Origin of the sequence: Desulfococcus sp. (assembly GCF_041737845.1) — a bacterium.
Taxonomy (GTDB): domain Bacteria; phylum Desulfobacterota; class Desulfobacteria; order Desulfobacterales; family Desulfococcaceae; genus Desulfococcus.
Genome location: NZ_JBGSQX010000116.1, coordinates 57,672 through 102,175 on the forward strand (window position 1 = coordinate 57,672; position 44,504 = coordinate 102,175).

Below are 44,504 nucleotides of genomic sequence, written 5' to 3' on the forward strand. Positions count from 1 at the left end.
CACCTACATGTACCACAGCGGCACCCGGCCCGAGCTCCAGGTGGAGATGGGGCTGCTGGGCGCGCTGATCGTAAGGCCGAGCGGCTTTCCCGGCAACTACGCCTACAATCACCCGGACAGCCGGTTCGACCACGAGTATCTCTTCCTCCTGAGCGAGATGGATCCCCGAATCCATGACACCGTGCAGTTTTTCGGACCCGATGCCGCACAGTTGAGGCAGTCCGACTATCTCTCGGACTACTTTTCCAACTACTGGTTCATCAACGGGCGCACGGCGCCGGACGACATGTCAGAGTCCAATGTCTTCTGGCTGCCGACCCAGCCCTACAACACCGTTCCGAGGATGCATCCCGGTGAGCGCATGCTGATGCGGGTCATCGGAGGGAACCGCGACATGCACCCGTTCCATCACCACGGCAACCACGCCCGGGTCATCGCCCGTGACGGACGAATGCTGGAGAGCGCCCCCGGCCGCGGAGCCGACCTGAGCTACGAAGGCTTCACCATCAACGCGATTCCGGGGGAGACCGTCGACGCCATCTTCCAGTGGACCGGAAAGGGGCTCAACTGGGACATCTACGGCAGCACGCTCGATGATCCAATGTATGCCCACAACTGCATCGACATCGTCAACAACGAAACAGGTCTGGCGCCGCCGGATGGTTTTGCAGACGCCAACTCGGATTTCCCCTACGAGTACTGCGCCGACCACAACAAACGGTTTCCGGTGACCCTGCCCGAGAAGCAGGACCTGGCCTTCGGCGGCTGGTACAGCGGCAGTCCGTTCCTGGGCACGGCGGGGGCGTTGCCTCCGGGGGAGGGCGGGCTCAATCCCAACGGCGGTTTCAGCTACATGTGGCACTCCCACACGGAGAAGGAGCTGACCAACTACGACATCTTCCCCGGCGGCATGCTGACCATGCTGATCATCGAAGCCCCGGGCGTGACGATACCTTAAGAGAGGAGGGATGAGGATATGAATGACACTATTTTCAAGATATATTTCAGGCTGCTGGCCCTTGCGCTGGCTGCCGTCGCCCTGGCGGCGGGTCCCTCCCTTGCGGCAAGCGTTACGCTGAACCTCAAGGCCGAGGCCCGGCCGGTGACCATGCCCGACCCGGATGGCGCAGGACCCCTCACGGGTCAAGTCATCACCATGTGGGGGTTCTTCGACAGCGCGGATGCCGGAACGCAGTGGAAACCGTTTGATATGCCCGTAAAACCTGTTGAGGGGGACGACCTCACCATCAACCTGACCAACAACCTCCCGGTCCCGGTTTCCATCGTCATTCCGGGCCAATCAAAACAATTGACGCCTGTCCCGTTGCCGTCGGACCCCCTAAGGGTTCGCTCCTTCGACGTGGAAACCGGGCCGGGTGAAGGACCGGTCGCTTACACCTGGACCAATCTCAAACCCGGCTCCTTCCTGATCCAGAGCGGCACCCATCCGGCCCTGCAGGTGCCCATGGGGCTTTACTTCGCCCTGGCGGTGGATGTCGCACAGGGCGAGGCCTATCCGGGCCTTTTCTACGACAGCGAGGTTGTCCTGCTCTACAGCGAGATCGACCCCGCCCAGCACGCAACGGCGGTCGGCGCAACCCCGCTGACCTACAAACCCAAGTACTTTCTCATCAATGGGAAGCCCTTTGATCCGTTGGCTCCGACGCCTCCTCTCGACGCCGGCGGGGTTGGAGAAACCTTGCTGATCCGGATGCTGAACGCCGGGCTCAAGTCGCACTCGCCCATGCTTTATAACGGCGGGTACATGGACCTGGTCGCCGAGGACGGCAACCCCTATCCCTACGCCAGGGAGCAGTACTCCGCCCATCTTGCCCCCGGCAAGACTATCGATGCCCTATGGGTGCCCGGTGCGGAAGCGGTCTACCCGCTATTTGATCGCATGCACCACCTGACCTCGGGCGGCTTCGGAAAAGGCGGGATGCTGGCCCGGCTCCAGGTGGGCGCGGGAACCGCGAGCGACACGGTGGCTATTTTACGGACGCGCTACCTTACGGCTGGCGAACTGCGGGTCTGGGCCGACTCCAGCGCAGCTCCCGGTGCGGTGCTGACACTGACCGGCTATGGCCTCATGCCGTATATCGGAAACGTCGATTTCGACTACCGACTCTTTGCCCGGGGTGTTGCGGCAAACCCGGGGACGGCCGGAGTGACGAGTGACCAGGGCGGATCGGATTCCAAGCCGGTGCCGTACACGGCGCCTCCCGTGGCCTTCGCAGACGCCTACAGCGTCAATGAAGGCGGAACCCTCATCCAACCGGCAGCCGGCGTGCTTGCCAACGACACTCGCGGCGGCTACTTCTTAGCCGCCGACAGCCTCAGGGCCTCCCTGGTGACGGCGCCAGGCAACGGTGCGCTGACCTTGAACGCCGACGGCGGATTTACTTACATCCACAACGGCAGCGAGACCCTGTTTGACACCTTCACTTACGTGGCCAGAGCGGTCAACACCACCAATAACACGGTGCAGGCCACCAGCAACGAGGTGGTCGCGACCATCACCATCACCCCCCAGAACGACCCGCCGACGTCCGTTAACGATTCGGCGAGCACCGACGACAACACGCCGGCGGTGATCAACGTGCTGGCCAACGACACGGATGCGGACGGGGATGCGCTGAGGGTTAACACCTTCAGCCAGGGAACCAGCGGAACGGTGACCTGCGATACGGCCGCCCCGGGCGGCACCTGCACCTACACCCCGACCGTAACGGGCGAGTACGTGGACACCTTCACCTATAGCGCAACGGACGGCACGGGGGTCGGCAATACGGCCACCGTGACGGTCACGGTGACGGCCGGCGCCAACCAGTCGCCGGTGGCGGTGGACGATTTCGCCACCACCAGGGCCTGTAACAACACCACGGTGCCGTGCGTCACTAGAGCCATCACCATCAACGTGGTCGGCAACGACTCAGACCCGGACGGTGCTATCGCTCCGGCCACGGTCTGCGTGCGATTCAATGACTGCCTCAACCCTGCCCCGAGACTGTCCAAGAACGGCGGTCTGGTGACCAACAACTACAACGGCACCATCACCTACCAGCCGCCCCCGGGTTATTTAGGGACGGACCTGTTCAAGTACAGCGTCGAAGACGATGACGGGGCTGTTTCCAACAGGGCCAACGTACGGGTGAATGTGCGGCAGTAATCGGCAATGAAAAGCCTTCTCCCCCCTTCGGCGGAGAAGGCTGCCATTGCGTGTATTTCTCTTGAATTCAATGCGATATCGGGCGGGGGGGCAACCCCCGTCCCGGCCGCAGCCAATCAAGCATTCAGGCATCGGCTGGGCCGTGCCGGAAGACGTTTTTACGGACGACGCATGGGATGACGATCAATTCAATAACCTTTTCAAAGAGGATACGGCCATGATGGAAGATATGAAAATTATAAGAAAATTCATAAAAAAGGGGTGTCTGAAATTTATGATGTTCACCTTTGTCCTGCTGCTCGTCGCCGCTTTCCAGGCCACGGGCGATGCCACGACCCCGCCGTCCAAGGAGGTTGCGCCGGCCGCAATGGCGGAAAAATGGGGCGTGGAAGTGGTGGCCATGCGAACGGCCATGGCCGGCAATATGATCGATTTTCGCTACAAGGTGCTGGATTCCCAAAGGGCCGCCTCGCTGTTCAAGCGGGAGACCAAACCCTACCTGATCCATCAGGATTCCGGCAAGGTGCTCTCCGTCCCCGTGACCGCCAAGGTCGGGCCCCTGCGCAGCTCCAACAACCCTCAGGAAGGCCGTACCTACTGGATGTTCTTCGGAAACCAGACGAAGCTGGTGCAAAAGGGGGACAAGGTCACGGTCGTGATCGGGGAGTTCAAGGCGGAAAACCTGACGGTGCAGTAAGAAGCCGGTGACAGCCGGATCGGGGAGCGGAACGCCCCGGCAAGTTCGATGCGCCGGTATTGATCCTTCGGCGCAACCCCCGATCTCCTGTTGCGGCCATTTTTTCATCGCGGGAGGCGCTTTACAATCGCAACGTTGCCTGGTTACGGCACAACGACTGCGGCGGCAAAGCCTCTCCCACAGTGAAAAACCAGCGGCGGCCGGAGGAAAATGCCTGAGTTGAACGATAATTCGGAGGTGAACCCATGAAAAGACAACTATTTGCTGTTATGCTCTTTCTGATTCTCTGTGCAGCGGCGGGGCCGGCGACGCACGCCGGCGAGATCGATCCGCTCCTGATCTCGAAACTCAATGCCCTGGGGCCCGACGAGGAGGTTCCGGTCATCATATACCTTTACGGCACGGTAGACTTGACGGCCTTCACAGACAAGGACAAGGCCGTCAGAAGTTCCAAGATCATCAAATCGCTGATTGATAAAAAAGACGCAACGCAGAAGGAGCTGCTCCAGATCCTCAAAAAAAACAAGATCAAGAACCCGGTATCTCTTTGGATTGTTAACGGCATTGCCGCAAGGGTCCCGGCGTCCCTCGTCGATGATCTTGCCGGCCTCCAAAGCGTGGAGAAGGTAGTATTCGACGCGACCATCACCCTGCCGCCGGAACCCGCGCCGGCAGGCGAGACAGGAGGGTCCGCCACTCCCCAGTGGAACATCGATGCCGTCCGTGCGCCGGACCTCTGGGCCCAGGGTTTTGACGGGACCGGCGTCGTGGTCGCCGTCATGGATTCGGGCGCGGACCTGAACCATCCCGACATCGGCCCCCGGTACCGGGGCGGCACCAACAGTTGGTACGACCCCAACGGCCAGCATGCTGCGCCATATGATGCCAGCGGGCACGGCACCCAGGCCCTGGGGCTGATCGTCGGCGGCGATGCCGGGGGCAGCGCCATTGGGATGGCGCCCGGCGCCCGGTGGATCGCCGTGAAGATCTTTGATGATTCGGGCCAGGCCTCCCTGAGCGACATCCACCTGGGGTTCCAGTGGGTGCTCGATCCCGACGGCAACCCGAACACGGGTGACGGCCCCGATATCGTCAACAATTCGTGGTACCTTGACGGCACCTACAACCAGTGCAACGCTGAATTCGCCGATGATATCGCCGTTCTTAAGGCCGCGGAGATCGCGGTGACCTTTGCCGCCGGAAACTCCGGCCCCTCGGCTCCGTCGAGCGTGAGCCCCGCCAACAACCCCGGGAGCTTTGCCGTGGGCGCCGTCGACGGCAACGGCAATATCGCCTATTTCAGCAGCCGGGGGCCTTCCGCCTGCGCCGGCGATGTTTTTCCGGAAATTACGGCGCCCGGGCAGCTCGTTCGAGCATCGGATCTCACCTTCGGGGGGATTTTCCCCAACTCCTATGTGAGTGTGACCGGAACCTCCTTCTCCACGCCCCATGTGTCCGGCGCCATGGCCCTGCTCCTGAACGCGATGGCCGGCCAGGGGATTACCCCGACGGTATCCCAGATGGAATCCGCCATCGGCGAGAGTGCGGCCGACCTTGGGGCGGCCGGACCGGATAACCTTTACGGCGCAGGCCTGCTGGATGCCGCCGCCGCCTATGACTGGCTCCTCGCCAACAGCGGCTCGCCGCAGCCCGGTCAGTTGCAGTTCAGCACGAGCGATTACAGTGTAGATGAAGCCGGCGGCAGCGTCACCGTGACGGTGACCCGGACAAGCGGCAGCGCCGGGGCGGTCGCGGTCGATTACGCGACCTCAAACGGCACGGCCGCTCCGGGGGCCGACTATGTCGCCGCCTCCGGCACGCTCTCTTTTGCCGACGGGCAGACCAGTCGGATGTTTACCATCACGATTCTGAACGATACGGTCCACGAGGGCGATGAAGACCTCACGGTGACCCTTTCCAACGCGACCGGGGGCGCCGTGCCGGGATATCCGGACAGTGCGCTGGTGACGATCATCGACGACGACCCGCCGCTAAATCCGGACAGCGACGGCGACGGATACGCCGCCGATGTCGACTGCAACGACAATGATGCCGCGGCTTACCCCGGGGCGCCGGAGGTCAAGCACGACGGCATCGATCAGGACTGCAACGGCTATGACCTGACCATCGATATCACCCATGCCGTCTACCAGGTTTCCACCGACAAGCTCACCGTCTACGCCGAAAGCGGACTGGGCGCCCAGGCCGGTCTGAAGGTCACCATGTACCTTGCGAACGGCGGGAGCATCACCCGCAACATGACCTGGAATGCCACGAAAAGCCGCTGGCAGCGGGCTATCAACAGCTTCGCAGGCAGCTTCGGATCGCGGCCCGTCTCGGTGACGGTGTTCGGCCCCGAGGGATCGGAATCCGCATCCATCGTTTTGAAGTAGCACATCACGGAACTGGCGCGAATGGGGCAGAAGCGGCAAATCGGCCCCCTGCCCCTGGCATAGGCCGGGTTCCGATGGGATTGTAAAGCATCCCGACATCTTTTTTGAGACAGATCAAATGACTTTAATGCTTTCCGGTAAGTCTATATTAATATATAAAATTAGAATGTTATGTTTTTATGCGATAGATCCGGTGGTTTTCAATTGGCTATGCTTGTCGGAATTTCTTACATTTTTCGGTAAGTGGGACAGGCCCATGAATGAAAAGTGTTTAAATACAAATTGTTAGCTTTAAGGCATGTTTATTGCTTTCATTTACAGCAGCCAGTTCAACGCAGCGGGAAAGCCGGCCTCCTCAGGGATATACCCCCGGGGATTCCGGATTCAATAATATGCCGGTCATTGCATCCGGTGTTTTCGTTAGGAGCAGTAAATACTTTTGCCAAGGAAAGGAGAACGGGTAAATGAAAAGAATGCTATCCTCTTTGTTTGTGGCGTGTTTGTGTCTTGCAATGTCAAGCACCGTTTGGGCTTTGCCGTTTACGGAGACATTTCTTGGTTCGAAAACGGACAATAATTTTTTTGCCATGGCTGAAAAGGGGTTGCTAACTCCCGGTGCGGATATGGGATACAGGGCGACATTTGATTTCTTTCTTGACGCCAACAACGACCAGACAGAGCCCCCGGACGGAAGAGCGAGATTGTTTAACTGGAATGCCACAACAGAGGCGGATGTTCGGGTAAGAAATGACCTGCCAACCGCGGATTTTGTCCTGCCGGATATCCTATCAATGTCGATCAGCTCGGCGTTTATGTATTTCAATTTTACATCCCAAGATACCGATCTTGAGAGCATCCGAATAAGCATCCAGATTCCCGACCCCTTGCTTCCCAATGTGATTGTGTTTAACGATGTCTTCGATGTCGGTAGAATCGCCGACGGTGGTTTCAATTTCGAATTGAACCTGGCGTCAGCAGGACTGTTGGACGAACTGAATGATGGTAGGATCAGATCCATCGTCTTGGCACCTGCGGCAGGCGCCATCAACAATAGCTTCCTGCTTCATCAGGTGAGTCTTACCGGGGTCGCCGATTCCGTGCCGGTTCCCGAACCCGCAACCATGGTCGTCCTCGGGATCGGCCTGGCCGGGATTGCCGGATTCAGGCGAAAATTCCATTCATAGCCCAATCGCATCAATCCCGATGCGACCCGGCTTCCCTCCCCTGCCGCAGATCGGCGGCCGGGGAAGGAAGCCGGCGCCTCAAGTCCTCCCCTCCGAACCCAGGGCGCTCATCCACCGTTCACCTTACGCAGCGCTTTTGCAAACGCAAAGGATGTGGTATTCTCGATTCCACCCAAGAAAAATCACCGCGCCAGATCTCCTCTGCTGACGGCTGACCGTGCAACATGCGCTACGGTCGCCCTTGGGGATGGCGCGGCGGCCTCCCGCGGAGCGTATTCGGAACCTGGCCGGGAGGCATTCCAATCGGCCACTACCATTGAGGACCGGTGACATCCATGAAAATCCCCATCGACAAGTTCATCTTCCCCAGGCAGCTCGTCGTTATTGTGGCCGCCGTCATGCTGGGTTTCGGCGTGGGCTACGGCCTGAAAGGCAGCGGGCCCGGCGCCGCCAACCCCCCGGCCCATGACCACGCCCCGGCGGGAACAATCGATAACGCCGGCCATGAGCACGCCGGGATGTCGCCGGTCGATGCCGCCGAGGAACTGCTCTACATCTGCCCGATGAACTGTGTTCCACCCATGGAAAAGCCCGGTCAATGCCCGGTATGCGGGATGGAGCTGGCGGCGGTTCCCGCCCAGGAACAGCGGCGCGAGGAAGGCCCGCCCCGGGTGTCGTTTTCGGAGGAGGCGGTCCAGGCCGCCGGGATTCAGGTGGCGGCGGTGGAGCGAAAATTCGTCTCCGCCGAGGTCCGGCTGTTCGGCAAAATTGAATACGATCCCGTCGAGCAGTACCAGGTCACGGCGTTTGCGCCGGGCGTCATCGACCGCATTTATGTCAAGCGCGCCGGGCAGACCGTTAGACGCGGTGATCCGCTCTTTGATATGCATTCCTCCGAGCTCTATTTCCTGGAGCAGGATCTGTTCGAGATACTCAAAAAGTATCCCGACCCTCTCGACTACCGGCCGGCCAGGGGCCAGCGCTACAAACGGCTGATGCGGCCGGCGAGAAGATCCCTGATCCCTTCACAGGAGGACGATCTCTCCGAAGCGGAACAGACGGCCCTTGCGGCCGACCAGGACAAGCTGGATCAGATCCAGCGCAAAATGCTTCTGTTGGGATTGTCCCAGACCGACATCGATAATGTCATGGCGCGGGGCCAGCCCTCCGGTATCTCCACAGTGACCACCCCGACCACGGGCGTTGTTCTGGAGCAATACGCCTATAAAGGCACCTACGTCAACACCGGGGAGACCATCTTCACCATCGCCAACCCCAAAAATATATGGGCGAAATTCGACGCCTACGAGTCCGACGTCCCCTGGATCCGGATCGGCCAGGAGGCTGAGTTTGAAACGGATTCTTTTCCGGGAGAAACCTATACCGGAAAAGTGCAATATATGGACCCCTATTTTGACCGGAAGACCCGGACCTTCCAGGTCGGCGTGCTCTACACGGACCCCAAAACAAAGCTGAAACCCAACATGCTCGTCCGCTCGGTCATCCATGCGAGAATGTCGGCCGATGGCATCAGCGTTCCCGGCAAGGCCGCCGACGAGAAGCCACCGCTGGCGATCCCGGAATCAGCGCCGCTGATTACCGGAAGGCGGGCCATCGTCTACGTAGAAATCCCATCGAATCCGGGAACCTATGAAGCGCGCGAGGTGGTTTTGGGCCCCCGTGCCAAAGGGTACTATGTCGTCAGGGACGGGCTGAAAAAAGGGGAGAAGGTTGTAATCAACGGCAATTTCAAGATTGACAGCGCCGTGCAGATTTTGGCCAAGCCCAGCATGATGGAGCAGGCCGGCGGCAGGATGACCGGAGAGCACGGCCTGAATTCGGGGACACCGGTCATGGAAATGGAGATGGAAAGGGAGTCTGGGCACAATCTGCCGGAAAGAGGCCCTCAGCATCGGTTGTACGGCGGGGATCCCCCGGCGGAAAATTGAGCGCGGATCAGGCACGAATTCGGAAAATATCCCGGCTCAGGTATGCCCTCCCGGTCATGACATGATGGATGGCGGGAATCAATTCCTCATAAGCGCATTCCTTCAGGAGGTAGCCGGAGACTCCGGATAGAAAGCTCTTCTCGGCGTATAGCCGGTCGGACTGCATGGATATGGTGATCACCTTGACGGCAGGGGCATGGCGAATCATGTTTTGTACGGTCCGGATAATTTCCGGCAGCGGGATATTGATATCCAGGATCACGATGTCGGGCTGAAGCCTTCGGGTCAGTTCCAGGGCTGAACGGATGTCCGAGGCTTCCGCCGCAAGCCGCAGGCAGGGATGCTGTTGAATGAGCCGGCGCAGGCCTTCCCACCCGATGCCCGGGTCAATCACCAGAAGAACCCTGATCGCCATGGTCACCCCCTAACCGGTTGCCGCCGTCCCCTCTCTCCTGCCCCGACCCGTTCCGCAGCGACTCGATCCCGGGGCGTTACCCGGCCTCGGGGACGAACAGATCGAATCATCTCAAAAAGGTATTCTTTTAGGAATAATATAGGCGGGCTCCAGGAGAATTACAATCAGGCAATCCCTGATTTTGGCTTTGAAAAACCCTGTTTCTCCCGGAATTTTCGTTGGCCCGGGGGCGAGGGAGGCAAATCCGGCCTGGGAAGACTGGCTGAAAGGGGGTGCCGGGGACGGCCGCCCCCTGGATCTACAGAGTGGTCAACCCCTCGCGGAGGGCGATCTTGGTGAGTTCCGCAATGCTCTTGACATCCAGCTTTTCCAAAAGTTTTTTACGGTGGGTTTCAACGGTCTTGACGCTGATGTTGAGGATTTCGGCGATGGCTTTGGTGGAACGGCCTTCGGCAATCAGTTGCAGCACTTCCCTTTCCCGAGAGGTGAGTTCGACCGAGGGGTCCGGCGCCCTCTCCCGGAGGTGCCCCACATAGTCCTGCACCACCAGCCCGGCCACATCAGCGCTGAGGTATACGCCGCCCCGGATGATCGTTTTCAAGGCCCGGTTGAGTTCCTCAAAGGCGCAGTCCTTGAGCAGATAGCCGCTGACCCCCGCCTTCAGCATCTGGTCCACATACTGCTTGTCGGAATGCATGGAAAGCACAATGATTCGGATGCCGCTGATCTCGGCGATCATCTGGCGGGCGGCGTCGATGCCGTTCAGGTCGGGCATGCTGATGTCCATGATGGCGATATCCGGATGATGCTTTCGGGCCAGTTGAAGGGCCTTGCGCCCGTTTTCGGCTTCGCCGACAACCTCGTAGCCCCCCTGATGTTCGAGCATCTGCCTCAGGCCGTCACGGACGATCTTGTGATCATCGGCGATCAGAATCTTAATGGTCATGAGCGTTTCCTTTGTTTTCAGGATAGTTCGCCTGATGTCAACGGCAGATCGATGGTCATCCGGGCCCCTTTTCCCGGGGAGGAATCAATGGTTAAGCGGCCGCCGTGGTGGTTCAATTGCTCCTGGATGCTGAAAAGTCCGAATCCAAGGGAACTGTTGTCTTCGGCTTGGATATTTTCGGGCGAGAACCCGACGCCGTCGTCACTGACGGTCGCCTGGACATGATCCGGCCGGATGCGGATGGAAATGATCGCCTGGCTGGCCCGGGCGTGCTTGACCGCGTTGAGAAGAAGCTCCCGGACGGTGCGGAACAGCAACTCCCGGGCATTGCCGTCCAGCAGGGTTTCATCGCTGTGGTTCTGCTTGACATGAATGATGAGATGGCTCTGATTGCCGAGGTTTTCCGCCAGCCACTGCAGCGCGGAGATCAGCCCCAGTTCGTAGAGCACCGGCGGACTCAATTCAAAGGTCAGCGAACGGGTGTCTTTGATGGTCTGGGCGACCAGGTCTCGAATGTCGTCAATCGCTTTCAGCGTTGTATCGTCGGAGGCCGCAGCCCGGAGCGCGCCCAGTTGGATTTTGGCGATGGCAAGCGTCTGGCCGATGCGGTCGTGGATTTCCGTGGCAATCCTGCGGCGTTCAAGCTCTCCGGTTTTGAGAAGCACGGCGGAGAGTTTTCGAAGCTGAACCTGGTAGTGGAGAAGGGACTGCTCGGTTTTGAGGTGCTCCGCTATTTCCTGTTTCAGCTTTGCATTGGTCTGCAGGAGCGCTTCGGTTCGTTCCTGGACTTTTTTTTCCAGCATGCCATAGGAGGCCTTCAGCGCATTTTCAGCGCGGATGCGCTGGATGGCGGAACCCAGTTGCATGGCCCCACCTTCGAGAATATCCACAATATCGAAAGGAATCTGGTTTTCCCGCCTGTCCGCCACGTGGATCAGGCCGATGCTTTCGTTGCCGGATCGAATCGGGATCAGGGCCAGCGATTCAAAGCCGAACTGGCAGCAGGGATTGTGCAATGGATCTTTTTCGTATCCGGGGGCCGTTCCCCAGAACCGGGTGCACTGATTGTGGTGAAAAGAACCGTATGGGGTAAAGCAATTCAGGTTCTGGGGAGCGGTGTGATCGAGAATATGTTTGCAAATGCCGGTGTTGTTCTCGCCCCCTGCTTTTTTCAGCGGGCAGAATTCCGGGTCAAAGCCATGGGTGGCGGCATAGGGCAGGCTTCCAGTTTCATTCAGGATACGAACGGCGACTGCCTGGCAGTCGGTGATTTCACGGATTTCTTTGATGAAGTCTTCCAGAACGGGGGTCATCTCTGTGTGGCGATTGGCGATGGCCAGAAATGTATAGGAGGCGTTGAGTTTCCATTCCGCCAGTTTGCGTTCGGTGATGTCTTTTTGAAAGCTGATGATATAGGCGGGAGTGTCGGTTTCATCACGAATGCACGAGTCCGAAGCATCAACGCTGATCGTGCTTCCGTCTTTGGCGATGAATTCGTATTCCCCCCGGTGAAATCCATTGGAGAGGAGCGGCTGTAAATTTCCCCGGAAGGCCTGACCGGAAAGGATCGACATGAATTCCGCCAGTTTTCTGCCGAACATCTCCCTTGCGCTGTACTGCAGCCGGTCGAGGGCCGCCGGATTGGTCATGAGAATACGGCCTTCGGGATCGAGCATATGAATCATGTCGGCGGCGGACTCGAAAAAAGACCTGAAGGTTTCCTCGCTTTGCTTCAGCCGGGCTTCAGCCGCCTTGATTTCCGTGATGTCCCGGGTGACCGTCAAAATATGGGGTTCGTTTTTAAGGTCGAAGATTTTCGAAGAGAGCAGAACGGATCTGACGCTCCCGCTTCGGGTAATGAAGTGGGTCGCCAGATTGCGGACAAACCCGTTTTTTCTCAGATCATCGATGAATTCTTTTCGATCCCCGGGGTTCTTCCATAATTTGAGATCTTCGACGGTCTTCCTGACGGCATCCGCCTGGCTCCAGCCGGTGAGCGTCGTAAAGCCCTCGTTGATATCCAGAATCATGCCGTCCTTCAGCCGGCTGATGTTAATCGCCTCGGGGCTGGTGCGGAAGATGTCGCGGAACAGGGTTTCACTCGCCTTCAGGGCTTCCTGCGCTTTTTGGCGCTCCTCAATTTCGGCGGAGAGGCGCTCGTTTATATGCGCCAGGGTCTGGAGGTTTCTGGTCCGCTGGCGCTCTGACTTTTTGATACCGACCGCCAGGATGATCATCAATACAACAAAGATCCCCACGACGCCGGAATAGGCGATGAAATAATGGCGCTGGTTTTTACCGGCGACGGCCTTGAGCGATCGTTCCATTTCATTCAGATAGGCCATCAGGGCGTTGAAATCCTCACGGTTTTTCATTTCCAGGCCGGCGGTGTCCTTGCCGTTTCGTTTGGCTGAAATCACGTGGCGCGTCGAAGACTTGAACTGGGTTATCTTGTCGCTTAGCGTCTCAAGCTGTTTATCCAGCTCTGACGGCAGGTGGGTGAGGATCGGATGGCCGATCTTTTCACGGGTGGCACACAGGCGTTGAAAATACCAAAGCGCCTGGTCCATATACCTCCAGGCGTTTTCCACCTTGCCTTCCATTTGGCTGTTCAGGGCATTGTCAATCAACAGCCTCGCGCTGCCGGCCTCCAGTTGGAGTTCATGAACGGCGATGATGAGGGGGGAGTCGATCCGCTCCAGCCGAACCCCCATATAAAACCCGTAAACCACCAGTCCGGACAGGATGATGATGATGCCCCCGGCCAGCAGATAAATCTGCCGGATGGAAGCCGAGGCGGCGTCTTTGGGGGGGATGGCTTGATGTTCAGAAAATCTCATCTGTTGCATCGGCTTCTGCGCTTTTTGTCGGCGTAGTTGTGCGTTGCCCGGGGATGTCAATATGTTTACCAAATATTTGCCAAAAGTTGTAAAAGAATTCTGCAAAAATTATGCAACCGTCCCAAAAAGCGTATGTCAGGAGATGCATCAGGATGCGATATTGGTTTGAATACGGGAGGATATATGGTTGGTTTGGCCAATGAGAGCAGCGGTTGAACACGATGTTGGTCGATGGCTGTTTCATCATGGTGCATGGTTTCAACGAAAAATTGATATTCATGGCAATTTTTGCCAGCCAATGCCTGCTGCCGATTGAGAAGCCTTTGCGCTTTTATTGGAGGGGTGGTGTTTGGTCAGGAGGGCGGCTTTGTATTCATTCATCGATCCTGGTGACAATACTGAATGAGGTGCACCCGGATGCCCTGACGGCATCGACCACTTTCATCAATCGAAGGACTTCCAGTCGCTGGTCGGCATGGATGCATACGGTCTGCCCGCCGTCGGCCTCTCTCAGGCTGCGCAACAGGGCGGCCAGCTCTTGAAGCGGATAGGAAACATCGTTGAGAAAGACATCGCCATCGGCCAGAATCGCAATGATGAGTCCATCCGGAACGGGCTGATCGGCTTCGGACGAAGGCGGCAGAAGCACGTCGATGGCAGACTCGTCAGCCATGTTGTAGCTGAGCACAAAAAAGAGCAGCAACAGGAAAACCACGTCCACCAGCGGTGCGACCTCAATATAAACGTGCTTTCGGGGCGGGCGTTCAAAATTCATGCTTTTCCTTTTTTTTCTTTAAAACTATCGCCACCTCTTTCATTGATGCGGCGATGTCGTCCATCTGCCCATCCAGGACGTGAAAGGCGACATGGCTTGGAATGGCAACGAGCAGCCCGGCGGCGGTGGTCAGCAGCGCCTGCCAGATGCCCCCGGCCAGCATGGACACTTCGACCCGACCCTGTTGGAGAGCGATGGTTTGAAAGGCCTCTATCATTCCGGTTACGGTGCCGGTAAGCCCCAATAGCGGGCTTATCAACGAGATCAGTGAGAGCATGCCAAGGCCACGCTGCAAACTGCGAAGCTGCCCGGAGCCAATAAGCGTGATTTCCTCGTCGCTGCACCCGGTATCTATGGCATACATTATCGGGGATAGGAGGGGCGGGCGCTGTTCCACCACGTCATCAATCCGGACCGAGAGCTGTTGCAAGGCCCGCCGCAGCATCAGCCATTTTTGCAGCGCCACGCCGAGGGCCACCACTGAACAGATCAAGATAGGCCACATGAGGGGGCCGCCTTTTAGAAAGAGATCCAACATACCTCACTCCTTGAGTTTGAATCGGATCGGCAGGATGGCGCGGCTGGCGACCGGCAACCCGTCTCGCAGGGCTGGATGGAACGTTGACGCACGAACTGCGCGAATCGCCGCCTCGTCAAGATCCTGTCCGGCGGACGTGACCACCTCAATCTCGTTCAGGCGTCCCCGGGAGTCGATGGTCAGTCGCAGAACGACGGTACCCGCTATCCGCGCGCGAATGGCTGCGCGCGGATAGCGGGTTCTGACGCGGCGGTTGAACTTTGGCCCATCGTCCGAACCGAAGATCGCCTCCGCCGGGGGTGCGGCAACCGTTGCCTGATCGCGGCGTGTCGATGCCTTCGGAGCAACCGATGACCCGATCGGGGGGACCTTCGGGGCCGTGGAAGCCGACACCGGAGGTGTTGATTCGGGCCTGGGAATGGGTTTCGGTGGATGAACAGCCTTGGGCTTTGTTGGTCTTGTTCTGGCAACGGATTTGGGTTTCTTCGGCGGCTGGGGGACGGCCTTTGACCGGGGAACAGGAATTGGAGCGAGCCTGGGCTCCGGCGGTTCAGGTTCGGAAATTGCGGTCGTCACCGGTTCAGGCTCCGGAGGTTCAGGCAGAGTCGCCGGCTCGGGATCAGGCCGAGTGGGAACCGGAGGGGGTGGCGTTTCAGGTCGCTCCTGCGGCGCAGGAGGCTGTTGAGGATCCGGTGGCGTGACCTCGACCATCATTCGTATCTCCGTGATGGGGCTCTCTTGGGGGGGCGGAATGAAAATATGTTCAGGCAACAAGAACAGTGCGCCATGCAAGGCCATGGACGCCATCAGTTCCCAGCGCAATATAGCGGCATCAAAAACCGTGCGCAGAAAACCCATTCAACCCCCGGCACGCTGATTTAGGATCGAACTGCCTGATTTCATGACGATGTATGCAGGCGCTGGAAAATCCAATGACGCCGGGGCGCGGAGATCTGCCGCAGTTTCCGATATACATCAGAAATCGTAGCGCAGGGTGATGTAGAAGCTGCGTTCAGGTTCCGGGATTTCGTCGTTGAACCCCAATCCGTTTCCGTAATTGAAGGCGGACTCCCGGGTCAGGTGTTCATTGTAATCCTCATCGAACAGGTTCTCGACGCCTGCCTCCAGTTTTATGGCCGATGCGATGCTCAGACCGCCGCGAAGGTGAAAGACCTGAAATGATGCCGTCTCGTTTTCAGGGAAGGTTTCGTCAATGTTGCTCTGGCGGGCGACAAAACGGCCGCCGAACTCGCCCCACCATGCCATGTCTTTTCCGCCGTGCACGATCACCGAGGCCCGAACCTCCAGCGGCGGAATTTCGGGCAGGTCACGGTCGTCGCTTCGATTTCTGCCCGCGACATACGTGGCACTCACGGGAAACCGCAGGTAATTCAGGGGATCGTAAACGACGCCGACCTCTGCGCCATACAGCAGGGCGTTGATGTTCTCGTAGCCGCGGATGATGTCCGACATGCCGTCGCCGTCGATATCCTGGTAGGCGATCTGGGTGCTGTAAATGTAGTCGTCGACATAGGCTGCGAAGCCCGATACCTCAGCTTGCACCTGTTTGCTTTTCCACGCCGTGCCGGCATCGATTTCATACTTGACCTCGGGATCCAGCGTCGGGTTTCCCACGAGGAACCCGCCGGAAGCCGGGGCAAAGGCGAAATATCGCTCGGTAACGCCCGCCGAGCGGGAACTCACGGCAGCGCCGGTAAATACCTCGAGGTGATTCGTGGCCTGCCATTCCAGCACCGCGTTGCCCGACCCGGTCACATCCGTAGCGTCGACGTCGGCGGCGTCCGGGCCATAAAATCGCACATAATTCTGGCGTACGGTTTTACCGCCAAGGCTGGGGGCATCCGCCGCCCCGGCTTCGTTATCAACGACATCCCCGCGGAGTCCCGTCCGCAGGTCCAGGGTCGGGGAGAGCCGGGTGTTGGCCTCGAAAAACAGGCCGAAATCCGTCTGGCTGGCGTCCGGCCAGATCCGGTCGAAGAAAACCTTTCCCGCATTGGGGCCGACAACGAATTGACGGCGCCGGGTGGCATCCCGGTTGAGGGTATAGAAATCGATGCCGGGGGTCAGGGATAGGGCGTCGCCTATCTGAATGTCGCCTGACAGTTTGCCCGCGTAGGTATCCGACTCGGTGGGTGTTTCGGCGATCATCATGTTTCGGTTGGGCTTGAAGCGGTTATCCATGAGATGGTCGACATTGGTTAAGCCGGCTTCGAAGTTGAGCGCCCTCAATTTGCTCTGGTCGAAGTTGACGCGGTAGCCGGTGCTGAAGAAATCGAAATTCGAATCGATACTGTCCATGGGCAGGGACGGGAAATCGATGTCGCTCGTGTCCACATGGATGTAGCTGTTGGACCAGCGGTGATTTTCAAAAGGCCGGAAGCCGGCCGAGGCCGCTACGCTCAAATCCTGATATTCGGCGGGCACTTTCACGCCGGAAGGACTCTCGTAATCGTCGAGTTTCGTGAACCCGGCCGAAAGGCTTCCGTCGAACCAGTCGTTTCCGCCCCGGATGCCCGCCTCGCCGCCGCCGCCTTTCCTGGCGGTTTCACCGAAGCCTTTGGCGAAGCCGTGTACCTCCGGCGAGCTGCCGGGTTCTCGTTCATATTCGGTATCCGCCAGTATGCGTCCGGCGGTGCCGGCGGGACCTTCGGTCACCGACGGCATTCCCTTGAGAATCCTGACCGACTGTATGGCGTGGGTGGGGATATAGGTAGACGCCGGGTCCATGCGCGACGGGCAGCCGCCATAGATGGGGATGGCGCCGATCTGGGTCTGAACGCGCTCGAACCCGAGACCGCGGATGACCGGTTCGGGCGCGCTTCCGCCGCGTCGCACGCCGGCCACGCCAAGCTCCTTGACCACCAGGTCGCTGACGGTTGACTCGCGCTTCATCTCGAGGATGTCGGTGGTGATGACCTCCGCGCTCGGCTCCTGCGGCGCCTCGACGATTTCTTCCTCGAACACGGTATCCTCTTCCGGCGGCGCAGGTTCGGTGGAGCGGACCAGGGTAGGGCTCGTGAGCAGCCAGGCCGAAATTCCGACCAGCATGACAATTCGAAGCATACACACCTCCTATGACCATGGGGTTAGGTTTATTACGCATTCCGTATCGGGTGCTTCCGCTTTAAGAAGAACCTGTCAGGCAAACCAGAAAAAGCCAATAACTTTAAGAAAAATGTTGCTGCCGGCGCTTTTTCGGATTGTACAAAAAAGATAGCTTATCGCATTGAATATATTTTGAAAAGAATGGATTATCAAGAAAAAAATTTAGATTCACGAATGAATACGATCCGGAACAGGGTTTCACTCGCCTTCAGGGCTTCCTGGGCTTTTTCGCGTTCCTCAATTTCGGCGGAGAGGCGCTGGTTCGCCAGCGCCGGCGTCTGGAGGTTTTCGGTCCGCTGGCGCTCCAGCTTTCTGATGCCGACCGAGAGGATGATGCCGAATAGGACAAAGATCCCCACGACGCCGGAATGGGCGATGAAATATTATGAGGCGTCGTGCGTTGCCCGCGAAGTAAAAGAAATCTGCAAAAAGATGTGCAAAAGAAACAAAAAAGGCCAGCCCGGATGAGCTGACCTTTTTAGATTGTGGCGGGAGCGACGAGACTCGAACTCGCGACCTCCGGCGTGACAGGCCGGCGTTCTAACCAACTGAACTACGCCCCCGAAGATGACATCGGAAAGTCGGGAAAATACTGATGGGCGGAACAGGGCTTGAACCTGTGACCCTCGGCTTGTAAGGCCGATGCTCTCCCAGCTGAGCTACCCGCCCTTGCTCCGCAGCATTTCCGTCAAAAGCGAAAAGGTAATAGCAAGATGATCAAACGATGTCAAGATAAATTTGACGGTTCCTTAAAAAGTCCGATATCTGCGTTATGCTTCATCCCTCGTCACTGCGGCGTACTTACAGTACGCCTCATTCCTCGGGACTTGCAAGCCTTGATCTCGAACCTTTTACGAAACCGTCTGAAAGTCAATTTTTTGCGGATGAATTAAATTTGACGGGTCCGTTAATTGATGATGGTTCCCTGAACCAGATCCTCCGCCTCCTTGGGAATCATCTCGACGGCCATCTTGGCATCCTCCACGACCGATGGATTGTCGGACTGGGGCGGCCGCAGCGCGTGGAAGAGGACTTCGTCCATGTGTTCCACCGGGACAATCTTGATCTGCCTGGATACCGCCGCGGGGATGTCTTTCAGGTCCTTCTCGTTTTCTTTGGGAATCAACACCTTGTTGATGCCTGCCCGGTGGGCCGCCAGGATCTTCTCTTTGAGGCCGCCGATGGGCAGCACCCGGCCGCGCAGGGTGATTTCACCGGTCATGGCGATATCCCGATGGACGGGCCGCCCGGTCAGGGCCGACGACAGCGACACCCCCATGGCGATGCCCGCCGACGGGCCGTCTTTGGGGATGGCCCCTTCCGGCACATGGATGTGCAGATCGACATCCTTGTAAAAATCGACGTTGATGGAAAGGGCCTTTGCCCGCGAACGGACATAGCTGAAGGCGGCCTGGGCGGATTCCTTCATGACATCCCCAAGTTTGCCGGTGACGGTGAGGCTGCCCTTGCCCGGCATGACCGCGGTCTCCACGCACAGAAGCTCCCCGCCGAACTGGGTCCAGGCAAGCCCGTTGACGATGCCCACCTGGTCTTTCTCCTCGACCTGGCTGTGCCGGAAGCGCGGCGGCCCCAGGTATTTGAAGACCAGTTTCGGCGTCACGCGGAAGGATGCGAGGGTCTGGTCCTTGGTGAACTCCCGGGCGATCTTCCGGCAGATGGACGCAATTTCACGTTCGAGATTTCTGACGCCGGCCTCCCGGGTGTACTGCTGGATGATCGTGTAGATGGCGCTCTTGTTGAACTGGATGTCCTTGCCGGACAGCCCGTTGGCCTCGATCTGCTTGGACACCAGGTAATCCGTGGCGATGTGGTATTTTTCATATTCCGTATAGCCGGGCAGCCGGATCACCTCCATCCGGTCCTGGAGGGGAAGCGGAATGTCGGGCAGGGTGTTGGCCGTCGTGATGAAAAAGATCTCCGACAGGTCGTAATCCAGGTCGAGGTAGTGGTCGTTGAAACTGTTGTTCTGCTCCGGATCGAGCACTTCCAGGAGCGCCGCCGACGGGTCTCCCCGGAAATCCATGCTCATTTTATCGACCTCGTCGAGGCAGAAGACCGGGTTGTTCACCCCCACCTTCTTGAGGGACTGGAGGATCTTTCCCGGCATGGCGCCGATATAGGTCCGACGGTGGCCCCGGATTTCGGCCTCGTCCCGGACGCCGCCCAGGGACAGGCGCACGAATTTCCGTCCGGTGGCCCTGGCGACGGATTTGGCGATGGAGGTTTTTCCGACGCCCGGAGGCCCCACCAGGCAGAGAATCGGCCCCTTGAGCTTTTTCACCAGGGCCTGAACGGCCAGGTATTCTATGATCCGCTCCTTGGGCTTTTCCAGGCCGTAATGGTCTTCATCTAGAATCTTCTCGGCCTGTTCGAGATCCATGTGGATCCGGCTGCGGTCGAACCAGGGCAGGCTGATGATCCATTCGATGTAGTTGCGCACCACCGTGGCCTCGGCCGACATGGGGGTCATCATCTTGAGCTTCTTGAACTCCTGAAAGACCTTGGCCTTGGCCTCGCTGCTCATCCGCTTTCGCCGGATCCGCTTTTCCAGGTCATCCAGCTCTTCCGACCCGTCGTCCTCGGACCCCATTTCTTTCTTTATGGCGCGCATCTGCTCGTTCAGATAGTAGTTTTTCTGGGTCTTCTCCATCTGCTCCTTGACCCGGACCTTGATGCGCTGGTCCATCTCGTAAACCTCAACCTCCATCTTGATGAGGCTGAGCAGAAGGGAGAGCCGCTTGTAGGGGTCCACCTCTTCCAGGAGGCGCTGTTTGTCCTCGATCTTGAAGGAGAAATGGGCGGCGACGGTATCGGCCAGCCGGGAGGGTTCCGTGATGCCGGCCACGCTGCTGATGAGGTCTTTGGAAATGCTCTTGTTCAGCTTGGCATATTCCTCGAAGCTGTCAACGATGGTCCGGGTGAGGGCGACGTGGTCGGCCGGAAGCGCCGTCGGCTCCGTCAGCACCATGGCCTCGACCTGAAAGAACGTTTCGTTGGGGATGAAGTTGTGGATGATGCCCCGGGATTTTCCCTCCACCAGGGCCTTGACGGTGCCGTCCGGCAGACGGAGCAGTTGAAGCACGTTGCCGATGGTCCCGACGATGTTGATATCTTTGGGTTCGGGTTTGTCGATCCCGGCTTTTTTCTGAATGGCGAGAAAGACGCTCTTCTCGCTGTTCATGGCGTCGGCAAGGGCGTTCACCGACTTGGTTCGGCCCACGAAAAGCGGCGCCACCATGTGGGGAAACACCACTATATCCCGCAGCGGCAGGAGGGGCAGCACCAGGTTCGAGGGTCCGCTGTCGTCATCTTTACGCAGAATTTTTGGAAAATTGATCATTATATCTTCAGTACATCCTTACGCCTGTTTTTTGGTTTGCTCGTAGAGAAGAATGGGTTCTTCCTTGTTCAGGACGACATCCTCGCCGATGACGCACTCCTTGACGTTGCCGATGGAGGGGATGTCGTACATGATGTCGAGCATGCAGCTTTCCATGATCGCCCGCAGCCCGCGGGCCCCCGATTTTCGTTTCAGGGCTTCTTTTGCAATAGCGGAGAGGGCGCTGTCTGTCAACCTCAGGTTGACCCCTTCCATCTCGAACAGCTTCTGGTACTGTTTGACCAGGGCGTTCTTGGGTTCGGTCAGGATGCGGATCAGGGAGGAGGCGTTGAGTTCTCCCAGGGTCGCGATTACCGGAAGCCGCCCCAGAAATTCGGGGATGAGGCCGAACTTGATGAGGTCCTGGGGCTGGACGTCTCTAAGAACCTCCCCTACGTTCCGCTCGTCGGACCGGGTGATCTTGGATCCGAAGCCCATGGTCTTGGAGCCGGTCCGCTGGCGGATGATCTTGTCGAGGCCGTTGAAGGTGCCGCCGCAGATGAAGAGGATGTTCGAGGTCTCGACCTTGACGAAATCCTGCTGGGGGTGCTTTCGGCCGCCTTTGGGCGGGACGCTCGCCGTGGTTCCCTCGATGATCTTGAGGAGCGCCTGCTGCACGCCCTCCCCCGAAACGTCACGGGTGATGGAGGGGTTGTCGGACTTGCTGGCGATCTTGTCGATCTCATCGATGTAAACGATGCCCCGCTTGGCTTTCTCGACATCGTAGTCGGCATTCTGCAGGAGCGCGAGGATGATGTTTTCAACATCCTCCCCGACGTAGCCGGCCTCGGTGAGGCTCGTGGCGTCCGCGATGGTGAAGGGGACGTTCAGAAACCGGGCCAGGGTCTGGGCGAGCAGGGTTTTCCCGGAGCCAGTCGGCCCGATCAGCAGGATATTGCTCTTCTGGATCTCCACCTCGCCCGATACCACCTGGGAATCGAGTCGCTTGTAGTGGTTGTAGACGGCCACCGACAGGACCTTCTTGGCGTCCTCCTGTTCGATGACGTATTCATCGAGCTTCTTCTTGATTTCCTTGGGGATCATGGCCACCTCGGTCTCCCGGGCGTCCTTTTCGCTCTCCTCCTCGATGATTTCACTGCAGAGCTGTATACATTCATCGCAGATGTATACGGCCGGACCCGCTATCAGCTTCTTTACCTCGTTCTGGCTCTTTCCGCAGAAGGAACAGAAGAGGTTGTCGTTTTCGTCGCTTTTTCTGCTCATCGCATTACTCCTTTTTATCTACCAAATGATCGAGGTCATCCCGGCTGGCCATCACGTGGTCAACGAGCCCGTAGTCCATTGCGTCCTGCCCCGACATGAAGAAATCGCGATCCGTGTCGCGCTGAATCCTCTCCAACTCCTGGCCGGTATGCTTCGCCAGGATCTCGTTCAGGGTGTCCTTCATGCGAAGGATCTCCCTGGCCTGTATGGCGATATCCGAGGCCTGCCCCTGGGATCCGCCCATGGGCTGGTGGATCATGATGCGGGAATTGGGAAGCGAATACCGCTTTCCCCTGCTTCCGGCGGCCAGAAGCACCGCGCCCATGCTCGCCGCCTGGCCGATGCAGACGGTGGCGATATCGGGCTTGATGTACTGCATCGTATCGTAGATCGCAAGACCCGACGTGACGACGCCGCCTGGAGAGTTGATATAAAAATTGATGTCTTTTTCCGGATCTTCAGATTCGAGAAAAAGAAGCTGGGCAATCAGAAGGTTGGCGACTTCATCCGTAATCGCCGTACCCAGAAATATGATCCTGTCTTTCAGGAGCCTGGAGTAGATGTCATAAGCGCGCTCGCCTCTGCTGCTCTGCTCAACGACCATGGGAATCAACGGCACGGTATTCTCCTTGCTTTGAACGTTAAGATGGGGAAATTTTTTGAATCAAAACAAACATATCAATTTCGACGATGTCGGCCCGTATGGCCGCGTGCATGCCGGGAGGTGATCGGAGGAGAGGATCGGGATAAGATTGGGGAATCCTGAGCAGATACCCGAGGGGCTCCAGGTATCTGCTCGTGGCTGCAAGCGCTTCCGTTGTTATGCGCTTTCTTCGGTTTCCGAGGCTAATTCCGCCGCTACCTCTTCGATATCACTCCTGGTAATGATAAGTTCTATCGCTTTCTTTTCAAGCAGCGTATGTTTGAAATAGGCGAGCCGTTCCTGGTTTTCGGTTGCTTCATAGAATTTTCGGATCTCTTCCGCCGGCTGGCGGAAGGACTGGGCCATGTTTTCATAGCCCCGGGTCAATTCCTCTTCCGAAACCGCCAGCGCTTCCTGGTCGATGATCTTGCCCAGGATCAGGTGGCGTTTGACCTGCTTGAGGGCGGTGTCCCGGTATTTTTCCCGGAGCACCTCGTGGGTCATGCCCATCTCCTCCATGCTCATGTTATGATAGCTGAAAGCCCGTTCGGCGTCTGAGACGATGTGTTCCAGCTCATAGTCGACCATGGAATCCGGAACCTCGAAATCGATCCGCGCCAGAAGCGTGGTGAAGATCTGCTCGTTCAATTCCTGCTCGGTTCGCTTCTCGTATCCTTGGGAGAGGTTCTTGACGATCTCGGCCTTCAGGTCTTCCAGGGTTTCGAACTTTCCGAAATTTTTTGCGAAATCATCGTTGATCTCGGGAAGAACCTCTTTCCGGATCTCCTTCAGGGTGATGTTGAAGGCAATTTCCTGGCCTTTCAGCTTTTCGTTGGCGTGATCCTCGGGAAAGGTCACGGATACCGTTCTGGCTTCACCGGGTTTCATGCCGATGACCGCCTCATCCAAGGCGGCTGCGATATGGGCCGAACCGATCTTCATGGTGAAATTTTCCGTCCGCTGGGTCTCTTCAAAAGGCTGCCCATCCTTGAAACCTTCGTAGTCGATCAGGACAAAATCGTCCGTCACGACAGGCCGGAACTCGTCGATCTTCTCCTGGCGGGTCAGGTTTCTCCGAAGCGCCTTCAATTGACCGTTGATCTCCTGATCCGTCATCGGGTAACGGGTCTTTTTCAGGGTGATGCCGGAGAAATCGATGGTATCGAGTTCGGGGCGGATCTCAACGGTGGCATCAAAGGCGTATGCGTTGTCATATGCCAGCTCCGGCGGATCGATCTGGGGGGTTCCGATCACCTCCATGCTGTTGCTTTTGACGGCGTCGGAAAACGATTTCTGGATCAGTTTGGATGAGACGTCCGCGTGCACGTCCTTCCTGTAATGCTGCTCCAATACCTGGCGGGGTGCCTTCCCGGGGCGGAATCCCTTGATCTTGGCTGTTTTCCTGAGGTCTTTGTAGGCATTGTCGATCTCCCTGTTGACGACATCCTTCGGGACTTCGATATGCAGGATCTTTTTCACGCTGCTCAGATTTTCCACATTCACTTCCATCGTATTCCTCTCCAAATAAATCAAATGCCTGAAGTCAGTCCCTCCCTTCAGGCACGCTGATATGAAACCCTATATTGGTGCGAGAGGGGAGACTCGAACTCCCACTCTGTTCCCAGAGCTGGATCCTAAGTCCAGTGCGTCTACCAGTTCCGCCACTCTCGCATCGATACTGCTTTCAAAAAAAAGCCAAACAGCCTAAGATCCCCCGCTTTTATCGAAAACATGCGACAATAGCCTGAAGTTATTCAGCTTTCAAAATATACAATGTAGGAGAATAATACCAAACGATTTTGGTGTCAAGAAAAATTGAAAATCGAAACGGTTCTGGCGCGCCTTTGCGCGCCCGGCATGCCGGACCGTTTTTCGGCCGCCGCGGGCGTCCTCGAACGCCCGCGGGGTCAACAAAATCTTGCATTCCGGCGCATATCGTGCTAACGGGTTCACGTCCGACGTGTCGGGGCGTGGCGCAGCCTGGTAGCGCGTCTGCTTTGGGAGCAGAAAGCCGGGGGTTCAAATCCCTCCGCCCCGACTCAAAGAAATCAACGGGTTACGGTGAAAACTGCAACCCGTTTTTTATTTTTTCATGGGTATCCCCTTCCAATCCCTATCCCGGAGAGCGCGTAAAAGTACGATCCCATTTTTTTTCCGTCCGGATCCCGGCGATCTCGCCCATGGCCGTGGTGCATCCGCTTGCCGATGGCTTGGTGACCAATGGGGAAATCCAGCAGCAGATAATGCAGCAGATAATAAGGAATTCAAAACGGTTTCGGGGTAACCGGTCGGACTCAAAAATGATGCTGCAATTCTGGGAAAATCTCTACGAGACGGTCTCGACGGTAATCGAAGATGCGGTCCAGCTTTTTCCGGACGATCCAGCGATGGGCGATATCGCCGAAGAGGCCCCATTTCAGGGCGTAATGGACGATGTCGGTCATCTCGACGCCCTCAGGCGTCTCGCGAAAGAAATGCTGATGATGCCAGAGGCGGTAGGGCCCGATGCGCTGTTCGTCCACGAAGAAACGGGGCTCTGCGACATGGGTGATCTCGGACACCCAGCACATGGATACGCCCTTGAGCGGCTTCAGGCAGTAGGTGAGGATCATGCCAGGATACATGGTCTCCGCTGGATCCGACGTCAGGGAAAAGGCCAGCCAGGGCGGGGTGATGTCCGGGAGGTTCCGTGGGGACGAAAAAAAAGCCCAGGCCGCTGTTGCGGAGATGGGAAGCATCTGGGTGCGCTCGATCGTGTGGATCATCTTCGAAACCTCGATCGCCTTCCGTCAGCCCGAACCCGGTGGGTTGCCGGCGGATATTTCAGGACGGGGGCCGGCCGGCGGAGCGGTCCGCCGCATCGGGATCCGATGCCGCGGCGCCGGCAGGCGCCGACATGCCGAAGGCGCTCCTGAGCAGGTGTTTCACGGCGCTCCGGTCGTCCGTGGTCAGCGAGACGATTTTCGCGCCGGTGTGCATCATCGCGAGCGTCAGCCAGGCGATCAGGAAGGCGCCGCAGCAGTAGACCGTGAGGGCCATGATATTGGCCAGGGGGACAGCCCTGCCGTCCAGCCGGAGATCAAATGCGCTGCCGCCGATGCTGTCGGCCATCTCCTGGATCACGCCGGTCAGATAGGCGGGGGATTTCAGGATGGTGAAAACGAGCTGAAAGATTTCCATGGTGTACCGGAGGCCGATGATGATGATGGCGAGGCCCAGGCATGTGGCGACGAGGCTGATGACGCTTTTAACGGTTTCCACGGCGGGCAGGGGGTTCTGTCTTCTCGATAGGTTGGTCGTCATGCGGCGGTCCACCTCCTTGATCCGGGCGCTGTGATCGAAATGCATGGTTTGGGGTTACGGGCCGTCGGGTTCCTTTCAGCATTCCGATCCGCTGGAGCAGCACAGGCCTATATGTCGAGCGTGCTCACCGCGAGGGCGTTGCTCTGAATGAATTCCCGTCGGGGTTCGACCACGTCCCCCATGAGGAGGGTGAAGATCTCGTCCGCCCCGACGGCGTCCTCCACCTTGACCCTCAGGAGGGTCCGCCTGTCCGGCGCGGGGTTCATGGTCGTCTCCCAGAGCTGTTCGGGGTTCATCTCCCCGAGGCCTTTGTAGCGCTGGATCTGGATCCCCTTCTTTCCCTCTTCAAGGAGATAATGGAGGAGCGATCGCTTGTCTTCGAATTTCTTGCCATCCTCGCCCTTTTCTGCATTCTCGACGGTATACGGCGGGTCTCCGAAGGCGAAGATCTTTTCGGAGAGCTGCCGGCATTTCTGGAATTCCGGCGAGTGGACAAAGCGGCGGCCGAGCTTCAGGGGCTCCTGGGTCTTGGCGGCGATATCCCGGATGACCGTCTCTTCGCCCATCTCGTCGCAGATGCCGATGGTCATCTCGTAAACGCCTCGATCCTCGCACCACTCGGGATCGCTCACCTCGCATCCCCGGCTTTCCAGCGCCGCCTTCAGGCCCATCATCTTCTCCCGGTCCTGGAGAAAGGTTTCATCGAGGCCGTAGCGGATCATGAATTCAACGACCTCCAGCCGGATGCCCCCTCCCCGCGACAGCCTCCCGAGCCCCTTGAGGTATTCGGCCAGGTCCCCCACGAACAGATAGAGTTCATGGTCCGACAGGGCCGCAGCGGCGGTATTGCTGCGGACGACTTTCTGGGAGCAGATTCTCCTCAGGAGATGCTCGTTGAGGCCGGCCTCATCCTTGAGGTAGATTTCGCTTTTGCCCTTGCCCACGCGGAAGAGCGGGGGCTGGGCGATGTAGAGGTAGCCTTTTTCGATGATCTCCTTCATCTGGCGGTAGAAGAAGGTCAGGAGGAGGGTGCGGATATGGGACCCGTCAACGTCCGCGTCGGTCATGATGATGACCTTGTGGTAGCGGATCTTGTCGATGTCGTACTCTTCGCCCCCCACCCCGGCGCCCAGGGCGGTGATGATGTTCTTGATCTCGTCACTCCTGAGGATCTTGTCGAGCCGGGCCTTTTCAACGTTCAGGATCTTCCCCTTGAGGGGCAGGATGGCCTGGAACCGACGGTCTCTTCCCTGCTTGGCCGACCCGCCGGCGCTGTCGCCCTCCACCAGGAAGAGCTCCCGGTCCTTGGGGTCTGAATACTGGCAGTCCGCCAGCTTCCCCGGGAGGGTGGAGTCGACCAGGGCGCCGGTGCTCCGGGCCAGGTCCCGGGCCCGCTTGGCCGCATCCCTGGCCCGTGCCGCATCGACCGCCTTGGCGAGAATCTTTTTCGCCACTGCGGGGTTTTCGCCCAGATAGAGGGTCAGCTTTTCATTGACCAGGGATTCCACGAGGCCCTTCACCTCGCTGTTCCCCAGCTTGGTCTTGGTCTGGCCCTCGAACTGGGGCTCCTTGATCCGGATGCTGATGATGGCCGAAAGGCCTTCCCGCACATCGTCCCCGCTGAACTTGGTCTGGAGGTTCTTGGGGAGGTTGCTGCCGGCCGCGTAGCTGTTGAGGGAGCGGGTCAGGGCGGCCTTGAAGCCGATGAGGTGGAACCCGCCTTCAATCGTATTGATATTATTCGCAAAGGAGAACATCTTCTCCTTATAGGTGTCGTTGTACTGGATGGCGACCTCGATCACGACCTCGTTCCGCTCCCCCTGGATGAAAATGGGCTCGTGCAGCGCAGTGTCCCGCCGGTTGAGATACTCCACGAAGGAGGCCAGTCCGCCTTCGTAGAAAAACGCCTCCTTCTCGTCCGACCGTTCATCCTCGATGGTGATGCGGACGCCCTTGTTCAGGAAGGCCAGCTCCCGCAGCCTGCGGCTCAGGGTTTCATAGTTGAAATTGTCGGAGTTCATGATCTCGGTGTCGGGTTTGAAGCGGACCCTGGTCCCCTGTTTTTCGGTCTCTCCGATCACCGTGAGTTCGCAGGTCTTGGCCCCGCGGGAATAGGTCTGGTGGTATATTTTCCCGCCGGTGTAGATCTCCACCTCGAGCAGGGACGAGAGGGCGTTCACCACCGAAATGCCGACGCCGTGGAGGCCGCCGGAAACCTTGTAGGAGTTCTTGTCGAACTTGCCGCCGGCATGGAGCTTGGTCAGGACGACCTCCACCGCCGGAACGTTCTCCTTTTCGTGCATGTCCACGGGGATCCCGCGGCCGTTGTCCTCCACGCTGACCGAATTGTCCGGGTGCACCTTTACCTGGATCGTGTCGCAATACCCGGCCATGGCCTCGTCGATGCTGTTGTCGACCACCTCGTAGACCAGATGGTGCAGCCCTTCCATGTCAATGTTTCCGATGTACATGGAAGGCCGCTTCCGGACGGCCTCGAGGCCCTCCAGGATCTTGATGTTATCGGCGGTGTAATTGTTTTTGGATCGTTGTTCTTTTGTCATATTTTCATCGGCATGATGATGCTCAGGTAGCTCTTGTCGTTTTCCCCCTCAACGAGGCAGGGTTTGTCGGCACTGAGGATATTGATGATGACGCCGTCATCTTCGATGACGCTCAGGGTGTCGATAAAATATTTCGGGTTGAACGCCGCTTCGATGGGGTCCCCCTCGAATTCGATGGCCATCTCTTCCTTGGATTCACCGATTTCGGGATTGGTCGCCCGAACGGTCAAGAGGTTGTTTTCGAAATTGAAGATGACGCCCTTGTAGTTTTCGGAGCAGAGGATGGACATCCGTTTGAGAACCATGAGAAAGAGATGGCGATCCACCGGGATATCGTGGCCGATGCCCCTGACGATGATATTCTTGTAGTTGGGGTATTCCCCTTCCAGCAGGCGGATGGTGAAGATTTCGTTCTCTTTTTTGACGACGAAATGGCTGCCGTTGAGACCGATGTGGAGGGTCTTCTCGGGCCCCAGGAATTTCAGTACATCGCCAAGCCCCTTTTTGGGGATCAGGATGCCCTTCTCGACGGGGCACTCGCCGGCGTCATAGGGATAGTCGACTGTAGACAGGCGGCTTCCGTCGGTGGAGACCATTTTCAGCACCTTTGAATCGCCGTCGACGATATTTTCGAGATAAATACCGTTGACATGGGCGCGATTGTCATCCGGCATGCCGGCGATGATGATCGTTTTTTCGATCATCCGCTTCAGCGCCATCGCGTCCATTTCGAACAGGGGCCCATCGCCCACCCGGGGAATCTCGGGGAAATCATCGGGGTTCATGCCGACGATATGGTACTCGATGTTTCCCTTGCCGATCTCGATCCAGCGGTTTTCCACCTCGGTGACATCGACGGATTCGCTGGGAAAATCCCTTACGATTTCATATAGTTTCTTCGCGTTGATGGCGATCAGCCCCGGGGATTCCACGGTAGCGGGGTATTCGCCCTCGAATCCCGTTTCGAGGTCGGTGGCGGTAACCTTCACCGTATCCGCCGTTGCCTCGATCAGGAGGGTTTCCGTGATGGCCAGATTGGTCCGCCGGGTGGTGATCCCCTGAACCTTTCCCAGGATACTTCGAATATCGTTTTTATTGATGACGAACTTCATAAAGGATACCTTCCGCTATTCATGGATCCACTTCTGTAACCGTGGCAGCACCCGTTCATTCCAGTCGCCGGAAAGCCTGGATCGGAGGAAGAGGCCATAGAGCCTGTCGGTGAGCCGGACGGCCTTCTCCACCAGGTAGGCCTTCTCCAGGAGGAACCCCTCGATATCGTCGCGGGTCTCGATGGCGCCGGTTTCAGGGGTCTTGAGGCCGGCGATGTGAAAGCTTTCCCCCTTGAGGGTGAAGCGCCATTCCTGTTCACCGATCTTGAACACGAGGTTGAGTTCCGTGACGACCGCGCCTTTTCTGAGGGCCAGGAGTCCCTCCTCGAGCCCGGCATCGTCTCCCTTGATGGTGATGCTCTCCACGGCTTCCTGGATCCGGTTTTCGAGGACCACGCGGTTTCCCATGGCAAGGCCAGTCAGTTCCGGTTCGACGGTGGCGGGGAGGTCCCGGTCTTTTTCCACCACGAACCAGAGCCAGGTCAAAAATTCATATCCCAGGAAAGCATACCGGTTGTAGGCGACGGCAATGTCCAGCATGAGCTACTCCGCAAACCGCGCAGGGGAAAGGACGGCCAAGGCGTCCTGCTCCGCGTCTGAAAGCCCGGCGGCAAGGTGGGCGATGGTATAGGGAAAGAGCCGGATGAGATTGCTTTTAAACGATTTGGCGAACAGGGTTTCCAACTCCTCGTTGGCGGCTTTCTGGGTGGAATAGAACCAGAGGTACGCCTCCTCGACATTCCACAGGACGTCGCACACGCTGGGGGTCGCCGGGATCCGCATGCTGAGCAGTTCAACAACCCGCTCCTTGATCTCCTGCTTTTCGCTCTTGGCCAGGTGTTCCCGCCCGGTTTCGGTCAGCCGTTTGGCCATCTCGATCTGGTAGTGCTTCTTGACGATCTTGGCCGGAATGCTTTTCTTGTCGATCCGGAGGGAAAAGACCAGATACGGGCCGATCACGAAGGAAGACCCGCTGAAGTCGGGCCGGAACGGGCTCTCCAGGGAGGTCCACCCCACCGATTTTTCCGAGGCTTCGTCGTCGATCTCCGTAATGGCGTTTTTGGCCAGGCCCGTGGCGATGGTCTCCAGCACCGGCTCTTCGATCTTCCCCTCCACCCGGTAACGGGTGATGGACACCGTGGATGACAATATTCCCATGGATCTCCGTCAAAAAGGGTCTGTACCGCAACAGGCGCGATCCGCGGCGGGCAACCCGGTGAAAACAATATTCGTAAACAGTGGTTTATATCCTGTTTTAGCGGGGGTTACAAGGGGTTTTTAAGGAATATTGGCGGCGTCGCAATCCAGGTGAAGCACTTTACGCTCAAATGGCATCACGTTTCGATCTTAGAATTAAAAAACGCCGGGGCCGTTTCCGACCCTGGCGTTGATTCAAATCAGTTCTGGGATTTTGTTAAGGACGATTTACTTCAGATAGCTGATGGCGCGCCTGTCATTTTTTCGGAGTGTAGCCGTCGGAGAGGGTCTTCAGGAAGGCGACAATAGCGGCCTCCTCATCAGCGCTAAGCCCAAGATCGCCGAGCTCTTCGGTGTTGACGTTGTCGGCCACCTCAGGAGCCGGCCAGCAGCCCTGGGATAGCGCATCTGCCTCGGTGGTGAAGGGGTCGGGGCATTCCAGTTTTACATCCCTTGTGTTGTAGAAGTTCACGATACTCTCCAGGCTTTTGAAGTAACCGTTGTGGCCGTAAGCTTTCACAAAACCCGGTCCAGGGCGTTTATCCACATTACGCAAACTCGGGACCTTCTGCTTACCCATCTCCAACGCATAATCAGGTTCTCCTATGCTCTCAAGAAAACCCCCAAGACCATTGTCTACCCAATTCAAGCCATCAGGATTCCACTCTGGCTCGAAATAAAAAGGGTTCTGGGGGTTTCTTGGGACACCCAAGTTGTCGTAAGTGAAGTCCGTGAACAAGGGTTTAAGCCCCTCACTAATATGGCAAGCCGAACACTTCCCCTTTTCGTTGTCGTTAAACAGCTCAAGTCCCCGCAATTCCTGAGCCGTAAGAGAAGCCTTTCCATTCAAATATGCATCATATTTGGAGCTGAACTGACTAACCTCGGACGAACGTTCGTAAGCAGCAATGGACCGGCCGATGTTATCGTAGGCATCAGCCACATTCGTGCATGCTTCTGACCCCCAAACATTCTTGAATAGGTCTGAATACTTGGAGCTGCAAACCCTATCCACAACGTAACTTGCATTTGGAAGGGCCTGCTCCAAGGGGTTCAGAAACGGACCCAAGGCCTGTTCGGCCAGCGGATCCCCGAGATCCGACCCTGTAGCTCTTCCATCCCAAAACATGCCCCCAATCCAGGCTTCTCCATCGTAATAAAGAACTGGGCTGTCTCCCCCATAAGCAACCGTAGGGGGTTTTCGATTGCCAAATCTAGTGCGCACGGAACCGAAGTAAACTGATCCAGCTTTATTGAATCCCGGGATGGGACCTGTCCATCCAACACTGGGAGCATGACATGAAGCGCAAGACTGGTTATTGCGCACCGAAAGCTTCTGATCGAAGAATATGGCCTTCCCCAATTCCTCTATTGGTTCTAACGCTGAAGCTGATGATGCCGTCCCTAAAAAAATCAAGGCAAGAATTGCAAACATGAGCTTTTTCATCCGCACACCTCCTTGGCAATTTTGATGGATAGAAAGTGAGATAGAGTATTTATCTCCGTCAATAATTAGGATATTTTAATATCATTATTGAATCTTCCAAACAATGGGGCAAACCCTAAATCCCGGGTAGGAATTTCCTATATCTGATGGGGCAAATGGTTACCGTCGCCGGAGCTGCCGCTTCCTGTCCTCGGATTCGGCGAATGGCGCCATTGCCCGAAAAGGCGATCGGTGATATGAACCGGGCCATGGCATATGAGATCATTGACCACACGGCCGATTTCGGGCTGCGGGTGACGGCCACCGACCTGCCGTCCCTGTTCGCGGAGGCGGTTTTCGCGCTCTTTGACGTGCTGGTGGAGGTGCGCGTTCCCGCGGAGGCGGCGGAAACCCTCACGCTTCAGGTTTCCGGGGACGACTGGCCCGATCTCATGGTCAACTGGCTGCGGGAGGTCCTCTACCAGTGGACCGGCGAGGAGCGCATCGTCCGGAGGGCCGAGATGCTGTCGATCTCGGCATATAGCCTCACGGCCCGGCTTTTCTATGAACCCTATGATCCGGGCCGCCACGCGGTCCTTCAGGAGATCAAGGCCGTCACCTACCACCAGATCGGCGTGGCGTCCGTCCCGTCCGGGTGGGAGGCGCGGATCATCTTCGATATCTGAGAACCCGGAGGATCTGCCGTCACAGGGCATCGGCAGGGGTCGGCGGGAGGTCTTTCCCCGCGCTCTTCCTGAGGTTTTTCAGCCACGAATGAAACGGGATCAGGTGGGCGTCGAGCATATCGATCAACACGATGACCTCGTGGTGGGTGTATTTGGTCAGGATGAACCGGGGGATTTCCGGGGTGACCTGGTGCGGGGCGAACATCGCGATCATCAGGTCCAGATACGCCGCACCGGATGCCGCGTGCGCTTTCTTTTTTTCCGGATCGATCTTTTTGAAAACACCCCGCGAGGTGGCCGGACCCCAGCGGCCCCGGAGGATCTGGGCCAGGCCGCTTGCCCCGCGCTGGCGCTTTCCCCAGATATAAAGAATGTCCATCATGGCGGTCATGCGCGTCTCCCTGTCCTCGGACCGGAGCAGGGGCAGAAGCTCCCGGTAATCCCGCTTCCTGAGGACGATCTTCTGCTGAAATTTTCCCATGCCCTCGATGACGGCCGCCACCACGTCGGACCAGAATTTGGCCTGAACGATGCTGGGCACCAGCAACATGTTGCCGAGGGGTGAAAAGGCGGCCGAAAAGGGCCAGGCCAGGACGCTCCTGAAAAAATTGGCCCGGATGACCCGGTTGTCGAACCGGCGGAGCTTGTTGTGGGCCGAAATGTAGAGGCCGTTGGCGATGCAGATCACCAGAAATTTCAGCCACACGAAAAGCAGTCCGGTGAAGGCGAACGTCCAGGAATAGTCGAACCCCAGCTTGACCATTCCGAGGAGGGGAACCGAAAATCCCGTCCAGAAGAGGGACTGGGTGGTGTTGTCGAAGTTGACGTCCCGGATGGACCATGCCTTGGGACGGGGCCCTGAAAAAGCGACGAGGTCCACGAATACATTCCGGAAAAAGGTGATCCCGAACCAGACCAGGGTGTATTCCCAGCCGATCCAGAGGTAGGCCGGGATCACGCCGATGGCCACGCGAATGATGTTTTTGAGCGACGGGTTGAGGTAGCGCCAGGTCCTCAGGGGGCCGATCTTTTCGATGTGCGCCTCGTCGCCCACCAGATTCGGCCTGAAATGGCCGCTTTTTCCCAGGCAGTATATTTCGTCAATGGTGCCCGGGCTGTTCGGATCGGTATTCGAGGTCCGCCCCGCCCCGTTGATCAGGTCCGAGACGGGCCTGGGAAGCCGATAATGGGTCTGGCAGAAATATTTGCGGGATTTTTTCGGGATGCGCGATTCCCGGATGAACCCCATGCCGGGAACCTGAGGCTTCCATCCGGTGGCCGCGCTGGCCGCCAGGGGGATCAGAGGGTCCTGGTGGTATTTTTCGAGCGCGTTCCCGGCAAGGCCGGGGTCAACGGTCCGACTGTGAAAATCGTTCAGGAATCGCTTCAGTTCCGGGAGGGCGCCGGTGTTGACCAGGCTGACGAAGCGGGTCAGGCGGATGATCTCGGTCGGGTCCCGGCCCATGCTGTCGCGCATGTTCATCAGCTCGATCTGGTCGATGTGGGGATGGGCCGCAAGAACCGTCTCGACGGCGGATTCGAACCCGTGCTCCAGGGGGCGGTTGAAGACGATGACGGCGCCGGACTTTTTCAGATCCGGCATGATCTCCGCTTCGGAGGCGAAGGCGGAGTCGTAGTCGATGATATTCTTCCCCGAAAAATACTCGCTTTTAATCTCCGCGGGGCTCAAGGCGGTGTAGCGTTTCCGGACCTGGCGGTAGGCGGTCAGCACCTGTTCGAACTCCCAGCCGGTCAAGATGTCCTCCCGGAACATCTGCCTTGCGATCTCAAATTGGGCCTTGAGGAGGAGAACCCGCTTTTTCAGCACCTCCTTGAGCTGTTCGTAAATCAGTTCGCTCAGGTGGTTCCGGGAGAACTGGCCGTGGGGAACGATCCTTTCAAGATCGGAGAGCTGCAGCGGCTGAAGGGCAAAGATGCCGTCCTCGGGAAAGCCCTGGTTGATTTCGATGCGGTGGGTCCGATTGAAATTTTCCAGGATCTCCGTGATGACCCGCCGCCGGTGATTCGTGTTTTCCTCCAGGCCGTCGTAGAAATGGGCGAGCACCCCGCAGTTCAAATTGAAGAATTCCAGAAAGGCGTCGCAGGTTACGGCGGGCGGCAGGAACAGGAAATGCTTTCTCCGGGTGCGCCGCCCGACGCTGAACTCGATCCCGATGGAGACCTCGACGCCCAGGATTCGGCCGGCTTCCATCGCCTCGAAGATGATATCCCGGTGGGGGATGTCGTAGTAGGCCAGGGTGAGGCGGGAAATGCCCTTGATGAAGGCGTCCAGAACAAGCTGGCTGGGGGTTTTTCTTCCCTCTGAGAGGTTGTCGTGGACATGGGCGTCCCATCCCATGTCCAGGTTTTTGAGCGGCTGGTCTGTTTCCGGGACCTCAAGCCGCCGCAGTTCCTGCAGAAAGCGGCGGATGGTCGCCTCGTGGCCGTAAGACGCCAGGGAGAAATCGGCTATCATCTCCATCTGGCGGCGTCGGTTCCGGATGTTCTTGACCGCCTCTTTCATGATTTCCGTCTGGACGCGGGCGGTATTGAGGGGCATGCTGATGGTCTTGGCGTGCAAAGAAAAAGCCACCAGGGTTTTCAGGGCGTGGAGGCGGTCCCGGACGTTGCTGTGAATCAGTTTCTGGGCGATCCGGATGTAGGATTCCGCAATGCCCATGCGCCGCTTCCGAAACGCCCGGGTAAAGCCGCCCGGGTGGGAGAGGAGGTCCGGCGTCGCCTCTTCGGTTTGCTCGACCTTCCGGTTCAGCATCTCCACCAGGTCCCGGATCTGGTCGTTGAAGCTCACCGCATCGATGACCCGGTTGAACCATCGCCTGAACCGATGCCGTCTGCGATCCATCATACCCGCCGCTCCTCGCTGCCGGAATTCGACAGACAGGCCGCCGCCGCCACAGGGTCGTCCGTGAATATGCCGTCAACCCCCATGTCAAGCAATGACAGGATCTGTTTGCGGGAATTGACGGTATAGGTGAACACCCGCAGCCCCATGGCGTGGGCCTGGTCGATCCGTGTCCGGTTCACATATCGGTAATCGACGTTCCAGGAAAAAGCGCCGATGCGTTGACATACGTCGAAAACCCCGCCAAGGCCGGCCCCTTCGGTCAGGTACCCAAGTGCCGGCGGGCGTTCCATCCGGGAGATTTCGGTCAGAACCCGGGCGTCAAAGCTGGAGACCACGACATCGTCTGTCATGTGTTGACGATGCAGGAGCTCCCATACCTGGCGTTCGACGGCATCCTCCGGGTGACGGGTGTCATAGGCCTCGGGCTTGATCTCGATATTGACGGCGGCCCGTCCGACCGCCATCTTCAGCACATCCGCCAGGGTCGGGACGGGCTCCCCCGTGAACCTACGGGAGAACCAGCCGCCGGCATCCAGCCGCTTCAATTCGGCCAGAGTATGGTCCATCACCCTGCCGCGGCCGTTCGTGGTCCGGTCGAGGGTCTCGTCGTGGATGACCACGAGTTCCCGGTCCCGGGTCAGCGTCACATCCAGTTCGATCATCTGAACCTTTGATTCGAGGGCTTTTTCAAAAGCGATGAGGGTATTTTCCGGGTATCGCAGACTGCAGCCGCGGTGGGCGATGATCAGCGGATACCGGAGGCGCTGCATCTTCATCGAACCTCCTGACAAGGGCGATTGAATTTTTCAACCTTTGATAAATATTATAAATCGGGGGCGTCGTCCACTGAAAAGTGGCGCTGTGGGCGCACCGCCCGTCTTCCTGATGAAATCGAACACCTGATTGCGGCGGCGGCGCAGCGTATCGCCGGAAAGTCTAAAGATTTTGGTTTTTTTGATAGCGGCCATATCTTCTCTATGCTTCAATTGCCGATGGGTTTTGGAATTCGGTGTCGGCCTGCCGGGCGTCATGAAGATCCCGACGGCGCCTGGACAACAATGCATGATCATCATTTCATATCATACCGGCCTGTTGCGTTTTTTTTGACCCGGCGGCATCCGGGGCCTTGAGACGCCGGGCGGGGGAGGTCAAGCGATGGCGAGCGAACTGATCCAGATTGACGAATATACATGGGAAATTCCCAGAACCGGAAACATGCGGGTTCCGGGAAGGATTTATGCCAGTGAGTCCATGATCGAAGTGATCCGGCACGAGGATGCCTTGACCCAGGTGGCCAACGTGGCGACACTTCCGGGCATTGTGAAAGCCTCTCTGGCCATGCCGGACATTCACCAGGGGTATGGGTTTTCCATCGGAGGGGTGGCGGCTTTCGACTGGAACGAGGGGGTCGTCTCCCCAGGGGGTGTCGGCTATGATATCAACTGCGGCGTCAGGCTTTCGACGACGCGGTTGGAAGAAAGCGATGTGAGGCCCCGACTGGAGGACCTGGTCAACGGGCTCTACCGGAACATTCCCTCCGGGGTCGGGTCCCAGGGGACGATCACCCTTACGGAGCGGGAGGAAAAAGAGGTCCTCAGAACCGGCAGTCCGTGGGCGGTTGAACGCGGCTTCGGTCAGGAGGGCGATATCGAGCATACCGAAGACGGCGGATGCCTGTCCGGCGCAAACCCCGACGAGGTGAGCGACAGGGCGCTCGCTCGGGGGAAAAAGCAGTTGGGGACCCTGGGGTCGGGCAACCATTTTCTCGAGGTCGGCGTGGTGGACGAAATCTACGACGAAAGGGTGGCGCAGGCCTTCGGCCTCTCCGAAGGCCAGGTGACGGTGATGCTCCATTCGGGGTCCCGGGGCCTGGGGTATCAGATCTGCGACGATTTCCTGGCGGTCATGGCCCGGCACGTCCAGACCCTCCCGTTTGAGTTGCCGGACCGTCAGCTCTCGTGTGCGATGATCCAGTCCGATCCCGGCAAGCGGTATTTTTCCGCCATGGCCTGCGCCGCAAATTATGCATGGGCCAACCGTCAGATCCTCATGTATCTGGCCCGGGAGGTATTTCTGAAGGTTCTGCGTATCGGGCCCAGGGATCTTGGCATGCGGCTGCTGTATGACGTGTGTCATAACATCGCCAAAAAGGAGGAGCATCTGGTGGACGGCAAACCGCGCACCGTCTGTGTTCACCGGAAGGGGGCGACCCGGTCCTTTCCAGCGGGACACATGGCGGTGTCTCCGGCGTATCGGGGCGTGGGGCAGCCGGTCCTGGTGCCCGGAGATATGGGAACGGCATCCTATGTTCTGGTGGGAACGGACAAAGCCCTGAACGAGACCTTTGGTTCCACCTGTCACGGGGCCGGCAGGGTGCTGAGCCGCACCGCCGCCAAAAAGGCGGCCAGAGGGCGGGCCATCTACCGGGAACTGGAGGACAGGGGAATCCTCGTGCGATGGACCGGGCGGGGCACCATGGCGGAAGAGATGCCGGACGCCTACAAGGATATCTCCCAGGTTGTTGAGGTCGTCCACGGTGCGGGTCTTTCCAGAAAAGTCGCCCGGCTAAGACCCATGGCGGTTGTAAAAGGGTAATAATACCATTTGAGTTTTGGTAAAATTTGTGATTTATATTTGTACAGTGTCGGCCAAGCCTTGTTATAATTAATATTATATATTTTTTGCCGGACGCAACACAAGACCTTCCGGCGGCATTTTCGCGGCATCATGCCATGAAGGCTCGATCTATGATGCCGCTTCGCGGAATAGCGGTGATCCTGAATTTCGTAATGGATAATGTGACGACAATTTGACGCACGACTCCTGCGTTGTTCTCATTCGAAGGCCTGCTCCCCATGCGACTGTTGACACCTAAACAGAAAAGCGACATCGGCATACGCCTGCAGACCAAATTTATGATCGGCATCATCCTGCTGGAATGCATGATCATGACCATCACCATCATGGTGGTCGAACGCAGGATGCACAACTCGATCATGGAAGAATTCCTCAAGCGGGGCGTTTCCATCGCTAAAAATCTCGCGGCTGTGAATACGAGCCTGGTATCGACCTACAATTATGTCGGCATGGAACAGAATGTGGCGGAAACCGTTACGGGAAACGAACTGGTTTATGCCATGATCCAGCTCTTCGACGGCGAACTTGCCGCGTATCGGGGGGCCGCCCACCTCAAGGAGCACATCCTGAAATCGCTGCTCGCAGCCGGCGATGAGGAAACCAGCGGCGTGTCGATCCGGTATCTGGAATCTGACGGCGGCAGTAAAAAGATATGTGAAATCGCAGCACCCATCAGCGTCCTTGACAAACACTGGGCCACCGTCCGGATCGGATTGTCCCTGGAGTCCATGAACGCTGGAATCGAACAGACCCGAAGAACCCTGCTGATCCTGGGCGCTATCGTGCTCATTTTGAGCTGCCTGGTATCCATCCTTTTCTCGACGCGCATCACCCGGCCGATCGCAACCTTGATGAAGCATGTCGAAGGCATCTCAAAGGGGGATTATGACCAGGAGATCCGGGTCGAATCCCGCGACGAAATCGGCTACCTGGCCCACCGTTTCGGCAAGATGCAGGAAAAGCTGAAGGATCATATTCAGATCATAGAAGATTCCAACAATGAGCTGACCTTGACCAACCAGCGGCTGCGGCATCTCTTTGAAGCCAGTCAGGCCATCAACTCCCTGAAAAACCACGATCGGCTCTATGACCAGATCCTGGAGGTGGTCCTCTCGGCCACCGAGACCCTGGCCGCGTCTCTTCTCATCCTGGAGCCGGATCAATCGGCGAAAATGGTCGCGAGCGTCATCAAACCCCAGGTGGACGAAAAGGATCTGCATCGGTTTCAGAAGCTTCTTGAAGAGCGTCCGTTTTTTGACAGGAACTACCTCATCGCCATCAGTGAAAACGCCTCCGTATCCGGATATGACGGCGACGCCGGGGCACCCTTCGTCAAATCAAGCGTCAGTTTTTTTCCTGAAGTCGAACTCATCTCGATACCGCTGCGTCAATCCAATGACATCGCCGGGTTCATCAACCTCATCCGCCATCAGAAGGAAGCCATGGTGTTGGGAGAGGTGCAGACGCTCTGCGTGCTGGCCAGCCAGACCACAACGTCCATCGAAAACATCCGGCTGTTCGCTCAGCTTGAAAACGCCTATATCAGCTCGATCAAATCCTTGGCCAAGTCATTGGAGTTTAAAGACAAATATACCCACGGCCATGGGGAGCGGGTGGCTGACCTGAGTCGGGAAATCGGCAGGCGCATCAACCTGGAGGCCAAATCTCTGCAGATCCTCTATAATGCCGCACTCCTTCACGATATCGGCAAGATCGGCGTCATCGATAACATCCTAAACAAAATCAGCATGCTGGATAATTCCGAGTACCAGGCCATTCAGCGGCACCCGGTGATCGGCGAGGAGATTCTGAAGCCCATCGTCTCCCTCCGGGAAGAGCGCCGAATTGTCCGTCATCACCATGAAAGGGAGGACGGCCGGGGCTATCCAGACGGCCTGACGGGAGACCATCTCTCCCTGTCGGAAAAGATCATCATCGCCGCCGATGCCTTCGACGCCATGAACTCCATAAGGAGCTACCGGGAGTCGCTTCCGTCCCGCAGCATCAAAACAGAACTGATTAACAACAGGGGGCGGCAGTTCGATGGTCAGGTGGTGGATGTCCTTCTGGAAATCTACGAAGAGCGGCTGGCCCAAGGCAACGTATATGATTTTGCAGAAAAAAGCCGCTTGATTCAGTTGCCGATAGGTAAAAGAATATAAGCCCCATTGATAATTTTGGCACGATATGTGCTCAGAATTTCGTTCAAGGGATCCTGATGGCACTGTCGGTAGATTGGTCCACCCGGATGTTTTTCCGATTCGTCATGATTGGTGTTGGTGGCCATGGATCGGAAATGATGGGTGGCTTTTTTTGGCCCTTCGTTTTGAGTCCGCCGGAAAAGATTCATCAGAAAAGGCACGCGCCGGACTGAAACACCAAAAATATGGAGAGGAAGAGAAGAAGATGATGCTACTCAAAATTATCAGCTCGCGAAATCGAATTATGCTTTTGGTCATGGTCGCATGCGTGTTGTGCGGAACCCCTGCCTGGGCTGTTCCGGGGCCGGTTTCGGGTGGAAAATACAACATTCCCCTCTCCGGCGAACCCAGTTCTCTTGATCCGGCGTATATCACCGACATTTATGCCGTAAACGTGGCCAACAACCTCTTCGACGGCCTGGTGGAATACGACAAAGACCTGAATATTGTTCCCGCCATCGCGGATATCTGGAAGATTGCCCGGGATCATAAATCCTATACCTTCCTGCTCCGAAAGGATATCCGGTTCCACAACGGCCGGATCGTGACGGCGGACGATTTCGTGTTTTCATTCCGCAGGATTCTGGATCCGGCGACCGGTTCGCCCGTGGCGTCCTTTTTCATGAACATCGAAGGGGCGAAAGCCTTCAGCGAAGGATCGAGCGACACGGTTTCCGGCCTCATCGCCAGGGATCCCCATACCCTGATCATCCGGCTGGAGGAGCCCTATGCACCCTTCCTGTCGATCCTGGCCATGGCGAACGCCAAGGTGGTTCCCAAAGAGGCGATGGGCGTGGATTTCAGCAAAAAGCCCATCGGCACCGGGCCGTTTCGATTTGAATCCTGGGAGCCGGGGAAGAGCATCATCCTTTCGGCAAACGGTTCATATTTCGGGGGCCGGCCCCACCTGGACTCCCTCTATTTTCAGATTTACCCCAATAACGAGCTTGAAAGAATCTTCGATGATTTTGAAAGGGGGTATCTGGAAGAATCCATCATTCCGAGCGACAAATATGAGATGATCCATACGAACCCGAACTATACCCAGCGGTACAATATGGTGTCCAAACCCTCATTAAACCTGGTTTACATCGGCATCAACGTCAAGATCCCCCCCTTGGACAATGTCAAGGTCCGTCAGGCAATCTCGTGCGCCGTCGATACGGACACCATCGTCAAGGAGATCACCAAACGGGGCAACATCCGCGCCAAGGGCATTCTGCCGCCGGGCATCGCCGGGTTCAATCCCGATTTCAAGGGGTATACCTACAATCTCGATATGGCCAAGCGCCTTCTGGAGGAGGCCGGTCATCCCATGGGGAAGGGCATTCCTCCCCTTGAGATATGGACCGCATCCAAATCAGAGAGCGTTCAGTTGGAGCTGGCGGCCTATCAGAAATATCTGGGCGCCGTCGGCATCATGGTGACCCCCAGGGTTGCGGATGACTGGAAGCATTTTGTCTCGCTCATCGATGCCAAAAAAGTGCCTCTTTTTTATGCCGCATGGTATGGAGATTATCCAGACCCTGATAACTTTCTTTATGTCCTTTTCCATTCCAAAAGCCGAACCAACCGGATGGGGTATGCCAATCCCATCATTGATCAGACGCTTGAAGAGGCCCGCCGCGAGATGGATTATATGAAACGTGTCGAAATCTACCGCGAGGCCCAGCGGCTGATCATGTCGGAGGCCCCCGTCATCACCCAGCATGTCAACAGCTTCAACTACCTCTTTCAGCCCTGGGTGAAGGGTGTTGAAATCAGTTATCTGGGGGGGGCCTATATTCCGTTCCGGAAGGTGTGGATCGATTTCAAGACCACCCAATAGCCTGATAATGAATCAAAAAAGATAAAAAAAACGCCGCCCTGAATTTCCGGTGGTCCGGTCGGATGCGGATGCACGAATGCGCCGGAAGAAGCGGCTCGGATCGCAATTTCTCAAGTTTGGCCCGATTTTTCGGGCAATTTCCCAACAAAATAATATAAAAATTTTCCCTTGTTTTAACGCGGTGGATTTTTTAATATGCATTATAAAAAAAATTATAGCCTTTTATTCCACCGGGCAGGACACTTCGGAAGCAGAAGACAAAACAACGGGAAAAAGAAATAGATTAGGGGGACCGATGAAATATACAAAATGGATATGGACCGTCGTTGTCGTCATAATGGTTGTAACCTTCGTGAACCTCAGGCCCCTTCATGCCGGGGAAAATTATCGCAAAAAGATCATTCTGTTTTCAGAAAAAACCAAATGGGCGGAGATCCGGGCGTATGCCGTAAAATGGGAGAAGCGCGGGGTCGTGATATCAATGGAGGTCCCCATCATCAACGGCCTGGTGGCTGGGGTTCCGGAGGGCGTCACCGACGCGGAGTTGGCGGCCGATCGCCGCGTTTCATCGATCGAGACCAATCTGGAGCTTTCCGGAAACGACGCCGTCAAGGGCCAGGGCGCCAGTTTCATCAAGCCCTTGAAGCGCCCCCCGATGGTGGACGACGCCGCGAATCGGTACGAGGCCCCCTGGAGTGTTCTCAAGCTTTTTGACCAGCCATACGATAATCGATATTTTTCGGGCTGGCTCACCCTGAACGATATACCTGATGCGGTCATCGATGCCCTGGGCAAACTGAACGAAACGAAAACATCCATCGCCGTCTTTGACACGGGAATAGACGACATTCATCATTACACCCGGGATATTGTCCAAAAGGGTGTCAACGTGGATGAATTCAGTGAAAATGACGGCAGGCTCAAACTCCAGGAGGAAGATTCCTATGACGACAATGGCCACGGAAGCCATATCGCCGGAATTCTGGGTGCAATTCTGGACAGAGAGCATTCGTGGGGGCAGGAAGCGGATATCGATCTGAATTCGATCAAGGTTCTTGGCGATGACGGGATGGGGTATTTGTCCAATATCATCTACGGGCTCCAGTGGGCCATTGATCACGACATCAGAATCGCCAACATGAGCATCGGCTATCGCCAGGACAGCCCGGCGGTGCGGAGGGCGGTCAAAGAGGCCTCCAAAGCCGGCATCATCATGCTGGCGTCCGTGGGAAATAAATCCAACTACGATCCGAATGTCACGCTGAAAACGACAGCAGACGGCGCTTCGGCAGACGGGGCTTCGGCAGACGGGGCTTCGGCAGACGGCGCTTCGGCAGACGGCGCTTCGGCGGACGGGGCTTCGGCGGACGGGGCTTCGGCGGACGGGG

Annotated in this window: 33 protein-coding genes and 4 tRNA genes (1 of these 37 only partly in view); 13 read left to right on the plus strand and 24 right to left on the minus strand. The window is 57.4% G+C overall.

What is annotated here, in order from left to right:
* The 6 genes from ACEW8N_RS13710 to ACEW8N_RS13735 form a co-directional block, all read left to right on the plus strand.
* Positions 1–958: the 3' portion of a multicopper oxidase domain-containing protein gene (locus ACEW8N_RS13710; RefSeq protein ID WP_373500398.1), read on the plus strand. Its footprint begins 431 nt before the window's first position; the window shows 958 of its 1,389 coding nt (coding positions 432–1,389); the start codon falls outside the window, past its left edge; its stop codon occupies positions 956–958.
* Positions 959–976: 18 nt separating this feature from the next.
* A complete protein-coding gene (locus tag ACEW8N_RS13715; protein WP_373500399.1) occupies positions 977–3,169 on the plus strand; it encodes an Ig-like domain-containing protein in 2,193 nt (730 codons plus the stop codon).
* 274 nt (positions 3,170–3,443) lie between these two features.
* Complete coding sequence (locus ACEW8N_RS13720) at positions 3,444–3,866, plus strand: hypothetical protein (protein ID WP_373500400.1); 423 nt, start codon at positions 3,444–3,446, stop codon at positions 3,864–3,866.
* A 245-nt stretch (positions 3,867–4,111) separates the two neighbouring features.
* Positions 4,112–6,259 carry a S8 family serine peptidase gene (locus ACEW8N_RS13725; protein WP_373500401.1) on the plus strand — a complete coding sequence of 716 codons (2,148 nt, stop codon included), beginning with the start codon at positions 4,112–4,114 and terminating at the stop codon, positions 6,257–6,259.
* A 464-nt stretch (positions 6,260–6,723) separates the two neighbouring features.
* Entirely contained in the window at positions 6,724–7,443 is a 720-nt protein-coding gene (locus ACEW8N_RS13730; protein WP_373500402.1) for a PEP-CTERM sorting domain-containing protein, read from the plus strand.
* 335 nt (positions 7,444–7,778) lie between these two features.
* Complete coding sequence (locus tag ACEW8N_RS13735; RefSeq protein ID WP_373500403.1) at positions 7,779–9,392, plus strand: efflux RND transporter periplasmic adaptor subunit; 1,614 nt, start codon at positions 7,779–7,781, stop codon at positions 9,390–9,392.
* Positions 9,393–9,399: 7 nt separating this feature from the next.
* Here ACEW8N_RS13735 and ACEW8N_RS13740 read toward each other — a convergent pair whose 3' ends face one another.
* From ACEW8N_RS13740 to ACEW8N_RS13810, 15 genes are all read right to left on the minus strand, one after another.
* The gene (locus ACEW8N_RS13740) at positions 9,400–9,807 is read right to left on the minus strand and encodes a response regulator transcription factor (protein WP_373500404.1); all 408 of its coding nucleotides are present in this window, start codon (positions 9,805–9,807) and stop codon (positions 9,400–9,402) included.
* A gap of 298 nt (positions 9,808–10,105) precedes the next feature.
* A complete protein-coding gene (locus ACEW8N_RS13745) occupies positions 10,106–10,753 on the minus strand; it encodes a response regulator (RefSeq protein WP_373500405.1) in 648 nt (215 codons plus the stop codon).
* A 17-nt stretch (positions 10,754–10,770) separates the two neighbouring features.
* The gene (locus tag ACEW8N_RS13750; RefSeq protein WP_373500406.1) at positions 10,771–13,593 is read right to left on the minus strand and encodes a PAS domain S-box protein; all 2,823 of its coding nucleotides are present in this window, start codon (positions 13,591–13,593) and stop codon (positions 10,771–10,773) included.
* A gap of 373 nt (positions 13,594–13,966) precedes the next feature.
* Positions 13,967–14,368: an ExbD/TolR family protein gene (locus tag ACEW8N_RS13755; RefSeq protein WP_373500407.1), complete on the minus strand. Its 402-nt coding sequence runs from the start codon at positions 14,366–14,368 to the stop codon at positions 13,967–13,969.
* Positions 14,358–14,906 (minus strand): MotA/TolQ/ExbB proton channel family protein, encoded by a 549-nt coding sequence (locus tag ACEW8N_RS13760; RefSeq protein ID WP_373500408.1) that lies wholly within the window; start codon positions 14,904–14,906, stop codon positions 14,358–14,360. The genes ACEW8N_RS13755 and ACEW8N_RS13760 overlap by 11 nt, the downstream gene beginning before the upstream one ends.
* Positions 14,907–14,909: 3 nt before the next feature.
* Positions 14,910–15,764: a TonB family protein gene (locus tag ACEW8N_RS13765; protein WP_373500409.1), complete on the minus strand. Its 855-nt coding sequence runs from the start codon at positions 15,762–15,764 to the stop codon at positions 14,910–14,912.
* A 117-nt stretch (positions 15,765–15,881) separates the two neighbouring features.
* Positions 15,882–17,990: a TonB-dependent receptor domain-containing protein gene (locus ACEW8N_RS13770; protein ID WP_373500410.1), complete on the minus strand. Its 2,109-nt coding sequence runs from the start codon at positions 17,988–17,990 to the stop codon at positions 15,882–15,884.
* A 191-nt stretch (positions 17,991–18,181) separates the two neighbouring features.
* Positions 18,182–18,391, minus strand: a complete 210-nt coding sequence (locus ACEW8N_RS13775) for a hypothetical protein (RefSeq protein WP_373500411.1) — start codon at positions 18,389–18,391, stop codon at positions 18,182–18,184.
* Between the two features lie 127 nt (positions 18,392–18,518).
* A tRNA-Asp gene (locus tag ACEW8N_RS13780) sits at positions 18,519–18,595 on the minus strand.
* Between the two features lie 33 nt (positions 18,596–18,628).
* Positions 18,629–18,701: transfer RNA gene (locus ACEW8N_RS13785), tRNA-Val, on the minus strand.
* 238 nt (positions 18,702–18,939) lie between these two features.
* A complete protein-coding gene (gene lon / locus ACEW8N_RS13790) occupies positions 18,940–21,393 on the minus strand; it encodes an endopeptidase La (protein WP_373500412.1) in 2,454 nt (817 codons plus the stop codon).
* A gap of 18 nt (positions 21,394–21,411) precedes the next feature.
* On the minus strand, positions 21,412–22,656 hold the full coding sequence (gene clpX, locus ACEW8N_RS13795) for an ATP-dependent Clp protease ATP-binding subunit ClpX (RefSeq protein ID WP_373500413.1): 1,245 nt from the start codon (positions 22,654–22,656) through the stop codon (positions 21,412–21,414).
* Positions 22,657–22,660: 4 nt separating this feature from the next.
* Entirely contained in the window at positions 22,661–23,275 is a 615-nt protein-coding gene (gene clpP / locus ACEW8N_RS13800) for an ATP-dependent Clp endopeptidase proteolytic subunit ClpP (RefSeq protein WP_373500414.1), read from the minus strand.
* Between the two features lie 201 nt (positions 23,276–23,476).
* Entirely contained in the window at positions 23,477–24,808 is a 1,332-nt protein-coding gene (gene tig, locus ACEW8N_RS13805) for a trigger factor (protein WP_373500415.1), read from the minus strand.
* A 75-nt stretch (positions 24,809–24,883) separates the two neighbouring features.
* Positions 24,884–24,970, minus strand: a tRNA-Leu gene (locus tag ACEW8N_RS13810).
* Positions 24,971–25,263: 293 nt separating this feature from the next.
* Here ACEW8N_RS13810 and ACEW8N_RS13815 point away from each other — a divergent pair.
* Positions 25,264–25,337, plus strand: a tRNA-Pro gene (locus ACEW8N_RS13815).
* Between the two features lie 256 nt (positions 25,338–25,593).
* Here ACEW8N_RS13815 and ACEW8N_RS13820 read toward each other — a convergent pair.
* The 7 genes from ACEW8N_RS13820 to ACEW8N_RS13850 form a co-directional block, all read right to left on the minus strand.
* Positions 25,594–26,064 carry a hypothetical protein gene (locus ACEW8N_RS13820; protein WP_373500416.1) on the minus strand — a complete coding sequence of 157 codons (471 nt, stop codon included), beginning with the start codon at positions 26,062–26,064 and terminating at the stop codon, positions 25,594–25,596.
* 58 nt (positions 26,065–26,122) lie between these two features.
* On the minus strand, positions 26,123–26,602 hold the full coding sequence (locus tag ACEW8N_RS13825; RefSeq protein WP_373500417.1) for a hypothetical protein: 480 nt from the start codon (positions 26,600–26,602) through the stop codon (positions 26,123–26,125).
* Between the two features lie 107 nt (positions 26,603–26,709).
* Positions 26,710–29,163, minus strand: coding sequence for a DNA topoisomerase (ATP-hydrolyzing) subunit B (gene gyrB, locus ACEW8N_RS13830; RefSeq protein ID WP_373500418.1), 2,454 nt, complete (start codon positions 29,161–29,163; stop codon positions 26,710–26,712).
* Positions 29,160–30,275, minus strand: a complete 1,116-nt coding sequence (gene dnaN / locus ACEW8N_RS13835) for a DNA polymerase III subunit beta (protein ID WP_373500419.1) — start codon at positions 30,273–30,275, stop codon at positions 29,160–29,162. Before dnaN ends, gyrB begins: the two co-directional genes overlap by 4 nt.
* A 15-nt stretch (positions 30,276–30,290) precedes the next feature.
* Positions 30,291–30,815, minus strand: a complete 525-nt coding sequence (locus ACEW8N_RS13840) for a hypothetical protein (RefSeq protein ID WP_373500420.1) — start codon at positions 30,813–30,815, stop codon at positions 30,291–30,293.
* A gap of 3 nt (positions 30,816–30,818) precedes the next feature.
* Positions 30,819–31,433, minus strand: a complete 615-nt coding sequence (gene rdgC, locus ACEW8N_RS13845) for a recombination-associated protein RdgC (protein ID WP_373500421.1) — start codon at positions 31,431–31,433, stop codon at positions 30,819–30,821.
* 295 nt (positions 31,434–31,728) lie between these two features.
* Positions 31,729–32,919 carry a cytochrome-c peroxidase gene (locus tag ACEW8N_RS13850; protein WP_373500422.1) on the minus strand — a complete coding sequence of 397 codons (1,191 nt, stop codon included), beginning with the start codon at positions 32,917–32,919 and terminating at the stop codon, positions 31,729–31,731.
* Between the two features lie 203 nt (positions 32,920–33,122).
* Here ACEW8N_RS13850 and ACEW8N_RS13855 point away from each other — a divergent pair, with 203 nt between their 5' ends.
* On the plus strand, positions 33,123–33,584 hold the full coding sequence (locus ACEW8N_RS13855; RefSeq protein WP_373500423.1) for an archease: 462 nt from the start codon (positions 33,123–33,125) through the stop codon (positions 33,582–33,584).
* A gap of 19 nt (positions 33,585–33,603) precedes the next feature.
* Here ACEW8N_RS13855 and ACEW8N_RS13860 read toward each other — a convergent pair whose 3' ends face one another.
* On the minus strand, positions 33,604–36,450 hold the full coding sequence (locus ACEW8N_RS13860) for a PHP domain-containing protein (RefSeq protein ID WP_373500424.1): 2,847 nt from the start codon (positions 36,448–36,450) through the stop codon (positions 33,604–33,606).
* Positions 36,447–37,226 (minus strand): glycerophosphodiester phosphodiesterase, encoded by a 780-nt coding sequence (locus ACEW8N_RS13865; protein ID WP_373500425.1) that lies wholly within the window; start codon positions 37,224–37,226, stop codon positions 36,447–36,449. The genes ACEW8N_RS13860 and ACEW8N_RS13865 overlap by 4 nt, the downstream gene beginning before the upstream one ends.
* A 21-nt stretch (positions 37,227–37,247) precedes the next feature.
* Here ACEW8N_RS13865 and ACEW8N_RS13870 point away from each other — a divergent pair, with 21 nt between their 5' ends.
* From ACEW8N_RS13870 to ACEW8N_RS13890, 5 genes are all read left to right on the plus strand, one after another.
* A complete protein-coding gene (locus tag ACEW8N_RS13870; protein ID WP_373500426.1) occupies positions 37,248–37,580 on the plus strand; it encodes a hypothetical protein in 333 nt (110 codons plus the stop codon).
* A gap of 25 nt (positions 37,581–37,605) precedes the next feature.
* Positions 37,606–39,045, plus strand: coding sequence for an RtcB family protein (locus ACEW8N_RS13875; RefSeq protein ID WP_373500427.1), 1,440 nt, complete (start codon positions 37,606–37,608; stop codon positions 39,043–39,045).
* 260 nt (positions 39,046–39,305) lie between these two features.
* Positions 39,306–41,249: an HD domain-containing phosphohydrolase gene (locus ACEW8N_RS13880; protein WP_373500428.1), complete on the plus strand. Its 1,944-nt coding sequence runs from the start codon at positions 39,306–39,308 to the stop codon at positions 41,247–41,249.
* A gap of 244 nt (positions 41,250–41,493) precedes the next feature.
* The gene (locus ACEW8N_RS13885; RefSeq protein WP_373500429.1) at positions 41,494–43,116 is read left to right on the plus strand and encodes an ABC transporter substrate-binding protein; all 1,623 of its coding nucleotides are present in this window, start codon (positions 41,494–41,496) and stop codon (positions 43,114–43,116) included.
* A gap of 295 nt (positions 43,117–43,411) precedes the next feature.
* A partial coding sequence (locus ACEW8N_RS13890; RefSeq protein ID WP_373500430.1) for a S8 family serine peptidase occupies positions 43,412–44,504 on the plus strand: 1,093 nt, incomplete at its 3' end.

Coding starts and splice junctions, on each gene's coding strand:
- ACEW8N_RS13715 (WP_373500399.1), top strand. CDS start 977: ATGAATGACACTATTTTCAAGATATATTTCAGGCTGCTGGCCCTTGCG.
- ACEW8N_RS13720 (WP_373500400.1), top strand. CDS start 3,444: ATGATGTTCACCTTTGTCCTGCTGCTCGTCGCCGCTTTCCAGGCCACG.
- ACEW8N_RS13725 (WP_373500401.1), top strand. CDS start 4,112: ATGAAAAGACAACTATTTGCTGTTATGCTCTTTCTGATTCTCTGTGCA.
- ACEW8N_RS13730 (WP_373500402.1), top strand. CDS start 6,724: ATGAAAAGAATGCTATCCTCTTTGTTTGTGGCGTGTTTGTGTCTTGCA.
- ACEW8N_RS13735 (WP_373500403.1), top strand. CDS start 7,779: ATGAAAATCCCCATCGACAAGTTCATCTTCCCCAGGCAGCTCGTCGTT.
- ACEW8N_RS13740 (WP_373500404.1), bottom strand. CDS start 9,807: ATGGCGATCAGGGTTCTTCTGGTGATTGACCCGGGCATCGGGTGGGAA.
- ACEW8N_RS13745 (WP_373500405.1), bottom strand. CDS start 10,753: ATGACCATTAAGATTCTGATCGCCGATGATCACAAGATCGTCCGTGAC.
- ACEW8N_RS13750 (WP_373500406.1), bottom strand. CDS start 13,593: ATGAGATTTTCTGAACATCAAGCCATCCCCCCCAAAGACGCCGCCTCG.
- ACEW8N_RS13755 (WP_373500407.1), bottom strand. CDS start 14,368: ATGAATTTTGAACGCCCGCCCCGAAAGCACGTTTATATTGAGGTCGCA.
- ACEW8N_RS13760 (WP_373500408.1), bottom strand. CDS start 14,906: ATGTTGGATCTCTTTCTAAAAGGCGGCCCCCTCATGTGGCCTATCTTG.
- ACEW8N_RS13765 (WP_373500409.1), bottom strand. CDS start 15,764: ATGGGTTTTCTGCGCACGGTTTTTGATGCCGCTATATTGCGCTGGGAA.
- ACEW8N_RS13770 (WP_373500410.1), bottom strand. CDS start 17,990: ATGCTTCGAATTGTCATGCTGGTCGGAATTTCGGCCTGGCTGCTCACG.
- lon (WP_373500412.1), bottom strand. CDS start 21,393: ATGATCAATTTTCCAAAAATTCTGCGTAAAGATGACGACAGCGGACCC.
- clpX (WP_373500413.1), bottom strand. CDS start 22,656: ATGAGCAGAAAAAGCGACGAAAACGACAACCTCTTCTGTTCCTTCTGC.
- tig (WP_373500415.1), bottom strand. CDS start 24,808: ATGGAAGTGAATGTGGAAAATCTGAGCAGCGTGAAAAAGATCCTGCAT.
- ACEW8N_RS13820 (WP_373500416.1), bottom strand. CDS start 26,064: ATGATCCACACGATCGAGCGCACCCAGATGCTTCCCATCTCCGCAACA.
- ACEW8N_RS13825 (WP_373500417.1), bottom strand. CDS start 26,602: ATGACGACCAACCTATCGAGAAGACAGAACCCCCTGCCCGCCGTGGAA.
- gyrB (WP_373500418.1), bottom strand. CDS start 29,163: ATGACAAAAGAACAACGATCCAAAAACAATTACACCGCCGATAACATC.
- dnaN (WP_373500419.1), bottom strand. CDS start 30,275: ATGAAGTTCGTCATCAATAAAAACGATATTCGAAGTATCCTGGGAAAG.
- ACEW8N_RS13840 (WP_373500420.1), bottom strand. CDS start 30,815: ATGCTGGACATTGCCGTCGCCTACAACCGGTATGCTTTCCTGGGATAT.
- rdgC (WP_373500421.1), bottom strand. CDS start 31,433: ATGGGAATATTGTCATCCACGGTGTCCATCACCCGTTACCGGGTGGAG.
- ACEW8N_RS13850 (WP_373500422.1), bottom strand. CDS start 32,919: ATGAAAAAGCTCATGTTTGCAATTCTTGCCTTGATTTTTTTAGGGACG.
- ACEW8N_RS13855 (WP_373500423.1), top strand. CDS start 33,123: ATGGCGCCATTGCCCGAAAAGGCGATCGGTGATATGAACCGGGCCATG.
- ACEW8N_RS13860 (WP_373500424.1), bottom strand. CDS start 36,450: ATGATGGATCGCAGACGGCATCGGTTCAGGCGATGGTTCAACCGGGTC.
- ACEW8N_RS13865 (WP_373500425.1), bottom strand. CDS start 37,226: ATGAAGATGCAGCGCCTCCGGTATCCGCTGATCATCGCCCACCGCGGC.
- ACEW8N_RS13875 (WP_373500427.1), top strand. CDS start 37,606: ATGGCGAGCGAACTGATCCAGATTGACGAATATACATGGGAAATTCCC.
- ACEW8N_RS13880 (WP_373500428.1), top strand. CDS start 39,306: ATGCGACTGTTGACACCTAAACAGAAAAGCGACATCGGCATACGCCTG.
- ACEW8N_RS13885 (WP_373500429.1), top strand. CDS start 41,494: ATGATGCTACTCAAAATTATCAGCTCGCGAAATCGAATTATGCTTTTG.